Origin of the sequence: Paraclostridium sp. MRS3W1 (assembly GCF_032465715.1) — a bacterium.
In the GTDB taxonomy this organism is placed as follows: Bacteria; Bacillota; Clostridia; order Peptostreptococcales; family Peptostreptococcaceae; genus Paraclostridium; species Paraclostridium dentum.
The window spans coordinates 1-57,671 of record NZ_JAWDJM010000050.1 but is presented as its reverse complement, the minus strand read 5'-3'; the positions used below and the strand labels follow the sequence as shown (position 1 = coordinate 57,671).

Below are 57,671 nucleotides of genomic sequence, written 5' to 3'. Positions count from 1 at the left end.
TATCAACCTTACCTCTGCTCCATGCAACTTCTATTGCATGTCTTATAGCTCTTTCAACCCTACTTGGAGTTGTATTAAACTTTTTAGCTATACTTGGGTATAGTTCCTTTGTTACTGCCCCTAATAATTCAACATTGTCTATAACCATTTTTATAGCTTCTCTTAAATATAAATATCCTTTTATATGAGCTGGAACTCCTATTTCGTGTATTATATTTGTTATTTCAGTTTCTATATTTCCTACATTTTTAACGAAATCAGTTTTAGTCATTTTTATATCCATATTATTATTTGATCTTGAATTAGAATCTACTACTGTATTTTTATTTGAAACTAATCCTCTTATTCTATTTATAAATATTACGAAGTCAAAAGGTTTAACTATGTAATAGTCTGCTCCTAAGTTTATTGCACTTTGTGTTATTTTATCTTGACCTACTGCAGATAATACTATTATCTTAGGCATTTTAGGCAAGTTCATAGCATTTAGTTTTTCAATTACCCCTAAACCATCAAGATGTGGCATTATAACATCTAAAACTAATACATCTGGTTGTGTTCTTGAAACTAAATCTAAAGCTTCTATTCCATCCTTTGCAATTCCTAATATTTCAATATCATCCTCATTAGATAAATACTCTCTTAATACTTGACAAAAATCCCTGTTGTCATCTGCTAAAACTATTTTTATTTTTTCGCTCATTAAATTTTTCCCCCCATAGAATTATAAATTTATTTAAATATTTTCTAATTTTTCACTAATAACCTATTCGACATTTAATATTTATATTCCTTCTGTTTATTTTTATTTTTATATATATACTTATATTATCATCTTATCTATAAAAATTCCATATCCTATTTTAGAGTTATCTATAAAAACATGCGTAACAGCCCCAATTATTTTATCATTTTGTATTATAGGTGCTCCACTCATTCCTTGAACTATACCACCAGTATAATTTATCAATTTCTCATCTACTACTTCAATCACCATATCTTTATCATCTTTTTTGTTATTATATTTAATTTTTTTTATGTTTATTTGATATTGCCCGATTTTTCCATCTTTATTTTGAAATAAAATTATCGCTGGTCCAAGCTTTATATCTTTACTGTCACCAACTTCTAACATTTTTTCTTTTCCTTCATTATCATATGTCGTTAAATTGCCACTTATTCCAAAACTGTTATTTTTTTTAAAATTACCTATCGGTTTATCGCCATCAAATTCAGCTTTTATTTGCCCTACATGTTTAACTCTTCCCTTTTCAATCGAAATGTCTTCAGCATTGTATATATTTCCACTCTTAACTTTTATCAATTCATTTGTATCTACATCTTTTATTGGATGTCCTAATGCCGAAAATGTATTGTTTTGCGGATTATAAAATGTCATAGTTCCTATTCCAGAAATTTTATCTCTAATCCAAATTCCAAGTTTATATTCATTATTTTCTTTTTTAACTGGAATTTGCTTTGATATTAGTTCTCCATCTCTGTCAATTATTATCTCAACTAAATCTTTATTATAGTCATGTAAAACTCTTTTTACATCTTTACTACTATATACATTAATTCCATTTATACTGATTATATTATCTCCAGCTTCTACTCCATCTATATAATCAACACTCGAATCTTCATTTTCTAATACTAATATTCCATCTGTGTTAGCCCTTATACCTACAACATTTCCAAGTGGAACTAAATATCTTGTTTCTTTTTTATTCTCTGGTTTCGATATTCCCAATATAAATATAGGTATTATTAAGACTAAAGATAAAACTATATATATTTTTTTCATTTTATATCGTCCCTTCATAAATTTATATACATATAGTTCCATTTTTCATTTATTTTTATCCAGTTTAATCTAAATATAATTTTACGCAAAAAAAGTACCTGATTAATTAGGTACTTTTTTTGCAAGTTCTATTATTTCACTAGCATGTTCCATTGTTTTTTCAGTTATATTACTTCCTGCTATAAGTCTTGCTATTTCATCTTTTCTTTGATTATCATCAAGTCTACTTATAACCGTAAATGTTCGTTCATTAGATGTCTTTTTCTCAATACAATAGTGAGTGTCTGCATTTGCTGCAATTTGAGGTAAATGCGTTATACAAATTATTTGCTTTTTCTTAGCTATAAATGATAATTTTTCTCCAACAATCTGAGCTGCTATACCACTTATACCTGTATCTATTTCATCAAACACAAGAGTATCTATTTCATCTATGTCCGCTAAAATCGTCTTAAACGCTAACATGAATCTAGACATCTCTCCTCCTGATGCTACCTTATATATAGGCTTTATATCTTCACCTAGATTGAATGAAATCATAAATTCTATATCATCTTGTCCTTTTGCATTAAATGTAGATTTACCAAATGAAACTTCAAAAACTACATTTTTCATGTTTAAGCTTTTAAGCTCATACAATAGTTTTTCTTGAAGGTTTCTTGCAACTTTTTTTCTTTTCTGAGTTAATTTTTCAGCTTTAATTACTAAAATATCTTCGACTTTTTTAAGCTTTAATTTTAACTCTTCAACTTTTTCATCTCTATTTAATATTTCATCTAATCTTTCATTTATTTTATCTTTATATGCTAAGATTTCTTCTATCGTATCTCCATATTTTCTTCTAAGAGTATTTATTTCATCTACTCTCTGCTCTATTTGTTCTAATTCATAAGGTGAAAAATCAATGTTTTCTTTATAACTTCGAATATCTCTAGATATATCTTGAAGCTCATACATTATTCGCTCTATTGTATCATTATAATCATTTAATTTTTCATCATATTGAGCTATGGCACCTAAATCACCTAGTGATTTAGATATAAGATCTACAGAATTTATACTCCCATCATATAAATTTAAATATGCATTATTTAAGTTAGTAAAAATCTTTTCACCATTTCTATAGACGTCTCTTTGTCTTAATAAATCTTCATATTCATTTTCATTTAAGTTTGCTGATTCTATTTCATTTATTTGAAATTTTATCAAGTCTATTTCTCTTTGAATTTGCATATCGTCTTTATTTTCTGTTAGTACATTTAAAGCTTTTTTTACTTCATTGTATTCAATATATGTCTTTTCATAATCACTTTTAGATTCATATAAGAGTTCTTCTCCAAATAAGTCTAAAAAATCAATATGTGTATCTTTATCAAATAAAACTTGATTTTGATGTTGTCCATGTATATCAATTAAGTAGTTAGAAATTTCTTTTAAAAATGATACTTTTACATTTCTTCCATTTATTCTTGATATACTTTTTCCGTCATCAAATATTTCTTTGCTTATTATTATTTGATTATCCTCTTCTATATCTATTCCATTTTCTAGTAGCTTCTCTTTAAGCTTTTGATTATTAACATCAAATACCGCTTCTACTAAACCTTTTTCTGTGCCTTTTCTTAAAAAGGACCTATCATATTTACCACCTAGACATAAACCTAAAGCTCCTATTATTATAGATTTACCTGATCCAGTTTCTCCAGTTAATATGTTTAGATTTTTGTCTATATCTAGCCTTAGTTCCTCTATTAATGCACAGTTTTTCATATATAATTCAAGGATCAATTTAAATCCCCCTCTTTATTACATTAAATTATGTGAATTGTCTACAACTTTATCTATAGTTATTTTAAACTCTTCTTTATTGTATTCATAACCTTCATTAGAGTTTTTTAAATGAATTAAATATTCAATATTTCCTTCAGGTCCTTTTATAGGAGAGTAATCTAATCCTAATATTGTAAACCCGATTTCTGCTGCAAAATCTGCTACTTTTTCTATAACTTCTATATGTGTAGATTTTTCTCTTACTACACCTTTTTTACCAACTTTTTCTCTTCCAGCTTCAAATTGAGGTTTTATTAATGCTACTACTTGTCCACTTGGATCTAATAATTCTTTTGCTTTTGGTAAAACTAATTTAAGTGATATAAAAGAAACATCTATAGATGCAAATTGTCCAAATTCTTTAGTATCTTCTATAGTTACATGTCTTATGTTTGTTCTCTCCATACATACAACTCTTTCATCTTGTCTAAGTTTCCAAGCAAGTTGTCCGTATCCTACATCTATTGAAAATACTTTTTTTGCTCCATTTTGAAGCATACAATCTGTAAATCCACCTGTTGATGCTCCTATATCTAAACAAACTTTGTTCTCTAATGTTATATCAAAGTTTTTCATTGCCTTTTCAAGCTTTAATCCACCTCTACTAACATATGGTATAGGATTCCCTTTTACTTCTATTTTACTTTCCTCTTTAACCTCTGAGCCAGCCTTATCACATCTTTGATTGTCTACAAATACTAGTCCAGCCATTATAGCTTTTTTAGCTCTTTCTCTACTGTCAAAATATCCTTGTTCTACAAGTAATACGTCTATTCTTTTTTTCATATAAATTACCTTTCTATCTTAATAAACTCTCAATTTGTTGAGCTATACCTGAAGGTGAGATTCCACATTGTTCATATAGTACGTTAACATCCCCGTGAGGAATAAATTCATCTTTAATTCCAATATTAATAATCTCATTATCAAGTTTATTGTCTATAATAAATTTATTTATTCTACTTCCAAATCCACCTGTAAGTACATTGTCTTCTACAGTAACAATATATTTATGATTTTTAGCTAAATCCATTATCAATTTTTCATCTATAGGCTTTAAAAATCTTGCACTAACTACAGTTGGATTAATACCTGATTTATTTAATATGTCTACAGCTTCAATTGATTGTTTAACCATATTTCCTATTGCTAATATAGCAATGTCTTTACCTTCGCTTAATAGTTCATATGTACCAACTTTTATAGGCTTATACTCACCCTTATCCACAAAGTAGCTACTTCCTCTTGGATATCTAATAGCCATAGGTCCTTCTATTTCTAAAGATAAATCCATCATTAGCTCTAGTTCCTTTGTATCTTTAGGAGCCATCACAGTCATGTTAGGTATATTATTTAGATAACTTAAATCAAATATTCCATGGTGTGTTTCTCCATCATTACCTACAAGTCCCGCTCTATCTATAAGTAAAGTTACATTCTTACTTGTTATAGCAATATCATGTATTATTTGATCATATGCTCTTTGTAAGAAAGATGAGTATACTGCAAAATATGGTTTCATTCCAGCTTTTGCTAGTCCTGAACTAAATGTAACTGCATGCTGTTCTGCAATACCAACGTCATAATATCTGTTTGGATATATTTCAGAAAACTTATTTAAGCCTGTTCCTGATGGCATAGCAGCTGTTATAGCAACAACATTTTCATCCTTAGTTGCAAGGTCTATTAACTTTTCTCCTACTACTGAAGATATACTCTTTGATGAAGATGGTTTTAATCCAGTTTTTATATCAAATTTAGAAACTCCATGGTATTTATGTGGTTCATCTTCTGCAAACTTGTAGCCTTTACCTTTTTTTGTTATCACATGAAGTAATATTGGTCCATTTTGTTGTTTTGCTTTTTCTAATGTTTTTACTATTTCATCTATATCATGTCCATCTATAGGCCCTAAGTATGTTATTCCTAAAGAATCAAAAAAAGCACATTCTTGTAATGTAAAGTTTCCTTTTATGCTATCTTTTACTTTGCTTGCCGTTTTAGATAGTATATTGCCTCCAGGAGTAACATTTAATATTTTTTCAACTTCATCTTTAACCTTATTGACAGTTGAATTTTTTATAATAGCTGATAAATGTTTAGACATTCCTCCAACATTTTCATCTATAGACATTTCATTGTCATTTAATATTACTATCATATTCGTATTTATATATCCTATATGGTTAAGAGCCTCTAAAGCCATTCCTCCTGTTATTGATCCATCTCCAATTATAGAAACTACAGAAAAATCTTCGCCTTTTATATCTCTAGCACATGCAATTCCACTTCCTACAGAGATAGATGTACTACTATGCCCTGTATCAAATATATCATGTTCACTTTCGCATTCTTTCGGAAATCCACTTAATCCATTAAATTGTCTTAATGTGTCAAACTGATCTTTTCTTCCTGTAAGTATCTTGTGAACATAAGCCTGGTGTCCTACATCCCATATAAATTTATCTTTTGGACTATCAAATACCTTATGTAGTGCTAAAGTAAGCTCTACAACACCTAAATTAGATGCTAAATGTCCACCTGTCTTAGAAACTGATCTCACTAAAAATTTTCTTATGTCTTTAGCTAGTAAATCTAGCTCTTTAGTGCTCATTTTTTTTATATCTTTAGGAGAATTTACATTATTTAAATAATTATACATAACTTTCTCACCTTTTATCTAAGTAGTTTTTAGCATTAATACTTTAACTAAATACCAATGCTGTAATAATTCCTAAAATAGCTCCAAAAAAAACTTCTACTGGCGTATGTCCTACTAATTCCTTTAATTTTTTTTGTTCAATATGCTTTTTATGCTGTAAATCATCTACAATTTGATTTAATATTACTGCTTGCTTTCCAACTGCACGTCTTACTCCAGATGCATCATACATTATTATCATAGAAAACACTGCAACTACCGCGAATTCTGTTGAATTAAACCCATACTCCATTCCTACTAATGTAGATAAAGATGTAACAAAAGAACTATGAGAACTTGGCATACCCCCAGAAGTAAATATCCTAGATATTTGAATCTTTTTTTGATCTCCTGTAAAAATCTTAAAAAGTTGTGCCAAGAAACAAGCAAACATACTTATAAGCAACACTTTGTTGCTAAAAATTTCTGAAATAAAGCTCATCGTTCCTCCTTAATACTCTCTATCTACTATATAATCAGCTAAGTTGTTTAAAAACTCACTATCTTTATTTATATAATCAATACTCATTTTAGCTTCTGCTATTAATTTATTAGCAGTTTCTTTTGACTTTTCAAGTCCTATAAGTGATGGATAAGTAGATTTTTCATTATCTATATCGCTTCCTACTTTTTTACCAAGCTTAGACTCATCTCCAACAATATCTAATATATCATCAACTATTTGGAATGATAATCCTATGTTTTTTGCATATTTAGTTACATTTTCTAACTCTTCTTCACTTGCTCCACCAATTATAGCTCCTGCTCTCATACATCCAATGATTATTGCTGCTGTTTTATTCATATGTATAAAGTCAAGTTTTTCCATATCTATTGATTTGCCTTCACTTTCAATATCAACAACTTGTCCACCAATCATACCATATATCCCAGAAGCTTTAGCAATTTCATTTATAGCTTTTAAATATTTTTCTGGCTCACCTTTACTTAAAGACTCTCTAAGCATTATTTCATAAGCATAATTTAAAAGCCCATCTCCAGCTAAAATAGCCATAGCTTCTCCATACACTTTATGATTAGTTTTTCTTCCTCTTCTAAGATCATCATTGTCAAGAGCTGGAAGATCATCATGTATCAAAGAATATGTATGTATCATTTCTATAGCTACAGCAAATGGATATGCATCTTTTTCATTTCCCCCAACTAGTTTACAAGCTTCTAATGTAAGTATTGGTCTTAGTCTTTTTCCTCCAGCTTTTAAACTATAATTCATTGAGTCAAATATAGTTTTTTGGTATCCTTCAACTTTAGGCATATACTCATTTAATAAATCTTCTATATTTACAACTCTATTTTTTAATTCTTCTTTAAAATTCATAACTACTCCTCCTCTATACTAAAGGGTACCTCTTTCCCATCTTTGCTAAACTTATCTATTTTTAAATTTGCTTCATCTAATAATTTATTACAATGACTATAAAGTCTTATTCCCTCTTCATATAAATTAAGAGAGTCATCTAAACTTGTAGTTCCAGACTCCAATTTATTTAAAATTTCTTCCAGTCTTTGATAAGCTTCTTCATAAGATAAATTCATTTTTATACCTCTTTAATCTTTAATTTTTTCAATTATACAATCAGCTGTACCATCTTTAAATTTAATTGCTATACTATCCTTTTCTTTCAGGCTATTTATTGTATTTATAGTAGTTTTATCCTTTTGTACTATACTGTACCCTCTATGTAATGTAGCAAGTGGACTTAAGCTATGCAAAAGAGATCCACTACTATCTAAACTTCCTTTTTTAAGTTTTACTACATCATTAATCTCATTAGTTATTTTATCATATATTATATCTATTTGTATAATTTTATCTCTTATTATATAAGACTTAACAATAGTATTTAGTCTATCATAAACATTATTTAATTTATTTTTATCTAGCTTAGATTGATTTATAAGAGCCTTATCTAATCTGTCTTTAGAGTTTTTTAACTTGTATAATAGATCTTCTAATTTTGGGGTTGCTATTTCTGCAGCTGCAGATGGTGTCGGTGCCCTCATATCAGCCACAAAATCAGCTATTGTAAAGTCTGTCTCATGTCCTACAGCTGAAATTATAGGTATGTGCGAACTAAATATCTCTCTTGCAACGCTCTCTTCATTAAAAGACCATAATTCCTCTATGGATCCCCCACCTCTTCCAAGTATTATTGTATCTACATTATTGGCATTATTAAAAAATTTAATTCCTTCACATATTTGTTCAGAAGAGTTTTTTCCTTGAACTGAAACAGAATAAAGCTTTATATTTACTTTTGGATATCTACGCTTTACAACATTAATTATATCTTTTATAACTGCTCCTGTCTCAGATGTTATTATACCTATATTTTTAGGCATTTTAGGTATAGGCTTTTTGTGTATATAGTCAAACAAACCTTCTTTTCCTAGCTTTTCTTTTAATTTTAGAAATTCTATATACAAATTTCCCAGTCCATCTAATTCCACGTTTTCTATATACAATTGATATGATCCATCTCTTTCGTACACAGATATATATCCTGTTGCTATAACCTTCATTCCATCCTCTAAATTTAGTGAACTATCATAATTATTTTTGAAAATTACACAGTTTATTTTAGATGATTTATCTTTCAGAGTCAGATATACATTTTTGCTGCTATGAACTTTAAAGTTTGAAATTTCACCTTTTACTTTTAAGTTATATAAAACTGCATCATTAGTTAAGATTCTTTTTACGTATGAATTAACTTCACTTACATCTAAAGCTCTTAATTTCATAGCTATTCTCCTATAAATTTATTTAATCCTATAAGTGCACAACCTAATGCATTATCTGTGCTATATTCAGGTTTTGCAAAAAAGCTTATCACTTTATCTTTATATAGTTTTTGACTTAATCCCTCTTTTATATATTTGCTTGATGCAACCCCTCCAGCAAATACAACTTCGCTTATATCATACTCTTTACATAAAAATCTAAGCGCTTTATATAAACTTCTCACTATTGAGTCCATTAGTGCTTTAGATATGTATTTTTCATCAAAATCATTTTTCAGCTTAGTGATTTGATTTTCTATCCCAGATAGATTCATATACCCATCTTTTACAGATGTCTTTATTCCTACATCTATATTTTGATTACATTCTAAAGCATTTTTATCTATATATTTTCCACATGGAAACTCATACCCTAATTGAACGCCTAATCTATCTATTAATTGTCCAAAACTTATATCTTTACTTCCACCTATTATTCTAATATTTGATACATCGTTATGTTTTTCAACTAATAATATTTCTGTTGTTCCTCCCGACATATGAACAGAAATAAATTTATTACTTTTTAATTTTTTTTCATATAAGCTGGCTTCAATATGATTTTCTTGATGAGTTGTTGAATATAAATTAATATTATTCATACTACTAAATAATTTTGCAAAATTATATCCTACTGTAAATGCAGGCATATACGAATCATTTATGGGCCTTGGTTTTTCAGATGCACATATTGCACATATATTATATCCGTCCATTATATTTTTTAATTCTTCACTTATTTCCCCTAAATTGTTTACATGTTGAAACACCATTTCGCTTTGTCTTAGCCCTTTTGAATCTTTCTTTACTTTTAACATAATTTTTTTATTAAATACTATACTTTTTTCTAAAGATATAGCTGCTATAGAAGTTGTATAGCAGCTAGTATCTAATCCTATTATTATATTTTTACTTTTCTCCGATTTCACTTACAACACTTCCTAATATTCCATTTATAAACTTAGGAGATTTGTCATCACAGTAAAGTTTAGCTAATTCTATAGCTTCATTTATAGAAACTTTAGTAGGCATTTCTGACATGTATAGTATTTCACAAATAGCAAGTCTAAGTATTGCTAAGTCTACTTTAGCCATTCTATTTATAGTCCAGTTTTTAGCATATTTATTTATTAAAGAATCTATACTTTCTTTATTTGCGTTAAAGCTTTCAACTAGTTCTTTACTATATTTTAAATCAATAAATTGACTTAACTCTGTTTCTTCTAATTCAACGTCCGCTTCATCTGAAAATTGTAATTTTAATTCCTCATATCTATTCTTTATGTATTCAAAGTTATCGTTTAAGAAGTTTTCTAATTTATCATTTAAATCAGTTAAATCCTCTTTATTCATGTCTATTTGGTATATAAACTTCATCATATACTCTCTCGTCGTTATCATTTTAGCTTTTCTCATTTGCTTATTCCTCCTTTGAATTTAGTATATACATATTTACTCGTAAAAAATTCGCTCCGCTCATGTCGCCAACGACTTCGTCCGTTGCTCAAAAACTTTTTTTACGCTCAATACGAAATAATTGATATGACTATATCTTATAGTTTATCCACATTTTTTTGTTTAATGTAATTTCTTTAAGCGTAAAAAAACCCTCTGATTTTCAGAGGGAAATATTAATTTATCGTAGATGATTACTTTGCTTCTGCCTTCTCAACTTTATCCTTTTTAAAGTTGATTCCTTGAACATGTATATTAACTTGAGAAACTTTTAATCCAGTCATTGTTTCAACTGTATTTTTTACATTTTCCTGTACTTTAAAAGCTATATCAGGTATAGATATTCCATAATCAATTATTATCATAACATCTAAGATAACTTCGTCTTCCTCTATTTGTATCTTAACACCATTATTCTTTAGTAATTTATCTGTGAATGTCGATGTAGTTCCTACTCCTTCTACTTCAATAGCTGCTAATCCTGCTATAGTAGCGATGACATCATTTGATATCTTAACTTGTCCAAAGTTATTATTTTCCATCATATATCACATCCCTATATAAACTATTTTATTATATAATAATACCAAATAGAGCTTTAATTTGCAATAAAAAGTTCGATTTGCTTAATCTAGTATTTATGTAATCGACTTATTATTGTGCGTAAAAAAGCCCCAGTATAACTGAGGCATTTATACTTATTTAGAATTACTGCTCATAAGTTTTATATTATCATAGTTAACTTTTGACTCATTTGCAACTAAATCGAATATTTTAGCTGCATCTTTTTGTTGTAATTCTTTGTTTACTACTACATTAACAGTTTCTTCACTTATGTACACTAATGAATCTTCAAATCCTTTTGCTCCTAATAAATCTTCTATTTTAATTTCTAATTCTTGATCTTTTACAAGTTGTAATTTCATATTAGATGCTTGCTTTCTAGTTTCCTCTGATGTAGATGGATTATTTATTATTTCATTTAAGTCTTCTGTTAACTCATTTCTTTGTTTTTCTCTATTCATTTTCATATCTACTGCATATGATGCTTTTTTCATATTTTTATCAGAAGTCATTTTCTTTTCTATTTCTTTGCTAGTTTCTTTAGCTTTTTCATTAACTACAGTATCTTTGCTATCTACAACTTTAACATCTTTCTTAGAATCCTTTTTATCATCATTTTTTGATAGTTGAGCATCTTCATACATTTCCATTTCTTTAGATGCTTCTAATACAGATTTTTTGCTTAAATTATAATTTACTGTCCCAACCACCACTAACATAAGTGTTAATGACATTACGACAAACCCTCTACTTTTAAACATACTTTTGTTAAATTTCATTTATACTCCCCCTAATTAATAATTATATTCTTGTAATATTTATATGTACGAGCTTTTTTATTATGAATATTTTTTTACCTATTTAGAATAAATTTCAACTTGGTGTCCTGAAACCTGAAGTGATGTTTGAACTGCTGAGTATAGACTTTGTTTTACAGTTGGATCGCTAGCTCCACTAGAAACTACTATAACCCCTTTTATTTCTGGCTCTGACGTTTTTATAACTACAGGTTTACTTTCTCCTGAAGTTATCATTGTTTTATTTTCACTCGACGTAGTAACTGTTCTCTCTCCTCCTTGAGCATCTTTTTCAGTCGTCTCTTCCTTTGTAGCATTTGAGTTAAATGCTGGTTCTATTTGTTCCCCAGATGAAAAAGTAATCATCACATCAACTTCTCCTGCTCCCTCTATCTGAGATAATATATTTTTAAGTTGACTTTCTAAATCATTATCTTTTTTTACTTCTACCTGTGCAGACTTTTGATCTTTATTTTCTTCAAAAGTTTCTTTATCTTTTTTGTCAACTGGATTTTTTGTAAATATAGCTAGTCCCATAATACACACAAACGACAGCGCGGCTAGAGTGTATATCTTTTTCTTATCATCTTCCTTTAAGTTTTTAAACATACCTATTCTCAACCCCTATTTATCAATTTCTATATTTTCAATGGATATATCAAGTATGTCTACTAAGCTCTTTTTAACTTCATCTTTTGATTTTTTATCTTTATCATTTGAGCTTTCTTTAAATACTTGTTTATCTTTTTCACCCTCACTAGATTGTATGTCCTTTTTTTCTTCTTTATTACTATTTTTTTCTTTAACCTTAACTTTACTTACATCAGATCCGTCTAATTCAATATCTTCAAGTTCATAACCATATTCATCTAGTTTTAATTCTAATATGCTTTTTAATCCATCTTCATACCCAGACTTTATGCTTTTTCCCCCTGTGTCTTTAGCTAGACTATTCATGCTATCAACATATTGTTGATTATATTTCGTATATGTTTTTAATAATTTGTCCTCTAAACTTGTTCCATCTGAAAAAAAATTAATGACTGGATTTATAGCAATGAATATAAATATAAAATTTAAAACTAGATTAATATATGACTTTAATTTTGAAGAAGGAAGAATCATATTAACTATGTTAACTATAAAGGCTGCAATTAAAATACTTATTATCCAAGCTTTAATACTCTCTAACATATATTCCTCCTTTTACTGTGCCACAACACTAATAGAAACTACGATTGCTATAGTAACGAAAAACATTATTGTTATAGCTATGATACATGCTAACATTATTGCCATAAGATTTGAAATCTCATTTAAAAAGTTCGAAATACTATCTTCTCCAACTGGTTCTACTATCATTGCTGATGTTTTATAAACTAATATTATTGAAATGATTTTTATTATAGGAATTAAGCATATTCCGACTAATATTATAAGTCCAACTCCTCCAAATAAGTTCTTTATAAGTTGAGATGAAGATAATATTATATCAAATGAGTCTGATACAAATCCTCCTACAACAGGTATAAAATTTCCTATGGCAAACTTAGTACTTTTAACTGCAAATCCATCTAAACTCTTAACGTACATACCCTGCATAGATACTAATGCTAAATATATAGTAAATATGGCTCCAATTGTTATCAGATTTATTTGTTTTATAAAAGATGCCAACTTTTTAAGTTTTATACTATTAGATAAATTATTTATAACAAGTATTGCAAAACCTATTGTAATAGATACAAATAGGAAGTTTTTAAAAACTATATTTATAAATGTTACTCCTCCCATAAATATAGGAGTCATAACAGTAGATGTCATAGGAAATCCCATTACCACTAAAAATGTTATTAATATTGGCATTAGTATCTGCATCAAATTGATCATGCTATCAATGGTGGTGTTACATATATTTAAAACATCTTTAAATCCTACCAATGTTAAAGTTACCATTACTATAAATACAATATAGGTTGTTACTTGGCTTATCGCCCCAGATGAGAATGAATTGTCTAAACTTTTTAAAATAGATGATAAGAGCGCTAAGACAAATATTATTGATGCAACTTTTAAACTTGCTCTCAATTCATCGAATAAGAATAGTTTAAGACCCTCTTTATCAAATAAATCTAGCATTGTTTTCTTACCAGATATTAAATCTTTCATAAATGTTTTAAGATCTACATCTTCTATAAACTTTTCATCTTTTATTTGGTTTTGAATTTCTTGTAAATTAATTTTATTTAATTGTTCACTGATATATGTATCTACACTTTCTTTTACTTTTTTATCATTTTCTTCTTGTGCAAATGAAACATTTGCAAATGTTAGCCCCATTAGTATACATAAAATTATACTAGTCACAATTTTTTTCATAAGTAATCATTCTCCTATGGAATCAAATTTAAAATCATATCAACAATAGATATTAATATAGGGAATGACATAGTCATAACTATAATTTTTCCTCCGAATTCAAGCTTAGCTGCAATATTTCCTTCCCCACAGTCTTTGCATATCTGAATAGCAAACTCCATTAAGTATGCTATTCCTATAAGTTTGATTATTAAAGATATATACATAGTAGGTATGTTAGCCTTATTTGCTAATTCATTTATACTTTCAATTATAAAATTGAACTTATAGGTTACAGAAAGTAAAATCATAATTCCTGTTAGTATTCCTATAAACATAGCCATTTCTGGTCTATCTTTTTTTATAATTAAGCATAATATAGTAGAGATAAGCGCAAGACCTACCAATTTCATTACATCCAAAAGATCTCCCCCTTAATATAACTGAAACATCGTTCTAACTGCATTAAATAGATCATTTATCTCAGTTATTACCATCGTAAGAACAATTATCACACCTGCAAGAGTTGTTAAGGTAGTCCAATCTTTTCTATCAGTCTTCTCAAGAACCATATTTAAAACAGATATCAATAACCCAATCCCTGCAACTTTAAAAATCAAAGTTATATCCATATTAACCCTCCTATATTAAAAGTATCCCTATAACTAACCCAATTATAGTAGATAGTTTTCTGTATACTATACCTTTTTTCTCTACATCTTCTTTACTTTCTGTTGTGAGTTTTTTTAAATTTTCAATAGATAAATCAATCATCCTCTCTTGAGAATAAACATCTCCTTTTCCAAGAGTAAGTATTAATTTTTTTAATTCATCTACCTCCTTATCTTGAAAATAACTTTCTTTAATCATAAAATCAGCATTCTTTGATAATATAGTTTCTAATGTTTTGCTATTATCTTCTTTTAGATCTATACTCATATGTTTAAAGAAAGGTCCAAGTGAAAATTCTTTATTTTCTCCTATCCTATAAAATATTTCTTCCAATGTGTACAATCCAAATGATAAGTCCATTCGCATTACCTCTAATATCCTTATGAGCTCATTTAACTGTTTATGCCTTTTTGTATAAGCTTTGTATAAATACTCTCCAATCAGATAGCTACATGCTACTAAAATACTTATTAGAGCTATTTTAATTTGCAAAATACCACCTCTTTTCTTCTAAGTCATATATTTTTTCAATTGTCCCTGGTCCATTTTTAGCCGAAAGTATTATTACTTTTTTGAATAATTCTTTATCGAGTAATTTGCTTAATTCCTTTCTTTCCCTTATATCTTCTATGGAATTCCCATGTACTGTCGTTATTAAGCTAACTCCCCCATTTAAAGCTGTGTACAAAGCTTTTATTTCCTTTTCGCTACCTATTTCATCCGTTACTATTAAGTTAGGTGACATAGCCCTAAGTAACATCATTATACCTATATCTTTTGGGCATGTTTCTATTATGTCTGTTCTTATTCCAACATCCATCTGAGCTATTCCTAAATATGATCCTGAAATCTCATTCCTTTCATCTATAAGAGCTACTTTAATTCCATTAAACCCTTTTTCTTTGTTCCCATTACTTAAATTTCTAACTATATCTCTAAGTAATGTTGTTTTACCACATTGTGGCGGTGAAATTATTAAAGTATTATTTACTTCGTTAGAACTCTTAATTATGTGATTTAATACTTTTTCAGAGCAATTTAATACCTCTCTAGAAATTCTTATATTTAAAGATGATATGTGCTTTATATTTTTAACTTGTCCCTCTTCAATTATTACCTTTCCAACTATTCCAACTCTATGCCCACCTTTTAATGTTATAAACCCTTTTTTTATGTCATCTATAAATGAATGAATTGAATATTTGCACATAAGTTGAAATGTCTGTTCTATATCTTCTTTTTTTACCACATACGAATTTGAATTTTTTATATCTAGCTTGTTCATAGAGTTATTGTAAAAATAGTCTCTATTATTAGAATTTATTATTAATGGTTTCTCTACTCTAAGTCTTATTTCTTCTATATTTAGATCTTCATATTGTACATTTATTATTTTTTCTCTTAGCTTAGGCGATAGAGAATTTAAAATTTCATCTGAAAGTTTATTCATATCCCTTGTCCTCCTTTGTTTATATAATTATATTTTCAAGATTAAATATTTATGACAAAAAACAAAAATTCACTTCGCTCATATCGCCAACGACTTCGTCCGTTGCTCAAAAATCTTTTTTACGCTCAAAAAATATAATGTTAATACAACTAAGTTTCATAGATTATCCCCATATTTTTAGTAATCATAATATACTTAAGCGTAAAAAAGAGTTACCTATTTTAGGTAACTCTTTTAATAATTACTTATTCATATTTTTTAAATGCTAAAGTTGCATTGTGCCCACCAAATCCTAAAGAATTTGACAGTGCATATCTAACATCTCTTTTCTTACCTTCGTTTACAACGTAATCTAAATCTAACTCTTCATCTAAGTTTTCTACATTTATAGTAGGAGGAACATATCCATCACTTATAGCCATAGCACATACGATAGCTTCAACCGCTCCTGCAGCTCCTAATAAATGGCCTGTCATAGACTTTGTAGATGATACGCAAAGTTCATATGCTTGGTCTTTAAAAACACTTTTAATTGCCATTGTTTCAAACTTATCATTATAGTAAGTAGATGTTCCATGAGCATTTATATAATCAACTTCATCAAGAGGAATATTTCCATCTTTCATTGCCATGCTTATAGACCTAGCTGCTCCTTCTCCATTTTCTGCTGGAGTTGTCATATGATATGCATCTGCTGTTGCTCCATATCCAACTATTTCAGCATAAATCTTAGCACCTCTTTTTATAGCATGATCTAAATCTTCTAGTATTAATATACCTGCTCCTTCTCCCATTACAAATCCATCTCTATCTTTATCAAATGGTCTTGAAGCAGTTTTTGGATCATCATTTCTAGTAGACATAGCCTTCATATTACAGAAACCGGCAAATGAAAGTGGTGTAACACCAGCTTCACTTCCTCCTGCTACCATTATGTCTGCATCGCCTCTTTGTATAGCTTTAAATGCATCTCCTATAGCATGAGACCCTGATGCACAAGCAGTAGATACATTAGTGTTTGGTCCTTTTGCACCTAATGCAATAGATACTTGGCCTGCTGCCATGTTAGAAATCATCATAGGAACGAAAAATGGACTAACTCTTCTATTTCCTTTTTCTAGTAAAATTTTGTGTTGCTCTTCTATTGTAGCAACGCCTCCTATACCAGAACCTATTATAACTCCCATTTTTTCGCTATCTACTTTGTCTAAGTCAAGATTTGCATCTTTTACTGCCATTTGCGAAGATGCTATGGCAAAATGAGTAAATCTATCCATTCTTTTCAATTCTTTTTTATTTATATAATCTTCTGGATTAAAATCTTTTACTTCTCCAGCTATTTGTGTTTGAAATGAGGATGCATCAAAGCTAGTTATTTTATCTATACCACAAACTCCATCTTTTATGTTGGTCCAAAATGTTTCTTTTCCTGTTCCAACTGGAGTAACACAACCTAATCCAGTTATAACAACTCTTCTTTTCATAACATTTCCTCCACTATTTGTTTGCTTCTATATATTTAACTATATCTCCTATGCATACGAACTTTTCTGCTTCTGTATCTGGTATTTCTATTGAAAATTCATCTTCAAGAGCCATCATTATTTCAACAGCGTCTAATGAATCTGCTTCTAAATCTTTCATTAATGAAGTCTCCATAGTTACTTCTTTATTGTCTATTCCTAATTGATCCTTTATTATTTCTACAACTTTTTCAAACATAATTTAATTCCTCCTAAATTTTATTTAAACTTATATTTTTACTTTTTTATTGCATTACCATTCCACCATCTACATTTATAACCTGACCTGTTATATAACTTGCCATATCACTTGCTAAAAACAATACTGCATTAGCCACATCATCAGGCTCTCCAAATCTATTTTGCGGAATGTTTTTTAACATATTAGATTTTAAATCTTCATTTAAAACACTAGTCATATCTGTATCTATAAATCCTGGAGCTATAGCATTTACACTTATGTTTCTTGATGCCAATTCTCTAGCACTTGATTTTGTAAGCCCTATTACACCTGCTTTAGATGCACAGTAGTTTGCTTGCCCTGGATTTCCTATTATTCCAACTACAGATGATATGTTTATTATTTTTCCATATCTTTTTTTCATCATATATTTAGTAGCTGCTTTTGTGCAGTTGAAAACACCTTTTAGATTTATATCGATAACCTTGTCAAAGTCATCTTCTTTCATTCTCATTAAAAGTCCATCTTTTGTTATACCAGCATTGTTTACTAATATATCTACTTTTCCAAACTCTTTAACTACAGACTCTATCATATTGTCAACTTCGCTACTTTTAGATACATCGCATTTTACTATCATACTTTTAACACCATATGATTCTATTTCTTCTTTAGTTTTTAAAGCATGTTCTTCATTTGATGTATAGTTTATTACAACATTTGCTTTTTGTGATGCTAGTTTTTTAGCTATAGCTTTACCTATACCTCTAGATCCTCCAGTTACAATTGCTACTTTATCTTGTAAGTTAACCATTATATTTCACCTCTTTTATAAGTTTCAACAAAGTCATTCATAGATTCCATATTATCAATGTTATAAACTTTAGTATCAACTTTATTCTTTTTGGAAATTTTATTTATAAATCCTTTTAGCACTTTTCCTGGTCCGATTTCAATAAATGTATCAAACCCTTCATTTATTAGCTTTTCTATTGAATCTTCCCATAAAACAGATGAGCTCACTTGACTAACCAAAAGATCTTTATAGTTGTCTGTATAATAATCTGCATTTACATTTGAAACTACAGATACCTTACATTTTCTTAGTTTAATATCATCTAATTCTTTTTTTAGCTTTAATCCAGCTGGTTCTAGCATAGATGAATGAAAAGGTGCACTTACATTTAGTACAACAGCTTTTTTTGCTCCGTTTTCTTTAAATAAACTTATACTATCTTTTACCGTACCTGTCTCCCCTGATATTACAATTTGACCTGGAGAGTTATAATTTGCAACCTCTATTATTCCATTATCAACTTGTTCTATAACCTCATTTACTTTTTCTCTATCTAACCCTAGTATAGCTGCCATAGTCCCCTTTCCTAAAGGTACACTTTCTTGCATATACTTGCCTCTTTTTTTAACTACCGCTACAGCATCGTTAAAATCCATTGCATCTGCTGCTACTAAAGCGCTATATTCTCCTAGTGATAGCCCTAAGCATGCATCATACTTTAAATCTATCTTATCTTTTAAACTTTCAAATAACGCTATACTATGAGTAACTATAGCTGGTTGAGTATTTTCTGTTTTAGCTAGTTCTTCATCACTACCTTCAAACATTATCTTTTTTAAATTTATTCCAACTGATCTTTCTGCTTCATCAATAATTTTTTTAGCTATGTCATCATTGTTATATATATCACTTGCCATACCTACATATTGAGCTCCTTGACCAGGAAATACTAATGCAACCTTACCCATACTATACCTCCAATTTTTTATTTATTTTAGATAATATAGATTTTGATTCTTCCATTATATCTTCTATTATTTGTTTACAAGGCTTCACATCATTTATGTATGATGCTATTTGACCTGCCATAAATGATCCATTATCTACATCTCCATTTACAACTGCCATTCTTAATGATCCTACACCTTTTTGACCTATATCTAAAGGATTAGCTCCTTCTTTTTCCATATTTAATATATCTTTAGCCAATTTATTTTTTAATGTTCTAACTGGATGCCCAGTACTTCTTCCTGTAACTATTGCATCTCTATCTCTAGATTTCAAAATAAGATTTTTATAGTTTTCATGAGCTATGCATTCATCACTACAAATAAATCTTGTTCCTATTTGTACACCACTAGCCCCTAAGCATAGTGCTGCTGCCAATCCTTTACCATCAGCAATTCCTCCTGCTGCAATTACAGGAATATTTACATTATCTACAACTTGAGGAGTTAGAACCATTGTTGTTAGCTCTCCTATATGTCCTCCTGCTTCTGTTCCTTCAACTATTACTGCATCTGCACCATGCTTTTCCATTCTTTTTGCTAGTGCAATAGTTGGAACTACGGGTATAATCTTTGTATTTACTTCTTTTAATCGCTCTATATATTTTGCTGGATTTCCAGCTCCTGTAGTTATTACTTCTACTCTTTCTTCTACTATTAAATCCATTATCTCTTCTACAAATGGAGATAATAGCATAACATTAACTCCAAACGGTTTATCTGTTAATTCTCTGCACTTTTTTATTTGCTCTTTTATTACTTCTTTTGGTGCATTTCCTGCTGCAATTATTCCTAATCCTCCAGCATTTGATACTCCTGCTGCTAATTCAGCAGTTGCTACCCAAGCCATCCCACCTTGGATTATAGGGTATTTTATATTTAATAATTCACATAAATCCTTCATAATTTCCTCCTTATATACTCCATCTAATTAAAGAAGCTCCCCATGTCAATCCGCCTCCGAATCCTACTAGAACTACATTATCGCCTTTTTTAATTTTTCCTTCTCTATAGGCTTCATCTAGCGCTACTGGAATTGATGCTGCTGACATGTTTCCATATCTATTTAAGTTCACATATACTTTATCCATACTTAAGTTTAATCTTTTTGCTGAAGCTTCTATTATTCTTATATTAGCTTGGTGTGGTATAAGGTAATCTACATCTTGTATACTTAAGTTAGCACTTTCTATACATTTAACAGATGCATCTTGCATTATTCTAACAGCAAATTTAAATACATCACTTCCTGCCATTTGTATGTAATGCAATCTATCTTTAACAGTTTCTTCACTAGCTGGCAACTTAGAACCTCCAGCTGGTACTTTAAGATAATCTTTACCATTTCCATCAGAGCCTAAATTTGTAGATAATACTCCGCCTTCTTCAACTGGTCCCATAACTACCGCTCCAGCTCCATCTCCAAATAATATTGCTGTAGATCTATCTTCATAATCTAATATTGTTGATAAAGCTTCTGCTCCTATTACTAATACATGTTTATATGTTTTAGTTTCTATAAATTGTTTTGCTATTGTTATACCATATATAAATCCTGAGCATGCCGCTTCAAGGTCAAAACCTGCTGCTTTAGTTGCATTTATGTTTGCTTGAACTAAGCATGCTGTAGATGGAAATACCATGTCTGGTGTAATTGTAGCTACTATAATTAAATCTATATCTTCTGGAGTCAAGTTTGCATTTTCTATTGCTTTTATAGCTGCTTTAGTTGCAAGATCTGATGTTGCTTCATTTTCATCTACTAATCGTCTTTCATTTATTCCTGTTCTTGTTCTTATCCATTCATCTGATGTATCCATTATCTTTTCAAGATCGAAGTTAGTCATTACCTTTTTAGGAACATAACTTCCAACCCCTAATATACCAGCCTTTGTATTCATAAATTAACCTCCAAGTGGTACTTTTCTATTCTTCTTCGCTATTTTCTTCTATAGTCTTTATAAATGCTTTAATATCTTCGACTACATCTCCCTTTGCAAATTTTATTGCTTGGTTTATAGCATTTTTTACAGCTTTTGCATCAGAACTTCCATGAGCTTTTATAACTCCTCCATTAACACCTAAAAGAGGCGCTCCTCCATATTCTGAGTAATCCATCATAGTTTTTAATTTTCTCAAATCATCTTTTAACAGCATTGCTCCTAATTTACCTTTTGTACTAGCTAGGAAAGTTTCCTTTAAAAGGCCTAATATTGACATCGCAATACCTTCTGCTGATTTTAATAAAATATTTCCTGTAAATCCATCACACACAACTATATCTGTATATGAGTTTATTAATTCTCTTGCTTCTATATTTCCAATGAAGTTTAAATTTAATTTTTTAAGTTCTTCATATGATTTCTTTGCTAAGTCATTTCCCTTGCCCTCTTCTATTCCTACATTCGCAAGAGCAACTCTAGGGTTTTCAATTCCTAATACTTTGCTTGCATAAATATTACTCATACCTGCAAATTCAACTAAGTTTATTGGCTTACAATCTGCATTAGCTCCTCCATCTGCAATAAGTGTCATTCCACCTTTTACATTTGGTATAGCTGGGCATAAACAAGGTCTGTCTATTCCTTTTATTCTACCTACCACAAATAAACCACCTGCTAATAATGCTCCTGTATTTCCTGCTGATACTATTGCATCTGCTTTATTTTCTTTTACCATTCTTAAAGCTACAACCATTGACGAATCTTTTTTAGATCTTATTGCTTTAACTGGTTTATCTTCATTCTCTATAATTTCAGTAGTATGAACTATTTCTAATTTACTTTTGTCAAATTCATGTTTTGCAAATTCATTTTCTAATATTTCTTTATCTCCAGTGATTATTATATCTACACCATATTCTTTTATAGCGTTAACTACACCTTCTACATTAGACTTTGGTGCATTATCTCCGCCCATTCCATCAATTACAATTTTCATATTATTCTCCTCCTAAACTAACTCTTCAAATATAAATTTTCCTCTGAAAATTTGCTCTTGCGCTTTATTGTTAACAACAACTTTTACATAATGTTTTTTATCTATGTTTTTATAAATCTCAGCTTTCGCTATGAGCCTATCTTTTTGTTGTATATGTTTTAGCGTTTTTATATTAGCAAATCTCATTATTACCTTAGGCGCATCTAAAATCGCCATAGCTAATGAATTAGCCATTGAAAATATATATTCATCCTTAAGAGTTCCAGTTTTGGAGTAGATCATGTCTTCGGTAATATCCAACATGGATATGCCTAATTGACCTACAGATAAGTCAATTATCTCTCCTGTTATCTCTTTTATACCTAAAGTTTTAACTTTAGATGTTTCAGTTTCAGCTATTTGCTTAACTCTCTCCCTAAGTTCTGGGATATTTAATGCAAGTCTATCAAGTCTTATGGTTTGTATACTTACATCAAAGATGCTTGCTAATTCTTCATCTGTATAAAAAGGATCGTCTTTTAGCATTCCAACAAGTTCTTCTTGTCTTTGTGCTTTGCTCTTCTTTTTCATATTACCTCCAAGTTTTTATAGTTGGAATTAGTACCAACTACTAATAGTAGTATATAATATTAATTATAAATAATCAACCACTTATTTATTTTTTATTTATAATTTTTGCGTACACTTAAATATTATCACAATTTTTTTCATATTTAAGCAAAAAAAAACATGTAGAGTATTCTACATGTTTTTTAGAAGTATTACTTAGAAACAACTTCTTTACCTTTATAATATCCACAATCTGGACATACTCTATGTGGTAACTTTGGCTCATGACATTGTGGGCAACTTACGAATCCAGTTGCTACCATCTTTGAGTTAGCTGCTCTTCTCATTTTTGTATTTGATTTAGATGTTTTACGCTTTGGTACTGCCATTTACGCCACCTCCTTAGTCATTTTTAAACATTTCTTTTAATTTAGCAAAACGGGGATCTATTATCTCCTCGTCGTTCGCAGTTTCATCACAAGAACAAACTTTTTTATTTAAGTTTGTCCCACAAGTAGGGCATAGGCCTTTACAATCTTCATCACAAAGAACTCTTTGAGGCAGATTAAAATCTAATGTTTGTTCTATTAAATCTATGAAATCAACTTCATCGTTTTTATAAGTATAAACATCAAACTCTTCTACTTCATTTTCATCCACTTCTTGCTTAACTAAAAATCCTTGAATAGGATAACTTAATTTTACTTCTACTTCACTTAAACATCTAGCGCAATTATCAACTATATTAAATTCAACATTGCAATCTAAAAATAAACCCTTATTAGTTTTACTTATTGTTCCGTTTAAATTAAGTGGAGAAGTTAATTTATAAGTATTATCACAATAATTAATACTATCAATTTTTTCGCAAAAATTCAAGTGTAAATTATCAGTTTCTTTTCTTATAATCTTATCTAAACTAATCTTCATTAAGTTCACCTCAATTTATTGCCAAATTTATTATACAAATATAAGCTTTGTTTGTCAAGTATTTTTACTTGATAGTTAATTTATTTCTTGGCAAAAATTAAGGTAGGTTTTAACCTACCTTAATTATATTATATCCAATTGCAATTATTTTACTAATGCAACAGTATCTCTTGCTATCATTAACTCTTCGTTAGTTGGAACTAATAATATCTTAACTTTTGAATCTGCAGTAGATATTACTGTTTCTTTTCCTCTAACTTTGTTAGCTTCTTTATCTAAGTTCATTCCTAAGAATTCCATGTTAGAAGCTATAGATTCTCTTATCTCTATACCATTTTCACCAACACCAGCAGTAAATACTACAGCATCTACACCGTTCATCTCTGCAACGTAAGCTCCTATGTATTTTTGAACTCTTTGAACATAAGCATCTAATGCAACTTGAGCTTTTTCATCTCCCTTTGCAGCAGCTCCTTCTATATCTCTGAAGTCACTTGATATACCAGTCATTCCGTATACCCCAGATTGTTTGTTCATTAAGTCAGATAAACCTTTAGCGTCTAATCCTTCTTTTTCCATTAAGAATGGTAATATAGCAGCATCTATATCTCCACATCTAGTTCCCATTATTAATCCTTCTAATGGAGTGAATCCCATTGAAGTATCTACACATTTACCACCATCAACAGCAGCTACAGAAGCTCCGTTTCCTAAGTGACAAGTTATTATTTTTAAGTCTTCTACGTTCTTTCCTAACATTTCTGCAGCTCTTTGAGATACATACTTGTGAGAAGTTCCGTGGAATCCGTATCTTCTTACTCCATACTTAGTGTATAATTCATGAGGTAATCCATATAAGTATGACTTCTTAGGCATAGTTTGATGGAATGCAGTATCGAATACTCCAACCATTGGTACTCCTGGAAGTATAGCTTCACAAGCTTCTATTCCCATTATGTTAGCTGGGTTATGAAGTGGTGCTAATTCAACACACTCTTCTAATGCTTTCATAACTTCATCATTTATCTTAACTGAACTAGCAAATTTCTCTCCACCGTGTACAACTCTGTGTCCTACAGCTTCAACTTCGCTTATATCCTTAACTCCACCGAATTTAGGATCAACTACACCTTCTAATACTAATTTTATAGCATCTTGGTGATTTTTCATTGGTTGCTCTACTACAAGCTTACCTTCTACTCCATCTTTTTCTTGCTTTAATATAGAACCTTCGATTCCTATTCTCTCAACTAATCCTATACATAAAACTTCTTCATTTGACATATCTATTAATTGATATTTTAATGAAGAACTACCACAGTTTAATACTAATACTTTCATTAGTATACCTCCTTAAATCTTTAACAATAATATGTAATTATTTTTAATTAACAATTTTAAAAATCGATATCATTACTTGTATACATTAAACAAATTTATCACTATTTACTATACCATTTTTTTTCATAAAAGTACATAGTTTATGATATTTTTTAAGTTATTTATATTTAACTCAAGAATTATTGTTCTCAATTTTGTTTAATATTATAATAGGATATAACTTATTTTTATAAAAAGCAAACAATAAATAATTCTATATATAAACAATAAATCCTTTGTTTTTGTATATATTTAATATAAAAGGAGGTTTTTATGAACATTTTAGGTCTTATAGTCGAGTATAATCCATTTCATAATGGTCACTTATATCATTTAAAACAATCTTTAGAAAAAACAAATGCTACTCATAGTATAGCTGTGATGAGCGGTAATTTTTTACAAAGAGGAGAACCTGCTCTATTTGATAAATATAAAAGAGCTGAAATTGCAGTTTCAAACGGAGTAGATTTAGTCGTAGAGCTTCCTACTCTTTTCGCGTGCCAAAGTGCAGAATTCTTTGCTCATGGTGCTATAACTCTACTAAACTCATTAAATTGTATAGATTCTATATGTTTTGGTAGCGAAGAAGGTAATATAGATTTGCTAACTGAGATATCAAAAGTATTAGTTTCTGAACCTGAGGATTTTAAATTACTTTTAAAGAAAAACCTAGATGAAGGAATTTTATTTGCTACAGCGAGAAGCAAAGCTTTGTGTGATTATTTGATTACAAATAATGTTATAAATAATATAGATAAACAAAATTTAAATACAATATTAAATTCTTCTAATAATATCCTAGGAATGGAGTACATAAAAAGTTTATTGAGACATGAAAGCAACATAAAGCCTTTTACAATAACTAGAGTACAAGCATCTTATAATTCTGAAGATATTAGTAGTGAAATTTGTTCTGCTACTGCAATTAGAAAATCACTTAAAGATTCAAAAAACATAAATGACATATACTCAGTTGTTCCCGAAAAAACTTTCAATCTAATATCTGATTCTATGAATACAGGATTTAATCCTATGTTTGATGAAGTTTATTTTGATACTATAAGAGAATTAGTTATACGAGATTTTGATATATTAAGCAGCTATTTCGATGTTAATGAAGGTATAGAAAATAAAATATACAAATCAATTTTCACATGTAATAACTTATACGAACTTCAACAAAGCGTTAAATCAAAAAGATACACATTAACTAAAATAAAAAGAATATTGAATAATATATTACTTGGAATATCAAAAAAAGATATGGCGTTAGTAAAAGATATAAACGAAATGCCTTATGTTAGGATTTTAGCCTTTAACGATAAAGGTAGAGAGATAATAAAACAAATAAAATTAAACTCTAATATAAAAATTATAAATAAATTTTCAGATATAAATTTTGCTGAAAATGAAACTTTCAAAACACTAATCAAATATGATATAAAAGCTACAAATATGTATAATGTCCCTTATTATAAAAATAATAAATCTTTACTTAAAGGCCCTATGGATTATTATATATCACCTAAATACATAAAGTAACTGATAAAAACCTGCCTTTCTTAGGTAGGTTTTTATCAGTTTCAAAGTTAATTTTTTACCATATGAAATGCTTCAAGCGTTTGACTCCTCAAAGCCAATGAATTTTATCATAGTTCATAATTACTTTTAATATACTTATTAAAGAGTATAGCAAAGTAGGTGATATTTTGAAGAAAATAAAATTTTTAAAGTTTTTAACTCCATCTTTAATCGTTATGCTACTTATAATAGGTATAATTTTATTTCCTAAAGATTCTATTTTGGCAGCTAAAAATGGATTTTCAATATGGGTAGACACCTTGATACCATCCTTATTACCATTTATAATAGCTGCTAATTTAATAGTTAGACTTAAATTTGTAGATGTTTTAGGATTAATAATCAATCCAGTTACAAAAAAACTTTTTAATGTGTCTGGCAAAAGTTCTTTAGTTTTCGCTATATCTACAGTATCAGGATATCCAGTTGGAGCAAAGCTTGCTTCTGAACTTAGACAAAACAATGAAATTTCTAAATTTGAAGCTCAAAGGCTAGTTTCCTTTTGTTCTACATCTGGTCCACTTTTTATAGTCGGTGCAGTTTCCATTGGAATGTTTAATAACCCTTCATTAGGCTATTTAATGTTACTTTGCCATTACTTAGGATCTTTAACTGTTGGAATATTATTCAAAAATTATGGCAAAGAAAGTGTAAGTAATGATAACTTCAATTTTAAATTTGAAGTAAAAAAAATTATGGAATTTAGAAAAAAAGAAAATAAAGGATTTTTCGTTTTATTTGGAGATGCTGTTTTTAGTGGGGTAAATACAATACTTATGGTTGGCGGATTCGTCATAGTATTTTCAGTTGTATTTAAAGTTTTATCTATATTTAAGTTTATAAATTTGATTTCTTACATAATTTACATTCCATTATCTATATTTGGATTTTCTCTTGATTTATGTTCTTCTTTTATAAGTGGTTTATTTGAAATAACGATTGGATGTAATCAAATATCTAGCGTATCTAATATACCTGAAATAATACGAGCTTCATTATGTAGCTTCATAATAGCATTTAGTGGTCTTTCTATATTGGCTCAATGTTGTAGTTTTTTAGCTCAAACAGATATAAATACAGGTACATATATAATTTCTAAATTTTTACACGGAGTATTCGCAGCTGTTTTCACTTTTGCATTTTATCCATTAATAAATTCTAGTAATTTATTTATAAAACTATCTACTACATCTAATGTGTTTTATAATAGCTCAATTTGGAGCTTATACATAAATAACTATCATATAATTTTACCTTTACTAGTAATAATTTATTTTATTTCTTCTTTTATAATTTTTAAAAAAATAAAAAATAGCTGACTCAATCGCATTTTGAGTCAGCTATTTTTTATTCACTTAGTTCACTTCTATTTGTTGATATTTCATCCATTATACTTTGAAGATTATATTGTAATCCCTCTAAAACATCATCTGCATATCTTATAGACCCTATTTTAATTTCTTTAGCCATATATTCTGCTTTCTCCACTATAGATTTAGCTTTTTCTTCGGCTTCAACTACTAAACCATCTGAATCTATGTATGATTTTATTATTTCTTCGGAATTTTTTTTCATATCTTCACTTTCTTTATTTGCTTTTTCAATTATTTGGATAGCTTCTTTTTTTGCTTGTTCTATCAAAATTTCTGCATCTTGGTTCGCATTATTAAGTATTTTTTGTCTTTCTTTGTTTATCCATACAGCTTGTTTAACTTCTTCTGGAAGTATAACTTTTATGTCTGATATAATACTTAAAACTTCTTCTTTGTCTATTCCTGATTTATGCGAAAAGGGAATTGAACTTGCATTATTTATAGCACTTTCTAACTCCTCTAATAGTTCCATTATTTCTAAATCTATATTCATGTTATTTCCCCCTATTAGTTTTTCTTTTTAATTCTTCTAAAATCACCTTAGGCACTAAATTCTCTATATTTGCATCAAAATTTAACACTTCTTTTATAAGAGATGAACTTATGTATGAATACTTAGTAGTCGTAGGTAATATTACAGTCTCTATATTTGGATTTAATTCTTTATTCATATGAGCCATTTGAAGTTCATACTCTACATCCGCTCCATTTCTTATACCTCTTACTAGAGTCTGGATACCATTTTTTTCACAATAGTTGACTAAAAGCCCATCAAAACTAACTATTTTTATATTAGAAATATGGTTTGTGCATTCTTTTATTAACTTGACTCTTTCTTCAAATGTAAATAGTCCCTTTTTATTCGGATTATAAAGTACCCCTATTTGTAGTTCATCGAATAATTTAGAAGCTCTTTCTATTATGTCTAAGTGCCCATTTGTTATAGGGTCAAAGCTTCCTGCAAATATAGCTTTTCTAACTGTATTTTCCATTATTAATCCTCCATACTATAAAATGTAAGCGTAGTGTTTCCATATTTTTTATTTCTGTTTTTAACTAGGTTCCCAACATTCTCTGGAAATTCTTGTTTTGTATCATGTTCAACAACTATAATACCATCTTCTTTTAGTATGTTTGACTTATCAATTCTCTCTAATGCATCTTGGAACATATCTTTGTAATATGGAGGGTCCATAAATATAACATCAAACTTGTACGAATTATTTTTAACTCTTTCAATTGCCGACTTAAAATCAACATTCATGACTTCACTGTTTTCTTCTACCCTAGCTTTTTTTATATTACTTTTTACTATATCAATACTACTTCTATTTAAATCTACAAATACACATTTGTTAGCACCTCTTGATAAACACTCTATACCTAGAGATCCTGTACCTGCAAATAAATCTAAAATATCTCCATCCATTATGTATGGGTTAATTATATTAAATAAAGATTCTTTAACTCTATCAGTAGTTGGTCTAACATCTTCACTTTTAGGTGTATTTAATTTTAGTCCTCTGGCTTTTCCTGAAATTACTCTCAATATAATTTCTCCTTCCATTTTATTTTATCACAAATTATTTCCTAATTTAATGATATTTCTTCCAATCTATTTTCAAATTTCTTCAATATTTCTTTTTTTATTTTTTCATTTTCATAATTATTAAGTTTTGGATCTTCACTTATTATATATCTAGCCTCTTGTTGAGCTATTTTCAATATTTTCATATGCTTAAATATATTAGCCACCTTTAGCTCTGGTAACCCATGTTGTCTTGTTCCAAAGAACTCACCTGGCCCCCTAATCTCAAGGTCTTTTTCTGAGATTTTAAATCCATCTGTTGTTTCTTCCATAATGGACATTCTTTGAGAGCACACTTCTGATTTCGATGAATAAATCAATATACAATAAGATTTATGACTTCCTCTACCAACCCTACCTCTTAACTGATGTAGTTGAGCTAATCCAAATCGTTCTGCATTTTCAATTATCATAAGGGTTGCATTAGGTACATTTACTCCAACTTCAATAACAGTTGTAGATACTAGTATATCTAATTCTTTGTTCTTAAACTTTTTCATTGTTTCATCTTTTTCACTAGGTTTCATTTTACCATGCAAAAGACCTAATCTCAAGTCACTAAAAAATTCACTCTTTAGCTCCTCTACTAAATCTACAGCAGCCTTAGCCTCTATAGCTTCACTTTCTTCTACCAAAGGGCATACTATATAAACTTGTCTACCCTTTTGAACTTCAGACCTTACTAAACTATTATACGCTTTTTCCCTCTTATCCTTATACACAGCTAAAGTTTCAATAGGTTGTCTTCCTGGTGGAAGTTCATCAATTATAGATATATCTAAATCTCCATACAAAATTAAAGCTAAGGTTCTAGGAATTGGAGTAGCTGTCATAACCAAAATATCAGGATTGTATCCCTTTTCTGAAAGTTTATTTCTTTGTCTAACTCCAAATCTATGTTGTTCGTCGGTTATTACTATGCCTAAATTGTTAAACTCCACCTTATCTTCTATAAGCGCATGAGTTCCAATTAAAATATCAATTTCATTATCTTTTACTCTTTGTAATACACTCTCTTTTTGTTTTTTCGTTAAACTACCTACCAGCAATCCTACATTAATTCCAAACGGTGATAGCGTTTCATTTAAAGATATAAAGTGTTGTTCTGCTAATATCTCAGTAGGTGCCATTAAAGCCCCTTGATAGCCATTTAAAACACAATTTGCCAATGCTAAAAGTGCTACTACTGTTTTACCACTTCCTACATCTCCTTGAACCAATCTATTCATTACTTTCTCACAGTTCATGTCATCAATAATTTCATTTAATGCTCGATTTTGTGCATTTGTAAGTTTAAATGGTAAAGAGTTTAATATTTTAACAAGGTTTTGCTCTTTTTCAAACTTAACACCAGATTTTTCAGTAACACCATTTTTGAATAGAAATAGACCTAGCTGAAGCATTAAAAATTCTTCAAATACTAACCTGTATAGTGCTACTTTTAAACTTTCTTTGTTAGTCGGCGAATGTATATTTTTAACTGCAAAATCAATACTGCAAAGTTTATACTTTTGTATAATTTTATTTGGAAGGTATTCTTTAATATAAATTTGTTCATTACTAAAAACAGTTTTTACTATGTTTATAAGCTCTTTATTTGTTAATCCATAGGTCAGCGGATATATAGGCATTATTCCACATGTGCTTTTAGGATTGTTGCTCATTTGTTCAACTTCACAAGAACTCATCTCAATTCCATAAGAAGTTTTCTTAACTTTTCCAAATACAAATACAGTATCTCCTTTTTTCAAAGTAGAACTTATATACTCTTGGTTAAAAAATACTAATCTAGCGAACCCCGTTTCATCCCTTACGCCTACCTTAGTTATCACTAGACCCTTTCTAACATTAGACGTCTCTATACTACTTACAATAGCTCTTATAGTTACTTTTTCTTCATCTTTTAGTTCAAATATTTTTCTTAGATTATTTCTATCTTCATATTGTCTTGGAAAATAAAAAAGCAAGTCAGATACAGTAAATATACCTAATTTACTTAGTTTATTAGCACGTTTTGGACCAATTCCTTTTACATATTTAATTTCTTTATTTAAATTATTCATATTTATCACCCTAAAAAAAATCCTGTATAATTTAACTTACCTAATAGTAAGATTATACAGGATTTCTGAAATATTATTCAACAGATATTAAATAATAGTATATTGGCTGCCCGCCATAATAAAGTTCTATATCTATATCTTCGTATTTTTCTTCTAATATCGATTTAAACTCGTTAGCTTCTTCTTCAGTTACTTCTTCTCCATAGAATAAAGTTATAATTGCGCTGTCTTCGTCTACTAATTTTTCTATTAATCCTAAAGTTATATCTTCTTTCTTTTCTCCTGCCGATAATAGCTTTCCTTCACCTATTCCTATGAAGTTTCCTTCTTTTACTTCTATATCATTCATAACAGTATCTCTAACTGCATAAGTAACTTGCCCTGATTTTACCATTGATAAAGCTTCTACCATTGTAGCTTCATTTTCTTCTACACTTGCATCAGCATTAAAACTTACAAGAGATGTAAATCCTTGTGGTACGTTTTTACTTGGTATAACTATTATGTTTTTGTCACTTAATGCTTTAGCTTGGTTTGCAGCCATTATTATATTACTATTGTTTGGTAGTATTATAATATTTTCTGCATTTATAGACTCTATAGCTTTCATGAAATCCTCTGTACTAGGATTCATTGTTTGCCCACCTTCTATTATGTAGTCAACTCCAAAGTCTTTAAATATATCTGCTAATCCACTACCCATTGATGTAGCTATAAATCCATATTCCTTAGCAGGTTCTTCTGATACTGCTGTTTGATTTTCAACTAAAATATTTTCATGCTGAACTTTCATATTCTCTATTTTTATAGTAACTAATTGTCCATATTTTAAAGCCTCTTGAAGTACTGATCCAGGTTCATTAGTATGAACATGAACTTTTATTAATCCTTCATCTCCAACTACTGCTAAACTGTCTCCATAATCTAACATTATATCTCTTATTTTATCATAAGTTACTTTATTGCTTTCTAATATAAATTCTGTACAATAAGCAAATTTTATATCATCAGTGTTTATCTCACCTTGCATAGCTTCCACTGAAGAAGAACTTGATGATCCTGGCCCATTAGCAGCAATCACATTACCTTTTAATGCCTCATACATACCTTCATATATAAGTACTAGTCCTTTACCACCTGAATCAACAACTCCAGCGTCTTTTAAGTTTTTAAGTAAATCTGGAGTTCTTTCTAAAGACTCATTAGCTTCTTTTATAACCAATTCTAAAAATTTCAGTATATCTTGCTCTTTCTTAGCAGCTTTTATAGCATACTCTCCACTTTCTCTAACTACAGTTAATATAGTTCCTTCTATTGGTTTTATAACAGCCTTATAAGCCGTGTCTGATCCATTTTTAAATGCTTGAGCTAAATCCATAGAACTTAGTTTTTCTTTTCCTTCTATAGATTTTGTGAATCCTCTTATTATTTGAGATAATATAACACCTGAGTTACCTCTAGCTCCCATTAAAGATCCTTTTGCTAAAGATTTACCTATATTAGTTATATCATCTTCACTAACTTTTGATAATTCTTTCATAGCATAAGATATCGTAAGAGACATATTTGTCCCTGTGTCTCCATCTGGAACTGGGAACACGTTCAGTTTATCTACATAATCTTTACTGTTTTGAAGATTATTTGCACCAGAGACAAACATGTCTCTTAAATTTTTCCCATCAATATATTGAATCATATTTTTCCTCCTAAATTACTTAACTCGTATACCTTGAACATTAACATCTATTTTACTTACTTTTAACGCAGTTATTTTCTCAATTGTATATTTTACTTTATCTATTATGTTATTTGCAACAGTTGATATATTTGTTCCATATTGCATTATTACGTAAAGTTCTATAGCTATAGTTCCATCTTCTAGTTCTTGTACGCTAACACCTTTAGTAGCATTTTCTCCTTTTAATAATTCAACTATGCCTTTTGTCTTATATGCCAGTCCTACTAATCCATAACTTTCCATCGCAGATTGATATACTATTTGTGCTATAACATGCTTGTCTATTTCTATTGTTCCAAATTCGTTGTTTATTTTAGCGCTCATGGTTTGACCCCCTAAAATTATTTTTAATTTTATTTTTAACTTTAATATTTACTTTATATAGAATTATATATATAATTTTATATGATAACAAGAATTTCTTCAATATGTGTAAGACAAATATATATTTCTATTGCATTTTTTAGAGATTTATGTTAATATAAACTGTGTTTTCAGTGTTATAGTTATCATTTAAGGAGGTGTACGTAAAATGGCAAAGGTATGTAACGTATGTGGTAAAGGTAAAGTTTCAGGAAACCAAGTGAGCCACTCAAATAAACATAGCAGAAGAACTTGGTCTGCTAACTTAAGAAACGTTAGAGCGATAATAGATGGTACTCCAAAGAGAATAAAAGTTTGTACTAGATGTTTACGTTCTGGAAAAGTTGAAAGAGCTTAGTTTTAGTAAAAAAAGCCTACACGCAGTAGGCTTTTATTTTTTTGTCTCAAGACTATTTTTTTCTCATAAAAAAAACTATTATCTTAGATAAAAATTTTGGACATTTAACAGTTATTACCTTCATTCCAATATCCCCCTTAAAAATAATATTTATTTTACATAAATAACATTACTCCACACCCTATAAGGACAATAGCTAGCAGTATCATCCACATCCAATTTGGAAGTATCAACGCTAAAATTACAGTTAATCCCGTTGCTAAGCATAAAATTCCAAGTAAATTTCTGTATTGATTCCTCAAACTATTCCCTCCTATAAATAACTTCCTACAATATCATATTCATGATTTCTTTTCTTTAATACAAATTACTAAAAATAGACCAAGCTATACGATATTTTATTAAAAACATAGAGCCAGCATAGCTTAAACTATACTGGCTCTATGTTTTTAACTATCAACAAAGTTCCTTTCCCGACAGTTATTCTACATTTATCACTTTCCATTACATTTGATATACCTATCGGGTCTCCATATTCTATAGTTGCATCTTTAAGTGGGTATTCAAGCCCTTCAAGAGTTATGCCTGACGAATCTCCATTAACAGGTAAAACCGATATCGTGTCTCCTTTTTTCCCGAATATATCGATATATTCACTTTCTATCATATGTAAATCTTCTTTATTGTTTTTTATTACAGGATTTAGTCCTAATTTTTTGATATAGTACATAAGGTTTATATTAGCGACAGTATGGTCTATACGCCCTCCTAATGCCCCTAAAAGGTCTATATCAACAATGCCTAACCCTTTAGCTAAATGTATACACAATTGTGTATCTGTTTCATTTTTTCTTTCAGGGAATTTTTTAAAATTTACACCTTTTTCTTTAAAGTAGTTTTTAACTTTTAATTCCAAAGAATCTAAATCTCCAAGTATATAATCTGGAACTACTTTTATTTTGTATAAAAAATTAGCTCCTCCATCTGCACAGATTATATAGTCGTAATTTTCTTTATCAATCGTCTTTTTTAAAAAGTTTAAATCTTCTATTTTACCGTTTAATAAAATACATGCTTTCATAATATCCTCTTACTTAGATGCATTTAGTCTGAATTCTTTAACAGTAGCTTCTATATCATCACTATTAAATATAGCTGAACCTGCTACTATAACATTAGCTCCTGCTTTTACAACTTCGCTCACGTTTGAAGGTTTTATTCCTCCATCAACTTGTATATCTACATCTAATCCTTTTTCATCTATTAATGCTTTTAACTCTTTTATTTTATCTATCATTGTTCCTATAAATGATTGTCCCCCAAACCCTGGATTAACTGTCATTATAAGCACCATGTCTATATCATTTAGTATATATTTAATATTTTCTATAGGAGTTGCTGGGTTTAATGCAACACCAGCTTTAACATTAAATGATTTAATATTTTGTATAGTTCTATGTAAATGAGTACAAGCCTCTTCATGAACTACTATCATATCACATCCAGCATCTACAAAATCCTTTATGTAGTTATCTGGATTTTCTATCATTAAATGAGCATCAAATACCATATTTACATCTTTTCTTAATGATTTAACAATAGCTGGCCCTAAAGTTATATTTGGAACAAAATGTCCATCCATAACATCTATATGTAAATATTCACAACCTGCTCTTTCCACTTTCTTAACATCCTCTAATAACCTTGCAAAATCTGCTGATAAAATCGATGGTGCCATCTTTATCATCTTTAATACCTCCTCTTTGATTGTCTCTTTTCTTTTAGCAATTGTAAGTAGCTTTCATATCTTTCTTTAGCTATTTTACCTTCATTTACCCCTTCTTTAACCCCACATATAGGCTCATTTTCATGCATACATCTTCCTCCGAATTTGCATCCATCTGAAAACTCATCAAATTCTATGAAGTATTCCTTTAATTCATCTTCTTCTATATCATCTAAAGTTAATGAACTAAATCCAGGAGTATCTGCTACCATACCTCCACATTCTAGCTTTAAAAGCTCTGCATGTCTTGTTGTATGTTTTCCTCTTTTTATTTTATCACTAACTTCACCTGTTTGCAGTTGAAATTTACTATCTATATTATTTAATAAAGTTGATTTTCCTACTCCAGAAGGACCTGCAAATACAACTATATTGCCTTTTAATTCCTCTTTTACCTTATCTATATTTATTTTAGCTTCATTACTAACAGGTATTACTTTGTAACCGCTCGTTTCATATATACTTTTTAATTTGTTTAGTTCTTCATCTGTAGCTAAATCAGCCTTCGTAAGTACTATAACAATATCTAAAGATTCTCTTTCCGCTAAAACTATGAATCTATCTAGTAATGATAAATTTGGATTTGGATTTTTTATAGCAAATACAATTATCGCTTTATTTACATTAGCTATTGGCGGTCTTACTAATTCTGTGTCTCTATCTTCTATTTCTTCAAGTACACCTTTTTTATTTTCCTCATCAATTATATTTATTTTTACATTATCTCCTACTAAAGGAGTAATTTTTTCTTTTCTAAATATACCTCTAGCTCTACATTCGTATACTCCTTGATTTGTATCTATATAATAAAATCCCCCAATACCTTTTGTAATAATTCCTTCTATCATTTAATTCCTCCTATAAAATTTAGTTAAACTTCTAATTAATATTATCTATATTAATTTACATAAATATTACAAAAAAGTCCAATAATTATTAATCATTGGACTTTTTATAATTATTATTTATTACATGTTTAATTTGAAGTACTAGTGTTTTGTTCCATTACTCGCACTTTGATGATCTGTAGTTTGGGGTGCAGGTGTTGGTGTCCCTGTTCCTTGACCTTCTCCTCCGTTATTAGTCCCTTGACCTCCTCCAGTGCTTCCTCCTTGACCATCGCCTCCAGTTTCTCCTTCTCCGCCTGGATTAGTTGGTTTTTCTGGTTCTGTAGTTCCTCCTTCATTCCCAGATCCTCCTGTTCCTGGATCAGTTGGTTTTTCTGGTTCTGTTGGTTTCTCTGGTTCTGTCGGCTCTTCCGGTTTAGGTTCTGGCTTTTGTTGCGGGCCTTTACTAACTTCTACATTCACCTTATCTCCTGGCTTTATATTTCCAGAGTTTGGATTTTGAGCTACAACTATATCTTTAGCCTCATTACTATCTACATATTTTACATTTCCTAATTGCAGTTTATTTTCTTTTAAAATATTTCCAGCTTCTCCTAACGTCTTACCTACAACACTCGGTATAGATGTTTGACTTTGACCCTTACTTATAGTTACAGTAATTGTATCTCCTGGATTAACTGGAGTTCCAGCATTTGGAGTTTGTGATATTACATGATTTTTTTCAACACTATCACTATATTCCTCTATACTAACCCTTATATTTAGTCCCAAATCATCAGCTTTCTTTTGGGCTTCATCAAGTTCCATATTTATTAAATTCGGAGCAGTTCCTTCTGCTGTATCTTTATTTTTAAATCCTAAAGCAATTTTGGCTATAACTGCTATTTGTGTTATAAGCACTAAAGTTAAAACTATAGCTGCTATTTTCCATCTTTTTTTACTTTTAGGATTATCCTCTTTTTTATTCTTTTTCTTATTTCTTTTTGAAGAAGATTTAACAGGAACTACATTGTCTAGTTCTTCTTCCACGTCATCTTCTTCATATATATTTTGTGGTTTAGTCTCCGCTAACTTTAAAGCTTTATTTAGCTCAGCTTCATCTATTTTTTGAGTAGCGTAATTATCATATTCTTTTATAAAATCTAAATCTATATTTTTTTCTATATACTCGATATCTTCTATTAACTCATCTGCACCTTGATATCTATCAGCACTAGACTTTGAAGTTAATTTCTTTATTATATTTCTAACACTTTGAGGAATAGAAACTTTCTCTTCTTGAGTAAATTCTATCTCTTCATTTATATGTTGAAGCGCTATGGATATAGGGCTTTCTCCTGTAAAGGGAACTCTTCCTATTATCATCTCGTATAATACAATACCTAAAGAGTATAAGTCTGTTGTATTTGAAACAAATTTTCCTTTAGCTTGTTCTGGTGAAAAATAGTGTACCGAACCTATTACACTTCCAGTACTTGTTATAGTTGAACTAGATACAGCCTTAGCTATCCCAAAGTCAGCAACTTTAACAAGTCTACCTTCATTAGATATAAGTATATTGTGAGGTTTTATATCTCTATGTATAATCCCTTTTCTATGTGCGGCACCTAACGCTTTTGCTATTTGCTTAGCTATATCTAACGCTGTATATTCATCTAAAGTACCTTCATTTTTTATTATATCCTTTAAATTTTGTCCTTCTATAAGCTCCATTACTATGTAATGAACTTTTCCATCTTCTCCTACATCATATACATTTACAATGTTAGGATGCGAAAGACTTGCAACGGCTTCGGCTTCTCTTTTAAATTTAGTTAAAAATTCTTCATCATCCACAAACTCTGGTCTTAAAACCTTTATGGCTACAGTTCTGTTTAAAAGCTTATCTCTAGCTTCATATACAAAAGCCATGCCTCCATCGCCTATTTTTTTTATTATTTCATATCTATTTCCTAAAACTGTTTCTCCCACTATATCACCATCCTAATTATAATTAACTAATATAACCGATACATTGTCTTTCCCTGATAGTTCATTAGCCTTGTTTATTAAATTTTCAGCTATAACTTCTACTTCCTCATCTTTAGATATAATTTCATTTATTTCGCTTTTATCTACAAACCCTGTTAATCCATCAGTAGCTAATAAAACTTTATCATCTTTATTAATATCTTTTTTATAAATATCAACTAATATAATTTGTTCCGTTCCCAGAGCTCTTGTTATAATATTTCTATTTGGGTGTGTTTTTGCTTCTTCTTCAGTTATAGCATGCTTTGCTATAAGTTCTTCGACTAAAGAATGATCTCTTGTAATTTTTTCAAACTCTCCATCGTGTAACATATAACATCTGCTGTCTCCTACATTTGCAATATATACTTTTCCTTTATGTATTATTACAGTTGTTAATGTAGTTCCCATTCCAGTGCATATTTCATCATCTTTAGATTTTTTGTATATTATAGAGTTTACGTTATTATAAGCTTGCTTAAGAATATCATCTATATAATTTATTTTTACAAATTCATTTTGAACTAAGTTATTTTTCAAAAACTTCACTATATTTTCTACAGCTAATTCACTTGCAACTTCACCCTTATTATGGCCACCCATACCGTCAGCTATTGCAAATATTCCTATATCTCCCGAATTTGTTGATATAATTTCACCTTTGCAATAGTCTTCGTTATTTTTTCTTATTCTTCCAATATGGGAAATACAACTATATTTCATAATTTTCCCCCTTCATCTATTTGTGTTTTCTTCTTAATTGACCACAAGCTCCATTTATATCCGCTCCCATTTCTCTTCTTATAGTAGCTGGTATATTTTTTTCATTTAACATATCTCTAAATTTATATACATAAGTTTTATCTGGTTTTTCATAATCTCTTTCTTCCACTTTGTTTATAGGTATTAAATTAACATGACATAACATACCCTTTAAAATTTTAGATAATTGATTAGCATCATCTATAGAGTCATTCACACCTTTTATTAATGAATACTCAAACGTAATCCTTCTATTAGTACTTTCTATATAGTATTTACACGCATCTATAACTTCTTTTATTGAATATGCATTTGCTATTGGCATTATCTCTTTTCTTGATTTATCAAAAGGAGAATGCAGTGACAACGCTAAATTTATAGGTATTTTCAAATCTGCTAATTCATACATTTTAGGAACTACTCCACATGTTGATAATGTAATATGTCTATATCCTATATTAAGCCCATTCTTTTCATTTACTAGTTTTAAAAACTGCTTAGTATTATCAAAGTTATCAAGAGGTTCACCACTTCCCATCAATACAATATTTGACACTCTTTTACCTATATCCTCTTGAATTTGTATTATTTGATCTAATATTTCCCAAGGTTCTAAATTTCTTAGTAATCCATCTATAGTAGATGCGCAAAATCTACATCCCATTCTACATCCAACTTGATTTGATATACATACGGTTACGCCATGTTCATATTCCATCATTACACTTTCTATTATATTCCCATCATTAAGTAAAAATAAATACTTTCTAGTTCCATCAATTTTAGATTCTAATTTTAATTCAACATCTAAGCTGCCTATATATGAAACCTCATCTAATTTTTCTCTTAGAGCTTTTGGTATATTATTCATATCATCAAAAGATTTTGCTCCTTTATAAATCCAGCTAAATATTTGAGATCCTCTAAAAGCTTTCTCTCCTATACTTTTTAAAAACTCTTTTATTTCTTCTTCAGTTAAATTTTTTAAACATGTCTTATTATCCATATAATTGCCTACCTTACTCTCTTAAGTTTTGCTATAAAAAATCCGTCCATACCATGTATATTTGGATAAATTTTTATATATCCTTTATCTTGATTATCTAAATCAATCTTAACTTCATCAATAGGTTCTAATTCAAATTTTTCATTATCTTGTAAGAATTTATTAATTATATCTATATTTTCTTCATCGTGTATAGTACAAGTACTATATATTAAGTGACCACCAACTTTAACATACTTAGCTGCATTATTCAAAATAGCGCCTTGTATAACCGGTAAGTCTTTAAGTTCTTCTTCTTTTTTAAACTTTATTTCTGGTTTTCTTTTTATTATTCCCATTCCAGAACAAGGAACATCCGATACTACATAATCAAATTTATCTATACTACTTTCATCTATTTCTAATGCATCTAAATTTTCTACTTTTACATTTTTTAATCCTAATCTATTAACAGTATTATTTATAAGTTTTAATTTATGTTCAAATACATCTCTTGCTATAACTTGTCCACTATTATTCATTAAAGTTGCCAAATGTGTTGTTTTACCTCCTGGGGCACTACACATATCTAAAACCAAACTACCTTCTTTTGGATTTGTTACTTTTCCTACAAGCATAGAACTTATATCTTGAACTGTGAAAAGTCCATCTCTAAACAATTTATTACCTTCTATATTTTTAAGATTTTGTACCATTATAGCTTCATCAATTCCATTAACTTTACTACATACAATTCCTTGAGCCTTTAACTTTTCGATTAATTCATCTTTAGTTATTTTAGTTGTATTTACTCTTATATATAAATTAGGTTTTTCAGAATTAGCTTCTAATAAATCCTCTGTAAATTCTTCTCCAAATACATTCATCCATTTTTCAATTATCCACGGGCTATATGAATACTTTATAGATAAAGTATCTACCTTATTTTCTTTTTCTATATCCATTATAGTCTCTTTGTTTCTTAGTACATTTCTAAGTATAGCATTCACAAATCCCGATGACTTTTTATCATATTTTTTAATAAGAGAAACGCTCTCGTTTACTGCTGCATGCTCTTTTATGCTATCTAAAAATAGTATTTGATAAATTCCTAACCATAATGATATTTTAACATAGGTTGACATTTTTTTCGATTTTATCTTAGATAATTTATCTATTATATAATTTAAATAATATTTATTTTCTATAATTCCATAAATAAGTTCTGTTGCAAGACCTTTTTCCTGATCACTTATATTTACGTTTTTAAAATTTTTGTTAATAGATAAATTTGAATAATTTTTATTTCTTTCTATATCGTATAGTGTTTTAAATGCTAATTCTCTTGCGTTCATTAAATACCTCCATATATTTAAATAGAAAAAGTCCTAGAAACCCCTAGGACAATCTCTATTAATCATCACGTCTTTGTGATATTGCAATTAATCTTAATAATTGAAGCACTGATGCTAATGCTGCTGCAACGTATGTTAACGCAGCTGCTGTTAGTACTTCTCTCCCTTGTTTTATCTCTTTTCCTTCTAATATACCTTCATTCCCAATTTGAACCATAGCTCTACTAGATGCATTGAATTCTACTGGTAAGGTAATTATTTGGAATATTACAGATGCTGAAAATAATAATATCCCAATTTTTAAGAAAGGACCTGTCATAAATAATCCTATGAATATTAAAAACCAAGATATATTAGACGCAAAGTTCACTACAGGAACTAAACTACTTCTCATTTGAAGAGGCGCATATCCCTTAGCATGTTGAATTGCATGCCCACATTCATGTGCTGCAACTGAAACAGAAGTAATAGATGTACCATAATAAACATCTTGTGATAACCTAACTACATTACTTCTTGGGTCATAGTGGTCGCTAAGACTTCCTCTAACCATTTCAATATTAACATTGTAAAGTCCATTTGCATCTAATATTTTTCTAGCCGTTTGTTCTCCTGTATAACCTAATCTACTTTGAACTCTAAAGTATCTACTTGTTGTACTACTTACTTTGAACTGAGCATACATAGTAAATAATATACCTGGTATTAAAATAAACAATGTTGGATCAAAATAATATCCATAGCCATAGTGCATCATATTTAACACTCTCCTATAAAGAATTTTATTGCATTTTCAACTTCATTTGCATCAATTTTTGTATCTACGCAAGGCCCATTAGGTCTTTTGTTAAATACTCCTAAAACTGGTACTTGTCTTATATCTTGTACTCCTGCAGTTAAATCTCTTTCGCAAGCTACCGCAACTACAGCCTTAGGTCTAGTTTCTTTTATTTTCTTTCTAGCTAAGGTACCTCCAGTTGCTATAAATACCTGTACATTGTACTTATCTTGTAAGTCAATTAAATCTTTTACATTACAAAGTCCACAACTTTTGCAGTTTCTTACATTTGTAGTGATCTTTAATTTACACTCACTCTTTTGAATGCAATGTGGTATTAAAATAAGTATGTCTTCAGGCTTTATCTTATACCTATTACTATATATATAATTATTATTTAATTTTATATATACTTTTCTTATTTCATTTTTAGGCACATTCAAAGTATTCCCTAAAACAATAAGTACAGGATATAAAAAGCTAACTATACTAAAGTTAAACTTCATTATATATTTATTTACTTTTTTATCATTTACAACCATATAGGTAACTAAAGTTGAAAATATAGTAATAATTAATAATATTATTATTACCCCATTTACTAATATAGAAAATATATTTTCAAGACTATTCATAAAAATATTTAATCCCACCAATAAAAATAGTAATATTCCTATTAAAAACACTGTAGTTGTCATGTATTTTTTAAAATTCATAATTTTAACTTCCTAATATAATGTCTGTGTTTATATTGTTCCCTTTTATATATTCAGGCACTTCCATTCTTTTCTTTCCAGCCATTTGAATCTCTTTAATTTGAAGTATTCCTTCACTTGTAGACACATTTATTCCTTCTTTATCTACACTAATTATAGTTCCAGGATCTTTATCACTGTTTTTATCTATGACTTTAGTTTTCCATATTTTCATAGTTTGACCTTCATAAGTTGTATAAGCACTAGGCCATGGATTTATTCCTCTCACAAGGTTATGTATGTCTATAGCTGATTTTTTCCAATCTATATTTCCTAGTGATTTATTCATTATAGGTGAGTAACAAGTATCTTCATTGCTTTGTTTTTCTCTAGGAGCCTCACCTTTTTCTATTAAATCGATAGTTTCTTTTAAAACTTTAGCCCCATCTATCATCATTTTATCATGAAGCTCTCCTGCAGTTATTTCATCATCTAAAGGTATTTCACTTTTTAATATCATATCTCCAGTGTCAAGACCTTCATCCATATACATTGTAGTTACACCTGTTTTTTCTTCTCCGTTTATTATAACCCAATTTAAAGGAGCTGCTCCTCTGTATCTTGGTAGTAAAGAAGCATGTACATTAACACATCCATATTTAGGTATATCTAAAATACTCTTTGGAAGTATTTGTCCAAAAGCTACAACCACTATAAGTTCTGGGTTCATTTCTTTTAATGTATCAACAAATGATTCTTCCCTAGCTTTTAAAGGTTGATATACTGGTATATCATATTTTAGAGCTAATTCCTTTACTGGCGGCATAGCTAATTTTTTACCTCTACCCTTAGGTTTATCTGGTTGAGTAACTACTGCTACAACTTCGTGGCCTTCATCTATTATTTTCTGTAAGCACGGAACTGCAAATTCTGGAGTTCCCATAAATACTATTTTCATATTTTTCAACTCCTACTACTTCTCAATTTTATCTACAAATAATATTCCATCTAAATGGTCTATCTCATGGCAAAATGCTCTTGCTAAAAGTTCTTCACCTTCTATTTCAAACATTTGACCTTTTCTATTCATAGCTCTAACTTTTGCGTAGTATGGTCTTGTTACAGGCCCACACTCATTCACAACACTTAAACATCCTTCATCATCAGTTTGAGTTCCTGAAGTTTCTATTATCTCTGGATTTATTAGTTCTATAATCCCATCACCTACATCTATTACAGCTATTCTTTTTAATATTCCAACTTGAGGAGCTGCAAGTCCTACTCCGTCAGCCTCATACATAGTGTCTGCCATATCATCTAATAATTGAATTATTTTTTCATCGATTTTTTCAACATGTTTACACTTTTTTCTTAATACCGGTTCTCCTATTTGAACTATTTGTCTTAACGCCATTTTATATTCCTCCTAAAATTTTATAATACACTATAAGGGTTTATATCTATTGATATATTTGTATCCTTATCAAAAACTATATCGCGCTTAGTTATACATATATATTTTATTATACCCTTTAATAGATTAATTTCAATATCATCATCTTTAAATAGTATTTGCCATCTAAAATTTTGATTTATCTTACTTATAGAACAAGGATTTGGCCCTAATATGAACTCTAAATTACTTATACCTCGTTCTCTTAGTAGATATACTAATGAATCATACATTTTTCTAGCATTTTTCTCTACCTTAGCGTTATCTTTTCCACTAATTACAACACTAATCATATTATTAAAAGGAGCATATTCAAATGCTTTTCTTATTTTAATTTCATCTTCATAAAATCCTTTAAAATCATATTTTATAGCATGTCTAATTGCATAATGGTCAGTATCGTATGTTTGTAATATAACTTTACCTTCTTTTTCGGATCTTCCCGCTCTTCCTGCTACTTGAGTTATTAACTGGAATGTCGTTTCTGAACTTCTAAAGTCAGGGAATTTCAAAATCATATCCGCAGATAAAATTCCAACCAAAGTAACATTTTCAAAATCCAAACCTTTACTAAGCATTTGAGTCCCTATTAACACATCTGCTTTCTTATTTTTAAAATCATTCAGTATATTTTCGAATTCACCTTTTCTAGATGTTGTATCCTTATCTAACCTTAATACATTTATATTCGGAAAAATTAACTTTATTTCTTCTTCTATTTTTTGAGTTCCTATTCCAAATGGTTTTATATATTTACTTTTACACTCTGGACATTCTTTTGGAATTTCTTTTTCATATCCACAATAATGGCATTTTCCAGTATTATTTTTTTTATGGTATGTAAGAGATATATCACAATTTTCACAAGTAAATACATAGCCGCATTTTCTACAAGAAACAAAGTTCGAAAATCCTCTTCTATTTAAAAATAATATAACTTGATTTCCACAATTTAAAGCGCTTTGTATTTCAACTTTTAACTTATTGCTAAATATACTTTTATTACCTACCATCAGCTCTTCTTTCATATCTACAACTTCGATTTTAGGCATAGGCTTTTTATTTGCTCTTTGATTTATTTCTAATAATTTATATTCTCCATTTAATGCATTGAAATATTCCTCAACAGATGGAGTCGCTGACCCTAAAACTAAGGAAACATCTCTTTTATTAGCTATATATTTAGCAACATCTATAGAGTTAAATTTTGGATTCTTCTCAGACTTATACGCACCTTCATGGAATTCATCTATAATTATAACTCCAAGGCTTGTAAATGGAGCAAATAAAGCTGATCTAGCCCCAATAAGTATCCTTATTTTCCCCTCTTTTATCTGTTTATACACATCATGTTTCTCACCTTCTGATAACTGACTATGAAAAACTCCAACTATTTCTCCAAATTTATTTTTAAATCTTGATATAGTCTGTGGTGTTAGTGAAATTTCTGGGACTAAAACAATACTATCTAACCCTTGGCTTAAGGAATACTCTATTATCTCCATATATACTTCTGTCTTTCCACTGCCAGTTACTCCGTGTATCATATATGGTTTTTTATTTTCTTCAAACATTTCGCTTTTTATAATATTCACTGTATTTAATTGTTCTTCATTTAAATTTATTTTTTTATCCTCTACAGAATATATCTCTTTAGGTTTTCTATATAAATCTATTTCTTCAATACATACAAGCCCTTTTTCTTCTAATTTTAATATACTTTGTCTACATGATGGGAATACATCATTTATTTTACTTAATTCAATAGGTTTCTTTTCTTGTACAAACTTAATAAGTTCTTTTTGTTTACTTCCTAGTCTTATCTTATTTTCCAGTATATAGCTGTCTAGGTTGTTTATTTGTTTAGATATATCTATAATATAATCTTTTTTCTCGTTTTTATGGTTTTTGTATTCCCATTTTACATCTATAATATTTTTTTTCTGTAGTTTATATATTAAGTTATTTAAATTGGGTACTTTCTTTATTTTTTCAAGTTTTATACATCCATGATTTTCTTTAATTATTTTTATTAAATTCATTTCACTATCACTTAAATTATCTAAATCATCATTTATAAGAGTTAAAACTTTATAATTATTTAACTTATAGCCTTTTGGATACAATAAGTTTATGCAATCTATATAAGTACATAAGTATTTATTTCTCATCCACCCAATTAAGCTTATATCATCTTTTGAAAAAATTGGTTCTTCATCTAATATATCTACTACTTTTTTAGTCTTTATATCTTCATCTAATTCGCTCACAATATCAAATACAAATGCTTCTACTGGCTTATTATAAATTCCAAAAGGAACTAGTACTCTATGCCCAATTTTTATATTTTCATTTAAAAACTCAGGGATTTCATATGTAAATAAATTGTCAGTGTATATAGAGTTATTTCTCACTATCACTTTTGCAAATCTCTTCATATTTTAACCTCTATTTCAAATTTATATCGTTATTATCATTTACAGTAAGTTCATTCTTTATAAGTTCATATATTATATCTATTACATTTGCCTATAAATGAAAATTAAGCATCTATATAAATATAGATGCTTATTTGTTTAATAGAGTTTTTATTTTGTCTAAGATAACATCTGCTACCTCTTCTTTTTTCATTTTAGGATGTTCTTGTACAACACCCTCTCTATCTATAATCTTAACTATATTAGTATCAACACCAAATCCAGCACCATCTTGAGTTAAGTCATTTGCTACGATAAAATCTAAATTTTTCTTTTGAATTTTATTTTTAGCATTTTCTAATAAATCATTAGTTTCTGCTGCAAATCCAACTAAAATCTTATTATTTTTTATCTTTCCTAATTCTAAAGCAATATCTTTAGTTCTATCTAGTCTTATACTTAAATCATCATCAGATTTTTTTATTTTATTATCTGAGTATTCCTTAGGTCTATAATCTGCAACTGCAGCGCTCTTTATAATAACTTGATTTTCATCCATATTTTCTAAAACAGCATTATACATATCTTCCGCTGATTCTATTTGAATAAATTTCTTTAAATTCTGAGGTGGAACTATATTTGTAGGCCCAGATACTAAAGTTACATCTGCTCCTCTTTCTATTGCCTTTTTAGCTATAGAATATCCCATTTTTCCAGTTGATCTATTCGTTATGTATCTTACTGGATCAATACTTTCAACTGTAGGTCCAGCAGTTATTATCATGCTAGTTCCTTCTAAATCTTTCTTAATTTCTAAAAGTTCAATTATACTATTAAAAATAGCATCAACAGAGGCAAGTTTTCCTGATCCTATATCTCCACAAGCTAATCTTCCGCTTTCTGGTTCTACAAACTTATAATCTAAATCTTTTAAAGTTTGTATGTTCCTTTGTACAACAGGATTTTCATACATATTAGTATTCATAGCTGGAGCTACAAGAACTTTTGCTTTTGTAGCCATAATAGTCGTAGTCAACATATCGTCTGCAATGCCGTTAGCTACTTTTCCTATGACATTTGCAGTAGCTGGAGCTAATACAAATACATCGGCTTTCTTAGCTAATGATATATGTTCTACATCCCAAGTTTTTGGAGATTCAAACATATCTTCAACTACATAGTTTTGACTTAATGTCTGAAATGTAAGCGGAGCTACAAATTCTGTTGCTGATTTAGTCATTATTACATGTACATTTACACCTGTTTTTTTCAACTTGCTGACTAAGTCACAAGCCTTATAAACAGCTATTCCTCCACATACGCCTATAACAACAGTCTTATCTTTTAGCATGATATTACTCCTCTATTATATTTTGAGTTTGAGCTAATAAGTGCTTAGCTTCTTCTATTTCTATTTCTTCCTCAGTTAATTTTCTAAATGATATTTTTCTATCTGCAACTTCTTGAGTAGCTAAAGTAACAGGCTTTATTTCTTGATGCTTAGTAGTAGGAACGTATGGAGTAGCTCCATCTATTAATTCTCTAGATCTTTTAGCTACAGTTACTACTAAGTAGTATCTATTATCTATTTGGTTTAATACCTCGTTTATTGATGGTTTTATCATTTTTATAATTCCTCCTTGAATTTCTTTATTATATTATCTTTGTATCTATAAACTTTATTTTTTTCAGCTGATATTATATGTTCTAATTCTTGAGCTGAATTTTTCACATCTTTATTTACTATAAAGTAATCGTAATTTTCTATTTGACATATTTCATCCATTGCACAACTAAATCTTTTATTTATTTGTTCTTCAGTTTCTGTTCCTCTTCCAACTATTCTATTTTTAAGTTCGTCAAGAGATGGAGGAAGTATAAATATGAATACCCCTTCTGGATAAACTTCTTTTATTTGTCTAGCTCCTTGCATTTCTATTTCTAAAACAACGTCATGTCCATTTTCTAGATTTTCTAAAATTGCAGCTTTAGGCGTACCATAAAAATTATCATATATTTGAGCATGCTCTAACAGTTCATTATTAACTATCATTGATTTAAACTTATCTTTAGTTACAAAGAAATAGTTAACTCCGTCCACTTCACCGTCTCTTGGATTTCTTGTAGTAGCTGAAACTGATAACTTTACATCCTCATTATTATTTAAAAATTCTTTACATATAGTTCCTTTTCCTGCTCCTGACGGTCCAGAAACAACTAGCAATAAACCTTTCCTATTCATCTATATCTTCCTTTCTAATTCTCTATATTATCATCTTTGTCTGTGAATCTATGTGCTACGGTTTCTGGTTGTACCGATGATAATATTATATACTGACTATCAGTTATTATAACTGCTCTAGTCTTTCTACCATAAGTAGCATCAATTAATCTTCCATTTTCTTTGCTTTCTTGTATTAATCTTCTTATAGGAGCTGATTCTGGACTTACTATAGCAACTACCTTGTTAGCCATAACTACATTCCCATATCCTATATTTATAAGGTTCGTACTCATAAACGCATCTCCTATTCTATGTTTTGTATCTGTTCTCTTATTTTCTCTAGTTCGCTTTTTACTTCAACAACTAAATTAGTTATATTTAAATCAGATGATTTCGATCCTATAGTATTAGTTTCTCTGTTCATCTCTTGTATTAAAAAGTCTATTTTTCTTCCTATAGACTCATCTTTATGTATAGCTTTTTTAAGTTGTATTATATGACTTTTAAATCTTACTATTTCTTCTGTTATACTGCATTTATCTGCATATATAGCAACTTCTTGAGCCAATCTATTTTCATCTACAAGACTTGGATTTTCTAAAATATCAGCTATTCTGCCGTTTAATTTTTCTTTATATTCATTAACAACATTATATGAGTAGTTTTCTATTTGTTCAATATAATCTTTTAACAAATCACATCTCATATCTATATCATTAGCAAGTTTTAAGCCTTCTTCAACCCTCATATCTTTTAACTTAACTAAACAGTCATTTAATGCATCCCTTAGCATTAACCATAATAAATCTTCATCTTCTTCTTTTTCTTCACTTTTTATTATATCAGGGAATTTTGCTATATTCATAACTGTTATATCATCTTGTAAGTTAAATGTGTCTTTTATATTATTTAATATATTTACATACTCAGAAGCTAACTTCTCATCAAATTTTAAGTTTACATCTTCACTACCTACTAAGTCAAGTTTTATATATAAATCAACTCTACCTCTTTTTATATAATCTTTGACTACATTTCTTATTTTATCCTCTAGAAAAGATATTTTTCTAGGAAGGCGTGTGTTTATATCTACGTACTTATGGTTTATAGTTCTACATTCTACGGTAAAATGATAGTTATCATTTTTGTATTCGCCTCTTCCAAAACCTGTCATACTAATAGCCATATGCTATACCTCCAAAGTTCCTTCACATATTTTAACTGCATTTCCTATCATATATACATCATCAAGAAGCTCTATCCTTACGCTTCCACCTTCTGATTTTACATTAACTATTTCATTAGTTTTACCTAAATAGTTAGCTAAAATTACAGAAGCTGTCATACCTGTCCCACATCCTAGAGTATATCCGCATCCTCTTTCCCATGTGTATACATATATGTTATCTTTATCATCAACTTTAACAAAATTGACATTAGTTTTATTTGGGAAAATTTCATTTTCTTCTATAAGTTTTCCATATTTATATATATCTTCTTTTATAAGTTCATCTACGAATACAATAGTATGTGGCACTCCCATTAGAATTGAACTTACTTCTACTTCTTTATTATCTATTAATAACTTTTCTTTTATAAAGACTTCTTTATTTGTATTTACTGGAATGTTTTTTGGATTGAAATTTGGTTTTCCCATATTTACTCTTATAGTATAATTTTTTTCACTTTCTATATTTAAAGATATTTTTTTTATTCCGTCAAGTGTGTATACACTAAATTCTGTATCTTTTACTATGTTATTGTCATACACAAACTTACAAAAACATCTTAATCCATTTCCACACATATTAGCTCTTGATCCATCAGAATTATAATATACCATTTCTACATCAGATATATCAGAGGTTTTAACTACTAGTAGTCCATCAGCTCCAACGCCAAATCTTCTATGACAAACTTTTTTAGCTAAATCTGAGTAGTCATTAGAATCTTTATTATCAAACCTACCGTCAATTGCTATAAAATCATTTCCGACTCCATGTAATTTCCAGAAGTTCATTTATATCCCCCCTATAAAATTGAATTCTTAGCTTATTATACAATATTTTGTTCATAAAAGGAAATTATATTGAGTGTAAACTCTATATTATTTTAGACTATATTCTCAATATTATATTCACATTATTATTTATATGTGTAATAATTTACTTACTTAATAAATTTTGAAAGGAATGATATTATGGCATTCGATGGTTTAGTTGTTCATTCAATTTGTTATGAACTGTCTTCTAAGTTAGTTGGAGGAAAAATAGATAAGATATATCAACCAGAAAACGATGAAATAGTTTTACATATACGAAACAATAAAGAGAATTTTAAGCTAGTACTTAGTGCAAGCTCATCTAATCCTAGAATTTACCTTTCTAGTTCATATAAAAAGGAAAATCCTATGAATGCTCCTATGTTTTGTATGTTACTTAGAAAGTATATCCAAAGCGGAAATATAGTTAGCGTTTCTCAAATTGGATTTGAGAGAATTGTAAAAATCACTGTTGAATCTTTAGATGAATTAAAATCAAAAACTACTAAAGATTTAATAATAGAAATAATGGGGAGACATAGTAATATAATTTTGACTCATGAAGAAGATAAAATAGTCGATTCAATAAAAAGAATACCTCCTAGTATTAGTAGGGTTAGACAACTTCTTCCAGGTATAACATATACACTACCTCCTGCTCAAGATAAGTTAGATCCACTTGAATTAATTTCTATAGATCAGTTTAAAGAATTACTTAAAGATTTTAATGGTCCTATATTAAAGTCCATATATTCTAAATTTTTAGGTATAAGTCCGACTGTATCTAAGGAAATATGCTTTAGATCAAATTTAGATAGCTCTATGCTACCTTCTGATTTAAATGATGAAAGCTTTAATAGGCTACACGAAGAGTTTATAAATGTTATGCAGAGCGTCAAAGACGCAAATTATAATCCATGCTTAGCTTTAGATCCTTCTATTGATAAGCTTTTAGATTTTAGTTGTATAAATCTTTCTCTATTTAATGGCTTAAAAGTTGTTCATAATGAAAGTATTTCATCAATAATAGAAAGCTTCTATTCAAATAAAGATGCTAAGGAAAGAATAAATCAACGTGCATCAGACTTTAAGAAAAGCATATCTATAAAACTAGATAGACTTTATAATAAATTAAAAAAACAAGAATTAGAACTTAAAGAATCTGATAATGCTATAATCTACAAAGTTAAGGGCGAGCTTATAACTTCATATATTTATATGGTTGAAAAGGGAATGAAGTCTGTAGAGGTTCAAAATTTCTATGATGAAAACTGTTCTACAGTAAAAATCGATTTAAACCCAAACTTAACTCCATCTGAAAACGCTCAAAAATACTTTAAAAAGTATACTAAATTAAAACATGCAAAGAAAGAGATAAGTGCTCAAGTTGAACTTAGCTTAGAAGAAATTAATTATCTTGAAAATATAATGCTTAGTGTAGATAACTGTGATAACCTAGCTGAGCTTAACGATATAAAAGAAGAACTTCAAAAACTTGGATATATGCGTGGCAAGGTTAAATCAAAAAAAGAGAAAAATACTTTAACTACTAAACCAAATGAATTTTTATCTTCTGATGGGTTTACAATCTTGGTAGGTAAAAACAATAAGCAAAATGATTTTCTTACTCTTAGAGTCGCTAATAATGATGATTTATGGATGCATACTAAAAACATCCCAGGTTCTCACGTAATAATAAAATCAGATGGTAAGGAAATACCTGAATCAACTATTTTTGAAGGAGCAATGCTAGCTGCATTTTTCAGTAAATCTAAAATGTCAGCTCAAGTTCCAGTTGATTATACCTTAAAGAAAAATGTAAAAAAACCAAATGGTTCTAAACCAGGAATGGTTATATATGAAACAAATAGTACTATTTATGTAACTCCATCTGAAGAGTTAGTAGTTAAATTAAAAAAACAGGGTTAAACCCTGTTTTTTTTAATTTATGTTTATAATTATATAAGCTGAGAGTTAAGAACTGCTGATTCTTCCTCAACATCCTTTTTAAAGTCTTCTTTATTTAATACTCTATTTAGTATAATCCCTACTATTGCAGCTAAACTTAGCCCTGTAATTGTAACAGTTTTAGTTACAGGTATTCCTATAACAATTCCTTTATTACTTAAGTAAGTAGTTCCTAAGCCTATTACCATTATAGTAGCTATTATTATTATATTCTTTTTACTTTCTACACATTTGCTATCGTTTATTGTTTTTAACCCTACATATGAAATCATTGAGAATAACATTATACTTATTCCACCCATAACTTCTGTAGGTATACTTTGTAAAAACCCTCCAAACTTACTTACACATGCTAGTAATATTGCACATATAGCAGTTCTTCTTAATATTGATGGGTCATAATTTTTAGTTATAGCAAGTACTGCTGTATTTTCTCCATAAGTCGTATTTGCTGGTCCTCCTAAAAATCCTGCCATAATAGTAGCCAATGCATCTCCCATTAACGTTCTGTGAAGCCCTGGTTCTTCTATGAAATTCTTCCCTACTACAGTTCCATTAGTAGTCATGTCTCCTATATGTTCCATGAATACCGCTAAAACTACAGGTGCAATTAAAACTATAGCTTGTAAACTAAATTTAGGTAGTGTAAATTGTGGTATTTGTAAAAGAGCCGTATTTGTGCTCATAAATGAAATATCTACATTCCCTAGTATTAAAGATACAGTGTATCCTATAGCTACAGCTATTATTATATTTAATTGCTTTATAAATCCTTTACAAAATACATTTATTGCTATTGCTAATCCTAATGTCATAATTGCTATTAAAAAATTATTTGATGCCATATCAACTGCAGTTGGTAATAGGTTAAGTCCTATAACTGCTATCATTGCTCCAACCACTTGAGCTGGGAAATATTTTTTAATTTTATCTACACCTACTTTTTTTATAACTGCTGCCATTATTAAATATATAATTCCGGCTACTATTATTCCACCTTGAGCATATGCTAAATCTCCATTGTGAGCTTCTTTAGCAGCTATTATAACTGGTATAAATGCAAAACTTGAACCTAAGAAAACTGGAACTACTCCTTTTGTACATGCATGGAAAATTAATGTCCCTACTCCTGCACAGAAAATAGCAACCGCTGGATTAAATCCTGTTAATATTGGTACTAAAACTGTAGCTCCAAACATAGCTAATAAATGTTGTAATGATAACATTGTTTTTTTCATAAAAAAACCTCCCTATTTTTAGTTTGGGAGAAATAATTCTCCCTTTTTCAGTATCTCTGTACTGAATTAAAAGGTGTTAACCTTATATAATTTTATGCTTTTACTCGTTTATAGTTACTGAATCTTGTTCATCAGTCTCATTTAACATAACTGAAATTACCTCATGTTTTGATGTTGGAACATTTTTACCTACATAATCTGCTCTTACAGGTAACTCTCTATGTCCTCTATCCACTAACACAGCTAATTGAATAGACTTAGGTCTTCCTATATCCATAATTGCATCTAAAGCTGCTCTTACTGTTCTTCCTGTGTATAAAACATCATCAACTAGTATTACAACCTTATCATTTATATCAAAGTTTATATTAGATCCATTTATAACCGGATCTGTATCTACTTTTTTTAAATCATCTCTATATAGAGTTATATCAATTTCACCAGTATTTACACATACATCTTCTATACTCTGTATTTTCTTTGCTATTCTATTTGCTATAGGAACTCCTCTTGTTTTTATTCCTACTAAAACAACATCTTCTACACCTTTATTTTTCTCTATAATTTCATGGCTTACTCTAGTTATAGCTCTTCCCATAGCTTTTTCATCCATTAATTGCGCCTTTTCTTTCATTAAAATCCTCCTTTGTCATAAGGTTAAGTTATAAAAATTTGCTTAGCTCATATCGTCAACGTCCGCTCGACAAGCTTACGTCCCGTTAATCAAAAAAGCTTCTTACCCTTAGGCAAGAAGCTATACTTATCAAATATAAAGAATCTTATATTTTCTATAAGTTCTAATTCTCTCGCCTTTTGATCTCTCTGGACCAATTAAAGGTAACATTCATTTTTTATAATTATATACTAATAAAGTCCTTTTAACAACCACTTTTATTTCATTTTAGATATTAAGTCACTGAAATATTTTGGAAGCTCTGAATTGAACTCAACATATTCATTAGTTGTAGGATGCATAAAACCTAACTTTCTAGCATGTAAGGTTTGTCCTTTTATCCCAAACTTATTATTTTTCGGACCATATAGAGGGTCCCCTAATAAAGGATGATTTAAAGATAATGCATGAACTCTTATTTGATGTGTTCTTCCAGTCTCTAAAGTTGCCTTAACATGAGTAAAGTTTTCATATCTATTTATGACTTCAAAGTGAGTAATTGCATTTTTTCCATCTTTAACTATCCCCATCTTCAATCTATCTTTAGGATTTCTTCCAATAGGTTTATCAACAGTTATTTTATCTTCTTTCATAACTCCGTGGCATATAAATTCATATTCTCTAGTTATTGAATGATCTTTTAACTGTTCTGCTAACGAATTATGTGCTTTATTATTTTTTGCAATCATTAAAAGACCAGACGTATCTTTATCTATCCTGTGTACTATCCCAGGTCTTATCACCCCGTTTATAGAAGATAAATTCTCTCTACAATGATATAAAATTGCATTTACTAACGTATTATCATAGTTTCCTGGAGCTGGATGAACAACCATATCTTGAGGTTTATTAACTATTAATAAGTCCCCATCTTCATAAACAATGTCAATTGGTATATCTTGTGGAGTCACTTCAAGAAGTTTTGGTGCTGGTATCTCAATAATTATATTATCATCTTCTTTTACCAAGTATTTTGCTTTTTCAATTTTATTATTAACCTTAACTTTTTTATCCTTTATAATCTTTTGTATATAACTCCTAGACATTTCACCTAACTGTCCAGATAAATATACATCTAGCCTATCGCCTTCTTCTTCATCTATAACTAAAAATTGTCTTATTTCTTCCATAATTTCACCTACTTGTCATTTTCAAAAAATATTATGTATATGCATAATAATATAGTTCCTATAACTACAAATACATCTGCTACATTAAATACATAGTTCCAAACTATTCTAAAATCAAAATAATCTACTACAAACCCTAATCTTACTCTATCTATAAGATTCCCTATAGCTCCTGCTATTATAAGAATTATAGCACTTTTACCAAGTAAGTTTAGTTGTTTTTTGTATAAATAATATAATCCAAATATGCATGCAGCCAAAGCAACCACTACAAAAATCATTTGGTTATTTTGAAACATTCCAAATGCTGCTCCTCTATTTTCTACATATGTTAAATGAAATATATCTTTAATTATAGGTATACTCCCTATATTAACTAAATACTTTACAGCTAAAAATTTAGATATTTGATCTAATCCTATTAAGCCTAATATAATAAGTATATATATCAAAAAAATATCCTCCTCAATTGTTTTAATCTATATATATTATATATATT

64 protein-coding genes (1 of these 64 running past the window's edge) are annotated in these 57,671 nt (G+C 29.1%); 4 read left to right on the top strand and 60 right to left on the bottom strand.

Annotated elements, in window-relative coordinates:
* The 31 genes from spo0A to RWY47_RS04100 all read right to left on the bottom strand — a co-directional run.
* Positions 1-703, bottom strand: partial view of a sporulation transcription factor Spo0A gene (spo0A, locus tag RWY47_RS04250; RefSeq protein ID WP_021429605.1) — the 5' portion only. Its footprint begins 116 nt before the window's first position; only the first 703 of its 819 coding nucleotides appear in the window; it begins with the start codon at positions 701-703; the stop codon falls past the left edge of the window.
* 120 nt (positions 704-823) lie between these two features.
* A complete protein-coding gene (locus RWY47_RS04245) occupies positions 824-1,807 on the bottom strand; it encodes a SpoIVB peptidase S55 domain-containing protein (protein WP_167402939.1) in 984 nt (327 codons plus the stop codon).
* 102 nt (positions 1,808-1,909) lie between these two features.
* On the bottom strand, positions 1,910-3,595 hold the full coding sequence (recN, locus tag RWY47_RS04240) for a DNA repair protein RecN (RefSeq protein ID WP_224170662.1): 1,686 nt from the start codon (positions 3,593-3,595) through the stop codon (positions 1,910-1,912).
* An 18-nt stretch (positions 3,596-3,613) separates the two neighbouring features.
* Positions 3,614-4,423 (bottom strand): TlyA family RNA methyltransferase, encoded by an 810-nt coding sequence (locus tag RWY47_RS04235; protein WP_021433814.1) that lies wholly within the window; start codon positions 4,421-4,423, stop codon positions 3,614-3,616.
* A gap of 13 nt (positions 4,424-4,436) precedes the next feature.
* Complete coding sequence (gene dxs, locus RWY47_RS04230) at positions 4,437-6,299, bottom strand: 1-deoxy-D-xylulose-5-phosphate synthase (protein WP_025161759.1); 1,863 nt, start codon at positions 6,297-6,299, stop codon at positions 4,437-4,439.
* 43 nt (positions 6,300-6,342) lie between these two features.
* Complete coding sequence (locus tag RWY47_RS04225; protein ID WP_021429973.1) at positions 6,343-6,780, bottom strand: divergent PAP2 family protein; 438 nt, start codon at positions 6,778-6,780, stop codon at positions 6,343-6,345.
* 9 nt (positions 6,781-6,789) lie between these two features.
* A complete protein-coding gene (locus tag RWY47_RS04220; RefSeq protein ID WP_021429976.1) occupies positions 6,790-7,677 on the bottom strand; it encodes a polyprenyl synthetase family protein in 888 nt (295 codons plus the stop codon).
* A gap of 2 nt (positions 7,678-7,679) precedes the next feature.
* Positions 7,680-7,895 carry an exodeoxyribonuclease VII small subunit gene (xseB, locus tag RWY47_RS04215; RefSeq protein WP_021429988.1) on the bottom strand — a complete coding sequence of 72 codons (216 nt, stop codon included), beginning with the start codon at positions 7,893-7,895 and terminating at the stop codon, positions 7,680-7,682.
* A 12-nt stretch (positions 7,896-7,907) separates the two neighbouring features.
* Entirely contained in the window at positions 7,908-9,104 is a 1,197-nt protein-coding gene (gene xseA / locus RWY47_RS04210; RefSeq protein ID WP_224170661.1) for an exodeoxyribonuclease VII large subunit, read from the bottom strand.
* A gap of 2 nt (positions 9,105-9,106) precedes the next feature.
* Positions 9,107-10,072: an O-sialoglycoprotein endopeptidase gene (locus RWY47_RS04205; RefSeq protein ID WP_224170660.1), complete on the bottom strand. Its 966-nt coding sequence runs from the start codon at positions 10,070-10,072 to the stop codon at positions 9,107-9,109.
* Positions 10,053-10,559 carry a transcription antitermination factor NusB gene (gene nusB, locus RWY47_RS04200; RefSeq protein WP_148549787.1) on the bottom strand — a complete coding sequence of 169 codons (507 nt, stop codon included), beginning with the start codon at positions 10,557-10,559 and terminating at the stop codon, positions 10,053-10,055. Before nusB ends, RWY47_RS04205 begins: the two co-directional genes overlap by 20 nt.
* A gap of 233 nt (positions 10,560-10,792) precedes the next feature.
* A complete protein-coding gene (locus RWY47_RS04195) occupies positions 10,793-11,140 on the bottom strand; it encodes an Asp23/Gls24 family envelope stress response protein (protein ID WP_224170713.1) in 348 nt (115 codons plus the stop codon).
* A gap of 156 nt (positions 11,141-11,296) precedes the next feature.
* Positions 11,297-11,941: a SpoIIIAH-like family protein gene (locus tag RWY47_RS04190; protein ID WP_021430062.1), complete on the bottom strand. Its 645-nt coding sequence runs from the start codon at positions 11,939-11,941 to the stop codon at positions 11,297-11,299.
* Between the two features lie 78 nt (positions 11,942-12,019).
* Positions 12,020-12,568, bottom strand: coding sequence for a stage III sporulation protein AG (locus RWY47_RS04185; protein ID WP_021430047.1), 549 nt, complete (start codon positions 12,566-12,568; stop codon positions 12,020-12,022).
* Positions 12,569-12,583: 15 nt separating this feature from the next.
* Positions 12,584-13,153 (bottom strand): stage III sporulation protein AF, encoded by a 570-nt coding sequence (locus RWY47_RS04180; RefSeq protein WP_224170659.1) that lies wholly within the window; start codon positions 13,151-13,153, stop codon positions 12,584-12,586.
* 12 nt (positions 13,154-13,165) lie between these two features.
* Positions 13,166-14,338, bottom strand: a complete 1,173-nt coding sequence (gene spoIIIAE / locus RWY47_RS04175) for a stage III sporulation protein AE (RefSeq protein ID WP_021433824.1) — start codon at positions 14,336-14,338, stop codon at positions 13,166-13,168.
* A 14-nt stretch (positions 14,339-14,352) separates the two neighbouring features.
* On the bottom strand, positions 14,353-14,730 hold the full coding sequence (spoIIIAD, locus tag RWY47_RS04170; RefSeq protein ID WP_224170712.1) for a stage III sporulation protein AD: 378 nt from the start codon (positions 14,728-14,730) through the stop codon (positions 14,353-14,355).
* Between the two features lie 21 nt (positions 14,731-14,751).
* A complete protein-coding gene (gene spoIIIAC, locus RWY47_RS04165; RefSeq protein WP_021122904.1) occupies positions 14,752-14,949 on the bottom strand; it encodes a stage III sporulation protein AC in 198 nt (65 codons plus the stop codon).
* A gap of 10 nt (positions 14,950-14,959) precedes the next feature.
* On the bottom strand, positions 14,960-15,481 hold the full coding sequence (locus RWY47_RS04160) for a stage III sporulation protein AB (protein ID WP_038285362.1): 522 nt from the start codon (positions 15,479-15,481) through the stop codon (positions 14,960-14,962).
* Positions 15,471-16,439, bottom strand: coding sequence for a stage III sporulation protein AA (gene spoIIIAA / locus RWY47_RS04155; protein ID WP_142729815.1), 969 nt, complete (start codon positions 16,437-16,439; stop codon positions 15,471-15,473). The genes RWY47_RS04160 and spoIIIAA overlap by 11 nt, the downstream gene beginning before the upstream one ends.
* A 245-nt stretch (positions 16,440-16,684) precedes the next feature.
* Positions 16,685-17,923: a beta-ketoacyl-ACP synthase II gene (gene fabF / locus RWY47_RS04150; RefSeq protein WP_021430056.1), complete on the bottom strand. Its 1,239-nt coding sequence runs from the start codon at positions 17,921-17,923 to the stop codon at positions 16,685-16,687.
* Positions 17,924-17,936: 13 nt separating this feature from the next.
* Positions 17,937-18,161 carry an acyl carrier protein gene (gene acpP, locus RWY47_RS04145; protein ID WP_021429992.1) on the bottom strand — a complete coding sequence of 75 codons (225 nt, stop codon included), beginning with the start codon at positions 18,159-18,161 and terminating at the stop codon, positions 17,937-17,939.
* A 46-nt stretch (positions 18,162-18,207) separates the two neighbouring features.
* A complete protein-coding gene (gene fabG / locus RWY47_RS04140; protein WP_021430005.1) occupies positions 18,208-18,957 on the bottom strand; it encodes a 3-oxoacyl-[acyl-carrier-protein] reductase in 750 nt (249 codons plus the stop codon).
* The gene (fabD, locus tag RWY47_RS04135; protein ID WP_224170658.1) at positions 18,957-19,907 is read right to left on the bottom strand and encodes an ACP S-malonyltransferase; all 951 of its coding nucleotides are present in this window, start codon (positions 19,905-19,907) and stop codon (positions 18,957-18,959) included. The genes fabG and fabD overlap by 1 nt, the downstream gene beginning before the upstream one ends.
* A gap of 1 nt (position 19,908) precedes the next feature.
* Positions 19,909-20,850 (bottom strand): enoyl-[acyl-carrier-protein] reductase FabK, encoded by a 942-nt coding sequence (gene fabK, locus RWY47_RS04130; protein WP_224170657.1) that lies wholly within the window; start codon positions 20,848-20,850, stop codon positions 19,909-19,911.
* Positions 20,851-20,860: 10 nt separating this feature from the next.
* Positions 20,861-21,847, bottom strand: a complete 987-nt coding sequence (locus RWY47_RS04125) for a beta-ketoacyl-ACP synthase III (RefSeq protein ID WP_168930376.1) — start codon at positions 21,845-21,847, stop codon at positions 20,861-20,863.
* A gap of 25 nt (positions 21,848-21,872) precedes the next feature.
* Positions 21,873-22,886, bottom strand: coding sequence for a phosphate acyltransferase PlsX (plsX, locus tag RWY47_RS04120; protein ID WP_224170656.1), 1,014 nt, complete (start codon positions 22,884-22,886; stop codon positions 21,873-21,875).
* A 12-nt stretch (positions 22,887-22,898) separates the two neighbouring features.
* Positions 22,899-23,456 (bottom strand): transcription factor FapR, encoded by a 558-nt coding sequence (gene fapR / locus RWY47_RS04115; RefSeq protein WP_021430034.1) that lies wholly within the window; start codon positions 23,454-23,456, stop codon positions 22,899-22,901.
* Positions 23,457-23,647: 191 nt separating this feature from the next.
* Positions 23,648-23,824, bottom strand: a complete 177-nt coding sequence (gene rpmF, locus RWY47_RS04110; protein ID WP_021430121.1) for a 50S ribosomal protein L32 — start codon at positions 23,822-23,824, stop codon at positions 23,648-23,650.
* Between the two features lie 13 nt (positions 23,825-23,837).
* Positions 23,838-24,365 (bottom strand): YceD family protein, encoded by a 528-nt coding sequence (locus tag RWY47_RS04105; RefSeq protein WP_021429977.1) that lies wholly within the window; start codon positions 24,363-24,365, stop codon positions 23,838-23,840.
* Between the two features lie 144 nt (positions 24,366-24,509).
* Complete coding sequence (locus RWY47_RS04100; protein ID WP_021430090.1) at positions 24,510-25,706, bottom strand: acetate/propionate family kinase; 1,197 nt, start codon at positions 25,704-25,706, stop codon at positions 24,510-24,512.
* A 312-nt stretch (positions 25,707-26,018) separates the two neighbouring features.
* Between RWY47_RS04100 and RWY47_RS04095 the strand changes: the two genes are divergently transcribed.
* Entirely contained in the window at positions 26,019-27,287 is a 1,269-nt protein-coding gene (locus RWY47_RS04095; RefSeq protein WP_224170655.1) for a nucleotidyltransferase, read from the top strand.
* Positions 27,288-27,454: 167 nt separating this feature from the next.
* Positions 27,455-28,645 carry a nucleoside recognition domain-containing protein gene (locus RWY47_RS04090; protein ID WP_021430042.1) on the top strand — a complete coding sequence of 397 codons (1,191 nt, stop codon included), beginning with the start codon at positions 27,455-27,457 and terminating at the stop codon, positions 28,643-28,645.
* A 28-nt stretch (positions 28,646-28,673) separates the two neighbouring features.
* Here RWY47_RS04090 and RWY47_RS04085 read toward each other — a convergent pair whose 3' ends face one another.
* The 6 genes from RWY47_RS04085 to RWY47_RS04060 form a co-directional block, all read right to left on the bottom strand.
* On the bottom strand, positions 28,674-29,192 hold the full coding sequence (locus RWY47_RS04085; RefSeq protein ID WP_021430105.1) for a hypothetical protein: 519 nt from the start codon (positions 29,190-29,192) through the stop codon (positions 28,674-28,676).
* 1 nt (position 29,193) lies between these two features.
* Positions 29,194-29,691, bottom strand: a complete 498-nt coding sequence (gene coaD, locus RWY47_RS04080) for a pantetheine-phosphate adenylyltransferase (protein WP_021433837.1) — start codon at positions 29,689-29,691, stop codon at positions 29,194-29,196.
* A 2-nt stretch (positions 29,692-29,693) separates the two neighbouring features.
* Positions 29,694-30,248 (bottom strand): 16S rRNA (guanine(966)-N(2))-methyltransferase RsmD, encoded by a 555-nt coding sequence (gene rsmD, locus RWY47_RS04075; RefSeq protein WP_021430067.1) that lies wholly within the window; start codon positions 30,246-30,248, stop codon positions 29,694-29,696.
* Positions 30,249-30,289: 41 nt separating this feature from the next.
* Positions 30,290-32,350 (bottom strand): ATP-dependent DNA helicase RecG, encoded by a 2,061-nt coding sequence (recG, locus tag RWY47_RS04070; RefSeq protein ID WP_142729813.1) that lies wholly within the window; start codon positions 32,348-32,350, stop codon positions 30,290-30,292.
* A gap of 73 nt (positions 32,351-32,423) precedes the next feature.
* Complete coding sequence (locus RWY47_RS04065; protein WP_021433839.1) at positions 32,424-34,046, bottom strand: DAK2 domain-containing protein; 1,623 nt, start codon at positions 34,044-34,046, stop codon at positions 32,424-32,426.
* Positions 34,047-34,061: 15 nt separating this feature from the next.
* Positions 34,062-34,412, bottom strand: coding sequence for an Asp23/Gls24 family envelope stress response protein (locus RWY47_RS04060; RefSeq protein WP_021429975.1), 351 nt, complete (start codon positions 34,410-34,412; stop codon positions 34,062-34,064).
* Positions 34,413-34,620: 208 nt separating this feature from the next.
* Here RWY47_RS04060 and rpmB point away from each other — a divergent pair, with 208 nt between their 5' ends.
* Entirely contained in the window at positions 34,621-34,809 is a 189-nt protein-coding gene (gene rpmB, locus RWY47_RS04055) for a 50S ribosomal protein L28 (RefSeq protein WP_021122933.1), read from the top strand.
* A gap of 155 nt (positions 34,810-34,964) precedes the next feature.
* On the opposite strand, the gene RWY47_RS04050 is transcribed toward rpmB, so the two are convergent.
* The 19 genes from RWY47_RS04050 to dapF form a co-directional block, all read right to left on the bottom strand.
* Entirely contained in the window at positions 34,965-35,111 is a 147-nt protein-coding gene (locus tag RWY47_RS04050) for a hypothetical protein (RefSeq protein WP_021430102.1), read from the bottom strand.
* A 128-nt stretch (positions 35,112-35,239) separates the two neighbouring features.
* On the bottom strand, positions 35,240-35,890 hold the full coding sequence (locus tag RWY47_RS04045; protein ID WP_224170854.1) for a thiamine diphosphokinase: 651 nt from the start codon (positions 35,888-35,890) through the stop codon (positions 35,240-35,242).
* A gap of 9 nt (positions 35,891-35,899) precedes the next feature.
* A complete protein-coding gene (gene rpe, locus RWY47_RS04040; protein ID WP_021430069.1) occupies positions 35,900-36,556 on the bottom strand; it encodes a ribulose-phosphate 3-epimerase in 657 nt (218 codons plus the stop codon).
* A 2-nt stretch (positions 36,557-36,558) separates the two neighbouring features.
* Positions 36,559-37,443, bottom strand: coding sequence for a ribosome small subunit-dependent GTPase A (rsgA, locus tag RWY47_RS04035; RefSeq protein ID WP_150886995.1), 885 nt, complete (start codon positions 37,441-37,443; stop codon positions 36,559-36,561).
* 141 nt (positions 37,444-37,584) lie between these two features.
* Entirely contained in the window at positions 37,585-39,414 is a 1,830-nt protein-coding gene (pknB, locus tag RWY47_RS04030; protein ID WP_224170853.1) for a Stk1 family PASTA domain-containing Ser/Thr kinase, read from the bottom strand.
* 12 nt (positions 39,415-39,426) lie between these two features.
* The gene (locus tag RWY47_RS04025) at positions 39,427-40,176 is read right to left on the bottom strand and encodes a Stp1/IreP family PP2C-type Ser/Thr phosphatase (RefSeq protein WP_035115393.1); all 750 of its coding nucleotides are present in this window, start codon (positions 40,174-40,176) and stop codon (positions 39,427-39,429) included.
* Between the two features lie 16 nt (positions 40,177-40,192).
* Positions 40,193-41,221, bottom strand: coding sequence for a 23S rRNA (adenine(2503)-C(2))-methyltransferase RlmN (gene rlmN / locus RWY47_RS04020; RefSeq protein WP_224170852.1), 1,029 nt, complete (start codon positions 41,219-41,221; stop codon positions 40,193-40,195).
* Between the two features lie 8 nt (positions 41,222-41,229).
* Positions 41,230-42,555 (bottom strand): 16S rRNA (cytosine(967)-C(5))-methyltransferase RsmB, encoded by a 1,326-nt coding sequence (gene rsmB / locus RWY47_RS04015; RefSeq protein ID WP_224170851.1) that lies wholly within the window; start codon positions 42,553-42,555, stop codon positions 41,230-41,232.
* Between the two features lie 58 nt (positions 42,556-42,613).
* Complete coding sequence (locus RWY47_RS04010) at positions 42,614-43,312, bottom strand: zinc metallopeptidase (RefSeq protein WP_021430084.1); 699 nt, start codon at positions 43,310-43,312, stop codon at positions 42,614-42,616.
* Between the two features lie 2 nt (positions 43,313-43,314).
* On the bottom strand, positions 43,315-44,049 hold the full coding sequence (locus RWY47_RS04005) for a DUF116 domain-containing protein (protein WP_206198361.1): 735 nt from the start codon (positions 44,047-44,049) through the stop codon (positions 43,315-43,317).
* Between the two features lie 4 nt (positions 44,050-44,053).
* Positions 44,054-44,986, bottom strand: coding sequence for a methionyl-tRNA formyltransferase (fmt, locus tag RWY47_RS04000; protein WP_021430109.1), 933 nt, complete (start codon positions 44,984-44,986; stop codon positions 44,054-44,056).
* Positions 44,987-45,001: 15 nt separating this feature from the next.
* Complete coding sequence (gene def, locus RWY47_RS03995; RefSeq protein ID WP_021430007.1) at positions 45,002-45,442, bottom strand: peptide deformylase; 441 nt, start codon at positions 45,440-45,442, stop codon at positions 45,002-45,004.
* A 20-nt stretch (positions 45,443-45,462) separates the two neighbouring features.
* Entirely contained in the window at positions 45,463-47,919 is a 2,457-nt protein-coding gene (gene priA, locus RWY47_RS03990) for a primosomal protein N' (RefSeq protein WP_224170850.1), read from the bottom strand.
* A 130-nt stretch (positions 47,920-48,049) separates the two neighbouring features.
* Positions 48,050-49,249: a bifunctional phosphopantothenoylcysteine decarboxylase/phosphopantothenate--cysteine ligase CoaBC gene (gene coaBC, locus RWY47_RS03985; RefSeq protein ID WP_224170849.1), complete on the bottom strand. Its 1,200-nt coding sequence runs from the start codon at positions 49,247-49,249 to the stop codon at positions 48,050-48,052.
* Positions 49,250-49,253: 4 nt separating this feature from the next.
* Positions 49,254-49,523, bottom strand: coding sequence for a DNA-directed RNA polymerase subunit omega (rpoZ, locus tag RWY47_RS03980; protein ID WP_021430086.1), 270 nt, complete (start codon positions 49,521-49,523; stop codon positions 49,254-49,256).
* 2 nt (positions 49,524-49,525) lie between these two features.
* Entirely contained in the window at positions 49,526-50,140 is a 615-nt protein-coding gene (gene gmk, locus RWY47_RS03975) for a guanylate kinase (protein ID WP_148549765.1), read from the bottom strand.
* A 14-nt stretch (positions 50,141-50,154) separates the two neighbouring features.
* Positions 50,155-50,415 carry an extracellular matrix/biofilm regulator RemA gene (gene remA / locus RWY47_RS03970; protein ID WP_021430041.1) on the bottom strand — a complete coding sequence of 87 codons (261 nt, stop codon included), beginning with the start codon at positions 50,413-50,415 and terminating at the stop codon, positions 50,155-50,157.
* Positions 50,416-50,426: 11 nt separating this feature from the next.
* A complete protein-coding gene (locus RWY47_RS03965; protein ID WP_021430081.1) occupies positions 50,427-51,308 on the bottom strand; it encodes a YicC/YloC family endoribonuclease in 882 nt (293 codons plus the stop codon).
* Between the two features lie 3 nt (positions 51,309-51,311).
* Positions 51,312-52,142: a diaminopimelate epimerase gene (dapF, locus tag RWY47_RS03960; protein WP_150843300.1), complete on the bottom strand. Its 831-nt coding sequence runs from the start codon at positions 52,140-52,142 to the stop codon at positions 51,312-51,314.
* 180 nt (positions 52,143-52,322) lie between these two features.
* Here dapF and RWY47_RS03955 point away from each other — a divergent pair, with 180 nt between their 5' ends.
* On the top strand, positions 52,323-54,092 hold the full coding sequence (locus tag RWY47_RS03955) for an Rqc2 family fibronectin-binding protein (RefSeq protein ID WP_150843301.1): 1,770 nt from the start codon (positions 52,323-52,325) through the stop codon (positions 54,090-54,092).
* Between the two features lie 29 nt (positions 54,093-54,121).
* Here RWY47_RS03955 and RWY47_RS03950 read toward each other — a convergent pair whose 3' ends face one another.
* The 4 genes from RWY47_RS03950 to lspA all read right to left on the bottom strand — a co-directional run bounded on the left by RWY47_RS03950 (position 54,122) and on the right by lspA (position 57,624).
* Positions 54,122-55,369, bottom strand: coding sequence for a uracil-xanthine permease family protein (locus RWY47_RS03950; RefSeq protein ID WP_021430024.1), 1,248 nt, complete (start codon positions 55,367-55,369; stop codon positions 54,122-54,124).
* Positions 55,370-55,469: 100 nt separating this feature from the next.
* Positions 55,470-56,003, bottom strand: a complete 534-nt coding sequence (gene pyrR, locus RWY47_RS03945; protein WP_021430049.1) for a bifunctional pyr operon transcriptional regulator/uracil phosphoribosyltransferase PyrR — start codon at positions 56,001-56,003, stop codon at positions 55,470-55,472.
* Between the two features lie 257 nt (positions 56,004-56,260).
* A complete protein-coding gene (locus RWY47_RS03940) occupies positions 56,261-57,172 on the bottom strand; it encodes an RluA family pseudouridine synthase (RefSeq protein ID WP_168930358.1) in 912 nt (303 codons plus the stop codon).
* Between the two features lie 8 nt (positions 57,173-57,180).
* Positions 57,181-57,624 (bottom strand): signal peptidase II, encoded by a 444-nt coding sequence (gene lspA / locus RWY47_RS03935; RefSeq protein WP_021433855.1) that lies wholly within the window; start codon positions 57,622-57,624, stop codon positions 57,181-57,183.
* Positions 57,625-57,671: the final 47 nt, after the last annotated feature.

Bases quoted from the DNA above. Each gene is read 5' to 3' on its own strand.
- recG (WP_142729813.1), bottom strand. From the start codon at position 32,350: ATGAATAATTTAAATAAAGAAATTAAATATGTAAAAGGAATTGGTCCA.
- fabF (WP_021430056.1), bottom strand. From the start codon at position 17,923: ATGAAAAGAAGAGTTGTTATAACTGGATTAGGTTGTGTTACTCCAGTT.
- RWY47_RS04190 (WP_021430062.1), bottom strand. From the start codon at position 11,941: ATGAAATTTAACAAAAGTATGTTTAAAAGTAGAGGGTTTGTCGTAATG.
- RWY47_RS04095 (WP_224170655.1), top strand. From the start codon at position 26,019: ATGAACATTTTAGGTCTTATAGTCGAGTATAATCCATTTCATAATGGT.
- fmt (WP_021430109.1), bottom strand. From the start codon at position 44,986: ATGAAAATAGTATTTATGGGAACTCCAGAATTTGCAGTTCCGTGCTTA.
- fabG (WP_021430005.1), bottom strand. From the start codon at position 18,957: ATGGTTAACTTACAAGATAAAGTAGCAATTGTAACTGGAGGATCTAGA.
- RWY47_RS04225 (WP_021429973.1), bottom strand. From the start codon at position 6,780: ATGAGCTTTATTTCAGAAATTTTTAGCAACAAAGTGTTGCTTATAAGT.
- rpmF (WP_021430121.1), bottom strand. From the start codon at position 23,824: ATGGCAGTACCAAAGCGTAAAACATCTAAATCAAATACAAAAATGAGA.
- spoIIIAE (WP_021433824.1), bottom strand. From the start codon at position 14,338: ATGAAAAAAATTGTGACTAGTATAATTTTATGTATACTAATGGGGCTA.
- RWY47_RS04235 (WP_021433814.1), bottom strand. From the start codon at position 4,423: ATGAAAAAAAGAATAGACGTATTACTTGTAGAACAAGGATATTTTGAC.
- rpmB (WP_021122933.1), top strand. From the start codon at position 34,621: ATGGCAAAGGTATGTAACGTATGTGGTAAAGGTAAAGTTTCAGGAAAC.
- spoIIIAA (WP_142729815.1), bottom strand. From the start codon at position 16,439: ATGAATAAACTTTCAGATGAAATTTTAAATTCTCTATCGCCTAAGCTA.
- remA (WP_021430041.1), bottom strand. From the start codon at position 50,415: ATGAGTACGAACCTTATAAATATAGGATATGGGAATGTAGTTATGGCT.
- RWY47_RS04105 (WP_021429977.1), bottom strand. From the start codon at position 24,365: ATGAAGATTAGTTTAGATAAGATTATAAGAAAAGAAACTGATAATTTA.
- priA (WP_224170850.1), bottom strand. From the start codon at position 47,919: ATGAAGAGATTTGCAAAAGTGATAGTGAGAAATAACTCTATATACACT.
- rpe (WP_021430069.1), bottom strand. From the start codon at position 36,556: ATGATAAAGATGGCACCATCGATTTTATCAGCAGATTTTGCAAGGTTA.
- dxs (WP_025161759.1), bottom strand. From the start codon at position 6,299: ATGTATAATTATTTAAATAATGTAAATTCTCCTAAAGATATAAAAAAA.
- dapF (WP_150843300.1), bottom strand. From the start codon at position 52,142: ATGAACTTCTGGAAATTACATGGAGTCGGAAATGATTTTATAGCAATT.
- def (WP_021430007.1), bottom strand. From the start codon at position 45,442: ATGGCGTTAAGACAAATAGTTCAAATAGGAGAACCGGTATTAAGAAAA.
- RWY47_RS04180 (WP_224170659.1), bottom strand. From the start codon at position 13,153: ATGTTAGAGAGTATTAAAGCTTGGATAATAAGTATTTTAATTGCAGCC.
- RWY47_RS04010 (WP_021430084.1), bottom strand. From the start codon at position 43,312: ATGATGCACTATGGCTATGGATATTATTTTGATCCAACATTGTTTATT.
- RWY47_RS04220 (WP_021429976.1), bottom strand. From the start codon at position 7,677: ATGAATTTTAAAGAAGAATTAAAAAATAGAGTTGTAAATATAGAAGAT.
- rpoZ (WP_021430086.1), bottom strand. From the start codon at position 49,523: ATGATAAAACCATCAATAAACGAGGTATTAAACCAAATAGATAATAGA.
- spoIIIAC (WP_021122904.1), bottom strand. From the start codon at position 14,949: ATGGATATAACTTTGATTTTTAAAGTTGCAGGGATTGGGTTATTGATA.
- fabK (WP_224170657.1), bottom strand. From the start codon at position 20,850: ATGAAGGATTTATGTGAATTATTAAATATAAAATACCCTATAATCCAA.
- spoIIIAD (WP_224170712.1), bottom strand. From the start codon at position 14,730: ATGAAATTGGTAGGTCTTGCGCTTATCTCTACTATATTATGCTTAATT.
- RWY47_RS04060 (WP_021429975.1), bottom strand. From the start codon at position 34,412: ATGAGCGCTAAAATAAACAACGAATTTGGAACAATAGAAATAGACAAG.
- coaD (WP_021433837.1), bottom strand. From the start codon at position 29,691: ATGGAAAATACAGTTAGAAAAGCTATATTTGCAGGAAGCTTTGACCCT.
- RWY47_RS04125 (WP_168930376.1), bottom strand. From the start codon at position 21,847: ATGAATACAAAGGCTGGTATATTAGGGGTTGGAAGTTATGTTCCTAAA.
- xseA (WP_224170661.1), bottom strand. From the start codon at position 9,104: ATGAAATTAAGAGCTTTAGATGTAAGTGAAGTTAATTCATACGTAAAA.
- RWY47_RS03940 (WP_168930358.1), bottom strand. From the start codon at position 57,172: ATGGAAGAAATAAGACAATTTTTAGTTATAGATGAAGAAGAAGGCGAT.
- RWY47_RS04100 (WP_021430090.1), bottom strand. From the start codon at position 25,706: ATGAAAGTATTAGTATTAAACTGTGGTAGTTCTTCATTAAAATATCAA.
- fabD (WP_224170658.1), bottom strand. From the start codon at position 19,907: ATGGGTAAGGTTGCATTAGTATTTCCTGGTCAAGGAGCTCAATATGTA.
- pyrR (WP_021430049.1), bottom strand. From the start codon at position 56,003: ATGAAAGAAAAGGCGCAATTAATGGATGAAAAAGCTATGGGAAGAGCT.
- RWY47_RS03950 (WP_021430024.1), bottom strand. From the start codon at position 55,369: ATGAAAAAAACAATGTTATCATTACAACATTTATTAGCTATGTTTGGA.
- coaBC (WP_224170849.1), bottom strand. From the start codon at position 49,249: ATGCTAAAAGATAAGACTGTTGTTATAGGCGTATGTGGAGGAATAGCT.
- RWY47_RS04005 (WP_206198361.1), bottom strand. From the start codon at position 44,049: ATGAATTTTAAAAAATACATGACAACTACAGTGTTTTTAATAGGAATA.
- RWY47_RS04195 (WP_224170713.1), bottom strand. From the start codon at position 11,140: ATGGAAAATAATAACTTTGGACAAGTTAAGATATCAAATGATGTCATC.
- RWY47_RS04025 (WP_035115393.1), bottom strand. From the start codon at position 40,176: ATGAAATATAGTTGTATTTCCCATATTGGAAGAATAAGAAAAAATAAC.
- RWY47_RS03955 (WP_150843301.1), top strand. From the start codon at position 52,323: ATGGCATTCGATGGTTTAGTTGTTCATTCAATTTGTTATGAACTGTCT.
- fapR (WP_021430034.1), bottom strand. From the start codon at position 23,456: ATGAAAAAGAAGAGCAAAGCACAAAGACAAGAAGAACTTGTTGGAATG.
- RWY47_RS04085 (WP_021430105.1), bottom strand. From the start codon at position 29,192: ATGAATATAGATTTAGAAATAATGGAACTATTAGAGGAGTTAGAAAGT.
- RWY47_RS04185 (WP_021430047.1), bottom strand. From the start codon at position 12,568: ATGTTTAAAAACTTAAAGGAAGATGATAAGAAAAAGATATACACTCTA.
- RWY47_RS04045 (WP_224170854.1), bottom strand. From the start codon at position 35,890: ATGAAAGCATGTATTTTATTAAACGGTAAAATAGAAGATTTAAACTTT.
- plsX (WP_224170656.1), bottom strand. From the start codon at position 22,886: ATGAAAATTGTAATTGATGGAATGGGCGGAGATAATGCACCAAAGTCT.
- RWY47_RS03965 (WP_021430081.1), bottom strand. From the start codon at position 51,308: ATGGCTATTAGTATGACAGGTTTTGGAAGAGGCGAATACAAAAATGAT.
- rsmB (WP_224170851.1), bottom strand. From the start codon at position 42,555: ATGAACGCAAGAGAATTAGCATTTAAAACACTATACGATATAGAAAGA.
- acpP (WP_021429992.1), bottom strand. From the start codon at position 18,161: ATGTTTGAAAAAGTTGTAGAAATAATAAAGGATCAATTAGGAATAGAC.
- nusB (WP_148549787.1), bottom strand. From the start codon at position 10,559: ATGAGAAAAGCTAAAATGATAACGACGAGAGAGTATATGATGAAGTTT.
- RWY47_RS04065 (WP_021433839.1), bottom strand. From the start codon at position 34,046: ATGATTCAATATATTGATGGGAAAAATTTAAGAGACATGTTTGTCTCT.
- RWY47_RS04245 (WP_167402939.1), bottom strand. From the start codon at position 1,807: ATGAAAAAAATATATATAGTTTTATCTTTAGTCTTAATAATACCTATA.
- rsgA (WP_150886995.1), bottom strand. From the start codon at position 37,443: ATGATAGAAGGAATTATTACAAAAGGTATTGGGGGATTTTATTATATA.
- xseB (WP_021429988.1), bottom strand. From the start codon at position 7,895: ATGAATTTATCTTATGAAGAAGCTTATCAAAGACTGGAAGAAATTTTA.
- rlmN (WP_224170852.1), bottom strand. From the start codon at position 41,221: ATGGATAATAAGACATGTTTAAAAAATTTAACTGAAGAAGAAATAAAA.
- gmk (WP_148549765.1), bottom strand. From the start codon at position 50,140: ATGAATAGGAAAGGTTTATTGCTAGTTGTTTCTGGACCGTCAGGAGCA.